Source organism: Soonwooa sp., assembly GCF_032062245.1.
Taxonomy (GTDB): domain Bacteria; phylum Bacteroidota; class Bacteroidia; order Flavobacteriales; family Weeksellaceae; genus Soonwooa.
The window spans coordinates 1-57,494 of record NZ_DAMBQF010000010.1; the positions used below are offsets into that span (position 1 = coordinate 1).

At 34.4% G+C, this 57,494-nt stretch carries 62 protein-coding genes and 1 pseudogene; 36 read left to right on the forward strand and 27 right to left on the reverse strand.

Going from position 1 to position 57,494, the window contains the following annotated elements; all coding sequences use genetic code 11:
* Positions 1-96 precede the first annotated feature (96 nt).
* Positions 97-927 (reverse strand): GLPGLI family protein, encoded by an 831-nt coding sequence (locus RT037_RS07045; RefSeq protein WP_313029361.1) that lies wholly within the window; start codon positions 925-927, stop codon positions 97-99.
* 253 nt (positions 928-1,180) lie between these two features.
* On the opposite strand from RT037_RS07045, the gene RT037_RS07050 reads away from it, so the two are divergent.
* The 9 genes from RT037_RS07050 (at position 1,181) to RT037_RS07090 (ending at position 7,716) form a co-directional block, all read left to right on the forward strand.
* Positions 1,181-1,510: an iron-sulfur cluster assembly accessory protein gene (locus RT037_RS07050; protein WP_312324228.1), complete on the forward strand. Its 330-nt coding sequence runs from the start codon at positions 1,181-1,183 to the stop codon at positions 1,508-1,510.
* Positions 1,511-1,552: 42 nt separating this feature from the next.
* The gene (locus tag RT037_RS07055; RefSeq protein WP_312324227.1) at positions 1,553-1,921 is read left to right on the forward strand and encodes a four helix bundle protein; all 369 of its coding nucleotides are present in this window, start codon (positions 1,553-1,555) and stop codon (positions 1,919-1,921) included.
* 37 nt (positions 1,922-1,958) lie between these two features.
* The gene (sufB, locus tag RT037_RS07060) at positions 1,959-3,407 is read left to right on the forward strand and encodes a Fe-S cluster assembly protein SufB (protein ID WP_312324226.1); all 1,449 of its coding nucleotides are present in this window, start codon (positions 1,959-1,961) and stop codon (positions 3,405-3,407) included.
* Between the two features lie 37 nt (positions 3,408-3,444).
* Complete coding sequence (locus RT037_RS07065) at positions 3,445-3,837, forward strand: four helix bundle protein (protein ID WP_313029365.1); 393 nt, start codon at positions 3,445-3,447, stop codon at positions 3,835-3,837.
* Positions 3,838-3,967: 130 nt separating this feature from the next.
* The gene (sufC, locus tag RT037_RS07070; RefSeq protein WP_313029366.1) at positions 3,968-4,711 is read left to right on the forward strand and encodes a Fe-S cluster assembly ATPase SufC; all 744 of its coding nucleotides are present in this window, start codon (positions 3,968-3,970) and stop codon (positions 4,709-4,711) included.
* A gap of 72 nt (positions 4,712-4,783) precedes the next feature.
* Entirely contained in the window at positions 4,784-6,097 is a 1,314-nt protein-coding gene (sufD, locus tag RT037_RS07075; RefSeq protein WP_313029370.1) for a Fe-S cluster assembly protein SufD, read from the forward strand.
* 35 nt (positions 6,098-6,132) lie between these two features.
* Positions 6,133-6,696, forward strand: coding sequence for a hypothetical protein (locus RT037_RS07080; protein WP_312324146.1), 564 nt, complete (start codon positions 6,133-6,135; stop codon positions 6,694-6,696).
* Positions 6,690-7,154: a hypothetical protein gene (locus RT037_RS07085; RefSeq protein WP_312324145.1), complete on the forward strand. Its 465-nt coding sequence runs from the start codon at positions 6,690-6,692 to the stop codon at positions 7,152-7,154. The genes RT037_RS07080 and RT037_RS07085 overlap by 7 nt, the downstream gene beginning before the upstream one ends.
* A gap of 40 nt (positions 7,155-7,194) precedes the next feature.
* Positions 7,195-7,716 carry a hypothetical protein gene (locus RT037_RS07090; protein ID WP_079667685.1) on the forward strand — a complete coding sequence of 174 codons (522 nt, stop codon included), beginning with the start codon at positions 7,195-7,197 and terminating at the stop codon, positions 7,714-7,716.
* A gap of 43 nt (positions 7,717-7,759) precedes the next feature.
* Here the strand turns inward: RT037_RS07090 and RT037_RS13855 are convergent, their stop codons facing one another.
* The 6 genes from RT037_RS13855 to RT037_RS07115 all read right to left on the reverse strand — a co-directional run bounded on the left by RT037_RS13855 (position 7,760) and on the right by RT037_RS07115 (position 11,641).
* Positions 7,760-7,954, reverse strand: a complete 195-nt coding sequence (locus tag RT037_RS13855) for a T9SS type A sorting domain-containing protein (protein WP_374329719.1) — start codon at positions 7,952-7,954, stop codon at positions 7,760-7,762.
* A complete protein-coding gene (locus tag RT037_RS07095) occupies positions 7,927-8,280 on the reverse strand; it encodes a hypothetical protein (protein ID WP_313029376.1) in 354 nt (117 codons plus the stop codon). Before RT037_RS07095 ends, RT037_RS13855 begins: the two co-directional genes overlap by 28 nt.
* 185 nt (positions 8,281-8,465) lie before the next feature.
* Complete coding sequence (locus RT037_RS07100; RefSeq protein WP_312324141.1) at positions 8,466-8,648, reverse strand: hypothetical protein; 183 nt, start codon at positions 8,646-8,648, stop codon at positions 8,466-8,468.
* A 144-nt stretch (positions 8,649-8,792) separates the two neighbouring features.
* The gene (locus tag RT037_RS07105; protein WP_313029381.1) at positions 8,793-9,041 is read right to left on the reverse strand and encodes a hypothetical protein; all 249 of its coding nucleotides are present in this window, start codon (positions 9,039-9,041) and stop codon (positions 8,793-8,795) included.
* A 268-nt stretch (positions 9,042-9,309) separates the two neighbouring features.
* Positions 9,310-11,148, reverse strand: coding sequence for an ABC transporter ATP-binding protein (locus RT037_RS07110; protein ID WP_313029384.1), 1,839 nt, complete (start codon positions 11,146-11,148; stop codon positions 9,310-9,312).
* Positions 11,149-11,251: 103 nt separating this feature from the next.
* The gene (locus RT037_RS07115) at positions 11,252-11,641 is read right to left on the reverse strand and encodes a DUF4293 family protein (RefSeq protein WP_312322723.1); all 390 of its coding nucleotides are present in this window, start codon (positions 11,639-11,641) and stop codon (positions 11,252-11,254) included.
* A 170-nt stretch (positions 11,642-11,811) separates the two neighbouring features.
* Between RT037_RS07115 and rho the strand changes: the two genes are divergently transcribed.
* Positions 11,812-13,593: a transcription termination factor Rho gene (gene rho, locus RT037_RS07120; protein ID WP_312322722.1), complete on the forward strand. Its 1,782-nt coding sequence runs from the start codon at positions 11,812-11,814 to the stop codon at positions 13,591-13,593.
* 223 nt (positions 13,594-13,816) lie between these two features.
* On the forward strand, positions 13,817-14,767 hold the full coding sequence (locus RT037_RS07125; RefSeq protein ID WP_312322720.1) for an isopenicillin N synthase family dioxygenase: 951 nt from the start codon (positions 13,817-13,819) through the stop codon (positions 14,765-14,767).
* 72 nt (positions 14,768-14,839) lie between these two features.
* Here RT037_RS07125 and RT037_RS07130 read toward each other — a convergent pair whose 3' ends face one another.
* The 7 genes from RT037_RS07130 to RT037_RS07160 all read right to left on the reverse strand — a co-directional run bounded on the left by RT037_RS07130 (position 14,840) and on the right by RT037_RS07160 (position 21,574).
* Positions 14,840-15,259: an OsmC family protein gene (locus tag RT037_RS07130; protein ID WP_312322719.1), complete on the reverse strand. Its 420-nt coding sequence runs from the start codon at positions 15,257-15,259 to the stop codon at positions 14,840-14,842.
* Between the two features lie 92 nt (positions 15,260-15,351).
* Positions 15,352-16,674 carry a DUF58 domain-containing protein gene (locus RT037_RS07135; RefSeq protein ID WP_313029391.1) on the reverse strand — a complete coding sequence of 441 codons (1,323 nt, stop codon included), beginning with the start codon at positions 16,672-16,674 and terminating at the stop codon, positions 15,352-15,354.
* A 14-nt stretch (positions 16,675-16,688) separates the two neighbouring features.
* On the reverse strand, positions 16,689-17,681 hold the full coding sequence (locus tag RT037_RS07140) for a MoxR family ATPase (protein WP_312322717.1): 993 nt from the start codon (positions 17,679-17,681) through the stop codon (positions 16,689-16,691).
* Between the two features lie 19 nt (positions 17,682-17,700).
* Positions 17,701-18,873 (reverse strand): hypothetical protein, encoded by a 1,173-nt coding sequence (locus tag RT037_RS07145; protein WP_313029398.1) that lies wholly within the window; start codon positions 18,871-18,873, stop codon positions 17,701-17,703.
* Positions 18,873-19,679: a DUF4129 domain-containing protein gene (locus RT037_RS07150; RefSeq protein WP_313029401.1), complete on the reverse strand. Its 807-nt coding sequence runs from the start codon at positions 19,677-19,679 to the stop codon at positions 18,873-18,875. The genes RT037_RS07145 and RT037_RS07150 overlap by 1 nt, the downstream gene beginning before the upstream one ends.
* A complete protein-coding gene (locus RT037_RS07155; RefSeq protein WP_313029405.1) occupies positions 19,642-20,613 on the reverse strand; it encodes a DUF4013 domain-containing protein in 972 nt (323 codons plus the stop codon). The genes RT037_RS07150 and RT037_RS07155 overlap by 38 nt, the downstream gene beginning before the upstream one ends.
* A complete protein-coding gene (locus tag RT037_RS07160; protein ID WP_312321987.1) occupies positions 20,582-21,574 on the reverse strand; it encodes a stage II sporulation protein M in 993 nt (330 codons plus the stop codon). Before RT037_RS07160 ends, RT037_RS07155 begins: the two co-directional genes overlap by 32 nt.
* 23 nt (positions 21,575-21,597) lie before the next feature.
* On the opposite strand from RT037_RS07160, the gene RT037_RS07165 reads away from it, so the two are divergent.
* Both RT037_RS07165 and RT037_RS07170 read left to right on the forward strand, forming a co-directional pair.
* The gene (locus RT037_RS07165) at positions 21,598-22,350 is read left to right on the forward strand and encodes an RDD family protein (protein ID WP_312321988.1); all 753 of its coding nucleotides are present in this window, start codon (positions 21,598-21,600) and stop codon (positions 22,348-22,350) included.
* A 28-nt stretch (positions 22,351-22,378) separates the two neighbouring features.
* Positions 22,379-22,738 (forward strand): annotated as a pseudogene (locus RT037_RS07170) (M48 family metalloprotease); the annotation flags it as partial.
* Between the two features lie 66 nt (positions 22,739-22,804).
* Here the strand turns inward: RT037_RS07170 and RT037_RS07175 are convergent.
* Complete coding sequence (locus RT037_RS07175; protein WP_079667668.1) at positions 22,805-24,427, reverse strand: ABC-F family ATP-binding cassette domain-containing protein; 1,623 nt, start codon at positions 24,425-24,427, stop codon at positions 22,805-22,807.
* 79 nt (positions 24,428-24,506) lie between these two features.
* Between RT037_RS07175 and smpB the strand changes: the two genes are divergently transcribed.
* The 3 genes from smpB to RT037_RS07190 all read left to right on the forward strand — a co-directional run bounded on the left by smpB (position 24,507) and on the right by RT037_RS07190 (position 27,374).
* The gene (gene smpB, locus RT037_RS07180) at positions 24,507-24,965 is read left to right on the forward strand and encodes an SsrA-binding protein SmpB (protein ID WP_312321989.1); all 459 of its coding nucleotides are present in this window, start codon (positions 24,507-24,509) and stop codon (positions 24,963-24,965) included.
* A 67-nt stretch (positions 24,966-25,032) separates the two neighbouring features.
* Entirely contained in the window at positions 25,033-26,523 is a 1,491-nt protein-coding gene (locus RT037_RS07185; RefSeq protein ID WP_312321990.1) for an OmpA family protein, read from the forward strand.
* A 110-nt stretch (positions 26,524-26,633) separates the two neighbouring features.
* The gene (locus RT037_RS07190; protein WP_313029418.1) at positions 26,634-27,374 is read left to right on the forward strand and encodes a YebC/PmpR family DNA-binding transcriptional regulator; all 741 of its coding nucleotides are present in this window, start codon (positions 26,634-26,636) and stop codon (positions 27,372-27,374) included.
* Positions 27,375-27,402: 28 nt separating this feature from the next.
* Here RT037_RS07190 and RT037_RS07195 read toward each other — a convergent pair whose 3' ends face one another.
* The 5 genes from RT037_RS07195 to RT037_RS07215 form a co-directional block, all read right to left on the reverse strand.
* Entirely contained in the window at positions 27,403-28,107 is a 705-nt protein-coding gene (locus RT037_RS07195) for an HAD-IA family hydrolase (RefSeq protein WP_313029421.1), read from the reverse strand.
* Positions 28,108-28,375: 268 nt separating this feature from the next.
* Positions 28,376-28,966: a sigma-70 family RNA polymerase sigma factor gene (locus RT037_RS07200; RefSeq protein WP_312321993.1), complete on the reverse strand. Its 591-nt coding sequence runs from the start codon at positions 28,964-28,966 to the stop codon at positions 28,376-28,378.
* 180 nt (positions 28,967-29,146) lie between these two features.
* On the reverse strand, positions 29,147-29,644 hold the full coding sequence (locus tag RT037_RS07205; protein ID WP_312321994.1) for a hypothetical protein: 498 nt from the start codon (positions 29,642-29,644) through the stop codon (positions 29,147-29,149).
* A gap of 79 nt (positions 29,645-29,723) precedes the next feature.
* Positions 29,724-31,004, reverse strand: a complete 1,281-nt coding sequence (gene metK / locus RT037_RS07210; RefSeq protein WP_313029428.1) for a methionine adenosyltransferase — start codon at positions 31,002-31,004, stop codon at positions 29,724-29,726.
* A gap of 188 nt (positions 31,005-31,192) precedes the next feature.
* Positions 31,193-32,146, reverse strand: coding sequence for a LysR substrate-binding domain-containing protein (locus RT037_RS07215; RefSeq protein WP_313029431.1), 954 nt, complete (start codon positions 32,144-32,146; stop codon positions 31,193-31,195).
* A 168-nt stretch (positions 32,147-32,314) separates the two neighbouring features.
* On the opposite strand from RT037_RS07215, the gene RT037_RS07220 reads away from it, so the two are divergent.
* The 13 genes from RT037_RS07220 (at position 32,315) to RT037_RS07280 (ending at position 47,097) form a co-directional block, all read left to right on the forward strand.
* Complete coding sequence (locus RT037_RS07220) at positions 32,315-33,802, forward strand: catalase (RefSeq protein ID WP_313029434.1); 1,488 nt, start codon at positions 32,315-32,317, stop codon at positions 33,800-33,802.
* 139 nt (positions 33,803-33,941) lie between these two features.
* Complete coding sequence (gene hutI, locus RT037_RS07225; protein WP_313029437.1) at positions 33,942-35,165, forward strand: imidazolonepropionase; 1,224 nt, start codon at positions 33,942-33,944, stop codon at positions 35,163-35,165.
* Positions 35,166-35,167: 2 nt separating this feature from the next.
* A complete protein-coding gene (gene hutG / locus RT037_RS07230) occupies positions 35,168-36,085 on the forward strand; it encodes a formimidoylglutamase (RefSeq protein ID WP_313029442.1) in 918 nt (305 codons plus the stop codon).
* 301 nt (positions 36,086-36,386) lie between these two features.
* Positions 36,387-37,751: a phage integrase SAM-like domain-containing protein gene (locus RT037_RS07235; protein WP_313029445.1), complete on the forward strand. Its 1,365-nt coding sequence runs from the start codon at positions 36,387-36,389 to the stop codon at positions 37,749-37,751.
* Positions 37,752-38,243: 492 nt separating this feature from the next.
* Positions 38,244-38,507: a hypothetical protein gene (locus RT037_RS07240; RefSeq protein ID WP_313029448.1), complete on the forward strand. Its 264-nt coding sequence runs from the start codon at positions 38,244-38,246 to the stop codon at positions 38,505-38,507.
* Positions 38,508-38,544: 37 nt separating this feature from the next.
* Positions 38,545-38,775: a hypothetical protein gene (locus RT037_RS07245; RefSeq protein ID WP_313029452.1), complete on the forward strand. Its 231-nt coding sequence runs from the start codon at positions 38,545-38,547 to the stop codon at positions 38,773-38,775.
* A 91-nt stretch (positions 38,776-38,866) separates the two neighbouring features.
* Positions 38,867-40,249, forward strand: a complete 1,383-nt coding sequence (locus tag RT037_RS07250; RefSeq protein ID WP_313029456.1) for a DUF3987 domain-containing protein — start codon at positions 38,867-38,869, stop codon at positions 40,247-40,249.
* Positions 40,250-40,362: 113 nt separating this feature from the next.
* Complete coding sequence (locus tag RT037_RS07255) at positions 40,363-41,439, forward strand: DUF6371 domain-containing protein (protein WP_313029458.1); 1,077 nt, start codon at positions 40,363-40,365, stop codon at positions 41,437-41,439.
* 11 nt (positions 41,440-41,450) lie between these two features.
* Positions 41,451-41,711, forward strand: a complete 261-nt coding sequence (locus RT037_RS07260) for a hypothetical protein (RefSeq protein ID WP_313029460.1) — start codon at positions 41,451-41,453, stop codon at positions 41,709-41,711.
* Complete coding sequence (locus RT037_RS07265) at positions 41,711-45,667, forward strand: tape measure protein (RefSeq protein WP_313029462.1); 3,957 nt, start codon at positions 41,711-41,713, stop codon at positions 45,665-45,667. Before RT037_RS07260 ends, RT037_RS07265 begins: the two co-directional genes overlap by 1 nt.
* A 26-nt stretch (positions 45,668-45,693) precedes the next feature.
* Positions 45,694-46,257: a hypothetical protein gene (locus tag RT037_RS07270; protein ID WP_313029465.1), complete on the forward strand. Its 564-nt coding sequence runs from the start codon at positions 45,694-45,696 to the stop codon at positions 46,255-46,257.
* A 26-nt stretch (positions 46,258-46,283) separates the two neighbouring features.
* Entirely contained in the window at positions 46,284-46,466 is a 183-nt protein-coding gene (locus RT037_RS07275) for a hypothetical protein (RefSeq protein WP_313029467.1), read from the forward strand.
* A gap of 4 nt (positions 46,467-46,470) precedes the next feature.
* Positions 46,471-47,097 (forward strand): hypothetical protein, encoded by a 627-nt coding sequence (locus RT037_RS07280; RefSeq protein ID WP_313029470.1) that lies wholly within the window; start codon positions 46,471-46,473, stop codon positions 47,095-47,097.
* 38 nt (positions 47,098-47,135) lie between these two features.
* Here RT037_RS07280 and RT037_RS07285 read toward each other — a convergent pair whose 3' ends face one another.
* The 4 genes from RT037_RS07285 to RT037_RS07300 all read right to left on the reverse strand — a co-directional run bounded on the left by RT037_RS07285 (position 47,136) and on the right by RT037_RS07300 (position 48,978).
* Positions 47,136-47,753, reverse strand: a complete 618-nt coding sequence (locus RT037_RS07285) for a hypothetical protein (RefSeq protein ID WP_313029473.1) — start codon at positions 47,751-47,753, stop codon at positions 47,136-47,138.
* 252 nt (positions 47,754-48,005) lie between these two features.
* Positions 48,006-48,428 (reverse strand): hypothetical protein, encoded by a 423-nt coding sequence (locus RT037_RS07290; RefSeq protein WP_313029477.1) that lies wholly within the window; start codon positions 48,426-48,428, stop codon positions 48,006-48,008.
* 30 nt (positions 48,429-48,458) lie between these two features.
* Entirely contained in the window at positions 48,459-48,791 is a 333-nt protein-coding gene (locus RT037_RS07295) for an SH3 beta-barrel fold-containing protein (protein WP_313029481.1), read from the reverse strand.
* Positions 48,792-48,810: 19 nt separating this feature from the next.
* Positions 48,811-48,978 carry a hypothetical protein gene (locus RT037_RS07300; protein WP_313029484.1) on the reverse strand — a complete coding sequence of 56 codons (168 nt, stop codon included), beginning with the start codon at positions 48,976-48,978 and terminating at the stop codon, positions 48,811-48,813.
* Between the two features lie 187 nt (positions 48,979-49,165).
* Between RT037_RS07300 and RT037_RS07305 the strand changes: the two genes are divergently transcribed.
* The 3 genes from RT037_RS07305 to RT037_RS07315 all read left to right on the forward strand — a co-directional run bounded on the left by RT037_RS07305 (position 49,166) and on the right by RT037_RS07315 (position 50,422).
* Positions 49,166-49,462 carry a helix-turn-helix transcriptional regulator gene (locus RT037_RS07305; protein ID WP_313029486.1) on the forward strand — a complete coding sequence of 99 codons (297 nt, stop codon included), beginning with the start codon at positions 49,166-49,168 and terminating at the stop codon, positions 49,460-49,462.
* Positions 49,462-49,626, forward strand: coding sequence for a hypothetical protein (locus RT037_RS07310; RefSeq protein ID WP_313029489.1), 165 nt, complete (start codon positions 49,462-49,464; stop codon positions 49,624-49,626). The genes RT037_RS07305 and RT037_RS07310 overlap by 1 nt, the downstream gene beginning before the upstream one ends.
* A 217-nt stretch (positions 49,627-49,843) precedes the next feature.
* The gene (locus RT037_RS07315) at positions 49,844-50,422 is read left to right on the forward strand and encodes an SHOCT domain-containing protein (RefSeq protein ID WP_313029491.1); all 579 of its coding nucleotides are present in this window, start codon (positions 49,844-49,846) and stop codon (positions 50,420-50,422) included.
* 1,160 nt (positions 50,423-51,582) lie between these two features.
* On the opposite strand, the gene RT037_RS07320 is transcribed toward RT037_RS07315, so the two are convergent.
* Both RT037_RS07320 and RT037_RS07325 read right to left on the reverse strand, forming a co-directional pair.
* Positions 51,583-52,146, reverse strand: a complete 564-nt coding sequence (locus tag RT037_RS07320; protein ID WP_313029494.1) for a DUF2911 domain-containing protein — start codon at positions 52,144-52,146, stop codon at positions 51,583-51,585.
* Entirely contained in the window at positions 52,143-53,297 is a 1,155-nt protein-coding gene (locus RT037_RS07325) for a methionine aminotransferase (protein ID WP_313029496.1), read from the reverse strand. Before RT037_RS07325 ends, RT037_RS07320 begins: the two co-directional genes overlap by 4 nt.
* Positions 53,298-53,363: 66 nt before the next feature.
* On the opposite strand from RT037_RS07325, the gene miaA reads away from it, so the two are divergent.
* Together miaA and RT037_RS07335 are read left to right on the forward strand one after the other, a co-directional pair.
* Positions 53,364-54,266, forward strand: coding sequence for a tRNA (adenosine(37)-N6)-dimethylallyltransferase MiaA (gene miaA, locus RT037_RS07330; protein ID WP_313029531.1), 903 nt, complete (start codon positions 53,364-53,366; stop codon positions 54,264-54,266).
* A gap of 2 nt (positions 54,267-54,268) precedes the next feature.
* A complete protein-coding gene (locus RT037_RS07335; RefSeq protein WP_313029500.1) occupies positions 54,269-54,829 on the forward strand; it encodes a thioredoxin family protein in 561 nt (186 codons plus the stop codon).
* Positions 54,830-54,975: 146 nt separating this feature from the next.
* Here RT037_RS07335 and RT037_RS07340 read toward each other — a convergent pair whose 3' ends face one another.
* Positions 54,976-55,611: an MBL fold metallo-hydrolase gene (locus tag RT037_RS07340; RefSeq protein WP_313029503.1), complete on the reverse strand. Its 636-nt coding sequence runs from the start codon at positions 55,609-55,611 to the stop codon at positions 54,976-54,978.
* Positions 55,612-55,670: 59 nt separating this feature from the next.
* Here RT037_RS07340 and RT037_RS07345 point away from each other — a divergent pair, with 59 nt between their 5' ends.
* Both RT037_RS07345 and RT037_RS07350 read left to right on the forward strand, forming a co-directional pair.
* Complete coding sequence (locus RT037_RS07345; protein ID WP_312324314.1) at positions 55,671-56,882, forward strand: type IX secretion system plug protein domain-containing protein; 1,212 nt, start codon at positions 55,671-55,673, stop codon at positions 56,880-56,882.
* Between the two features lie 191 nt (positions 56,883-57,073).
* Positions 57,074-57,370 (forward strand): GNAT family N-acetyltransferase, encoded by a 297-nt coding sequence (locus tag RT037_RS07350; RefSeq protein ID WP_312324312.1) that lies wholly within the window; start codon positions 57,074-57,076, stop codon positions 57,368-57,370.
* The last annotated feature ends 124 nt before the right edge of the window (positions 57,371-57,494 follow it).

Sequence of the window (57,494 nt, forward strand, 5' to 3'; positions counted from 1 at the left end):
GGCTCAAAATTTTTCAGAATAACTTTTCAACTTACACAGTTAGTGAGATACTACCTTTTAAAACCAAAATAGAACCAATTAAGTGGTTCTATTTTTTTATAATTTTTCAATCGGGTTATTTCTCGATCTAATGTCGTCTAGCATTCGCTTTTGCATGTCTTGCATTTGTTGAGGATTAGGAGCTTGTTGCTGACCGCCACCAGCATTTCCACGTTGTCCACCCCCCATTCGATTAGAATTTGCATTCATAAAACTGCTAGGATCTTGTTGGAATTTCTTTTGCAGAGCCAAAAATTTATCTTTTTTAATGCTAATATCTTGGCCCCGACTTTCGGGTGATTGTATGCCAGCAATTTTTTTACTTTCCATTAAGTCAAAACTATAATCACCTTTGCTGTCTTCTAGCTTTACAATTAATCCTGGCAAACCACCAAATTTGTACGGGCCATCTTGTAAAGGTACATCTGTTGTAAACCATGCATACCAAGTACGTCCACCGTAATCTTGTTCCGCTTTTTGAGTGTGGTAATTTCCAATTTTTACAGTTTCGGGTAAAATTTTCCATGCATTTGGGATTTGCTCTTCATAGACATATTGGTCGCGAGCAATTCGTTGTTTGAAATTAAGACTTTGTTTTGCTAAATCTTTTTCTACAATGTAATCAATAATCGAGCGTAAATCTTGTATTTGACTTCTATCAAAATTTTTAGTTTGGCGCATTCTAGCCATGATAGAATCTCGTTTTGCTTTATTTTCTGAATAAAAAACCGACTTTTGTCCATCGACATCTAGATAGACTTTTTCAATTTTCTTTTCAGTAACTTTTGTTGAATCTGGCGTCATCCTAGCTTGATAAACAAATCTTGTCGCTTGCGAAAACGCGAATTGCGAAATGATGACTCCAATTATTCCTAATATATATTTCATATTCAAATTTAGTGTTTAGAGTTTTTTTGACTTTAAAAGTTAAATTGCTTTAAAAAATAAATCTACTGATGTTAATTAAAGTTTAATAAAAATAAACCTTAATACTTACTAGTAATTCAAGCATTTAATAGGTTAAACTTTCATTAAAAGTTATTAATATATTCTTAAATTACTAAAATAGAATCTATCGATTTGAGATTGCGGAAATTAGTTTGTATTTTTGCACTATAAAAAATCATTCTAAATAAAAACAATGATAAAAGTTTCAGATCAGGCCAAAGCCAAAGCAGCTCAGTTAATGACTGAGGAAGGCTTCAATCCTGAGACAGATTATATAAGAGTAGGTGTAAAGAGTGGAGGTTGCTCCGGTCTTGAATACGTCTTGAAGTTTGACAACCAAAAAGGGGAAACCGATCAAATTTTTGAAGACAACGGTATAAAAGTAGTTGTAGAGAAAAAATCCATCCTTTATCTTGCCGGGACAACTTTAGAATATTCTGGCGGACTGAATGGTAAAGGTTTCGTATTTAACAATCCAAATGCCTCAAGAACTTGCGGCTGCGGCGAGAGTTTTTCTTTGTAAATTTTATTAAAAGATTATTTATTAGAGGATTAAAAAATTAAAATGACGCGAGAGTTTGAAAAATTTAAAGTTTACATTTTAACTATTGATCTAACGAAGAAAATATTTGATCTTTTAAATCAAAAAAAATTCAAGAAGGAATTTGAACTCTGCAATCAACTAAAAAGAGCCGTGCTTTCTATTTCCAATAACATTGCGGAAGGAAGTGAGTACAATAACAACGCTCAGCTTATAAGATTTTTGAGATATTCAAAAGGAAGTTGTGCAGAAGTGAGAAATATGTTGAATCTCTGTAATATGTTGTACGGTGAGGAAACAGAAAGTTTAATTAATGATTGTAAAGCCGTTTCGGTTCAATTATCAAAGTTTATCGATTATTTATCGAAAACAGATAACAGAAAGAAGAGCTAATTTTTTAATCATTTAATTTTTTAATAATTAATCTTAAATGTCAAAATACACAGAAGACGATCTGCGAGAAGATCTTAAAACCAAAGAATACGAAGCCGGTTTTTACACCGACATCGAATATGACGATTTTCCGACGGGTCTTAATGAAGATATTGTCCGAATGATTTCGGAAAAGAAGGAGGAGCCAGAGTGGATGACCAACTGGCGTTTGGACGCGTTCCGAATTTGGCAAAAAATGGAAGAGCCAGATTGGGCGAACATCAAATACGAAAAGCCAGATTTTCAGGCGATTCGTTATTATGCTGCTCCAAAAGTGAAACCAGAATTGGCAAGTTTAGATGAAGTGGATCCAGAACTTTTGAAAACCTTTGCAAAATTAGGTATCAACATCGAAGAGCAAAAACGTTTGGCTGGTGTTGCCGTGGATATCGTAATGGACTCAGTTTCCGTGAAAACGACATTCCAAGATACTTTAGCGGAAAAAGGAATTATTTTCTGCTCGATTTCTGAGGCAATTAAAAATCATCCAGATTTAGTTAAAAAACATTTGGGAACCGTTGTTCCGAGAGGTGATAACTTTTATTCAGCATTGAATTCGGCAGTGTTTTCTGACGGTTCGTTCTGCTATATTCCAAAAGGTGTGAAATGTCCAATGGAACTTTCTACCTATTTCCGTATCAACCAAGCTGGAACAGGACAGTTCGAAAGAACCCTTGTTATTGCTGATGCAGGAAGTTACGTTTCGTATTTGGAAGGTTGTACTGCGCCATCTCGTGACGAAAACCAATTGCACGCCGCCGTTGTGGAATTAATTGCAATGGACGATGCCGAAATCAAATATTCAACCGTACAAAACTGGTATCCAGGAGATGAAAACGGAAAAGGAGGTGTTTTCAACTTTGTAACAAAGCGAGGACTTTGCGAGAAAAATGCTAAAATCTCTTGGACGCAAGTCGAAACAGGTTCTGCCGTAACTTGGAAATATCCGTCTTGTATTTTGAAAGGCGACAATTCAATCGGAGAATTTTATTCGATTGCCGTTACCAACATGCACCAATATGCTGATACAGGAACGAAGATGATTCACATTGGTAAGAATACACGTTCAACGATTATTTCTAAAGGTATTTCTGCAGGAAAATCGAACAACTCCTACCGTGGATTGGTAAAAGTAATGCCGTCTGCAAAAGGAGCAAGAAATTTCTCTCAGTGTGACTCTTTACTGATGGGGAACGAATGTGGAGCACACACCTTTCCATACATCGAAATCAAAGACCCAAGCGCACAATTGGAGCACGAAGCAACGACATCTAAAATTGGTGAAGACCAAATTTTCTATTGCAACCAAAGAGGAATCGACACCGAAAGAGCAATTGCATTAATCGTAAACGGTTTCAGCAAAGAAGTTCTCAACAAACTCCCAATGGAATTCGCCATCGAAGCCCAAAAACTTCTGGAAATTTCGTTAGAGGGAAGTGTAGGATAATACGTTTTGTTTTGAGTTTAATGTATAAAGTTTAAAGTTGGGAAAAATCACAAGATTCGAAGATTTAGAAATTTGGATTGAAGCTCGCAGAATTTCAAAAAAACTTTATGACTTAATTCAAGCAAACGAAGAATTAAAAAGAGATCATAGATTCAAAAGTCAAATCTTAGCAGCGATTGGTTCAGTAATGGACAACGCAGCAGAGGGATTTGAAAGAGGAGGAACAAAAGAATTCAAACAATTTCTTTCGGTTGCGAAAGGTTCGGTTGGAGAAGTTCGCTCTCAAGTTTATAGAGCATATGATTTTGGATATTTCGACCAAGAAAATTTTGAATCTTTGCTTTTAGAATTGCAAAATTTAAGCGGAAAAATAAGCAACTTTATAACTTATCTTTCCAAAACAGAAATAAAAGGAAACAAGTATAAATAGTGTTTTTTGTTTAATGATAAAGGAAAATGGCTTTCAAATAACATAAGAACTTTAAACGTTCACAACCTTGAACTTTAAACATGAAATCTTAAACCTCAAACCTTAAACTTAAGACCTTCAAACATCAACAATGTTAGAAATTAAAAACTTACACGCCAGAATTGAAGATGGCGCAGAAATTTTAAAAGGAATCAATTTAGAGATAAAACCGGGTGAAGTTCACGCGATTATGGGACCAAACGGCGCTGGTAAATCTACGCTTTCATCGGTGATTGCTGGTAAGGAAGATTACGAAGTAACGGATGGCGAAATCCTTTTCGAAGGTGAAAATATCATCGAAGATGCTCCAGAAGAAAGAGCGCACAAAGGAATTTTCTTGTCGTTTCAGTATCCAGTGGAAATTCCGGGAGTTTCGGTAACGAACTTCATTAAAGCGGCGATGAACGAAAACCGCAAAGCAAACGGTCTTGAAGATATGCCAGCCAAAGAAATGTTGGGGTTGATTCGTGAGAAGTCTGAGCTCTTGGAAATTAAAAAAGATTTCCTTTCTCGTTCGTTAAACGAAGGTTTTTCGGGTGGTGAAAAGAAGAGAAACGAAATTTTCCAAATGATGATGCTGAATCCGAAATTAGCAATCTTGGACGAAACCGATTCAGGTTTGGATATCGACGCTTTGAGAATTGTTTCTGATGGTGTAAATAAATTCAGAAATGATGGAAACGCTGTGCTTTTAATTACGCACTACCAAAGACTTTTGAATCATATTCAACCCGATTTTGTTCACGTTTTAGCGGACGGAAAAATCATCAAAACAGGAGACAAATCTCTTGCATTAGAATTAGAAGAAAAAGGCTACGATTGGCTGCTTAAATAGTTTAAAGTTTGGTGTTCAACGTTTCTTTAGAAACACAACCTTAACCTTAAACCCTAAACTCAAAACAAAAAAATGGCTCTATTAGACCAAATTTTAGAAAATCATACTTCTTTTTTAGAAAGCTTGAAGCATCGTTTTCTCGATGACAAAAGAAAGGCGGCTTTGCAAAAGTTTGCTGAATTGGGCTTTCCAACAAAGAAAGACGAAGAATATAAATACACCAACCTTGCGGAAATTGTAAAAAAAGACTACAATTTTTTCCCAATCAATGAGCATCACATTACGAAAGAGCAAATTGATGCATTGCATTTGGGCGAGGAAAACTTCGATTACATCGTGTTTGTAAACGGAGAATTGCACAAAGAATTGTCGAAAATTTCGATTGCTAATATCGAAATGTTATCTTTCAATCATGCTTTGAATGATGAAAAACACAAAGCTGTTTTCGATAAATATTTCAATACAATTGCGTTGGAAAACAACACGTTTGTGGATTTGAATGATGCGTATTGCAAATTCGGATTTTTCCTTCACGTTCCAAAAAACACGGTGATTGAAAAACCAATTCATGTGTTCTATCTTTCTCAAAATCAACAAGAAAACACGTTTTACAATACACGTAACTTATTAATTGTTGAAGAAAATTCGAAAGTAGAAGTTATTGAAAGTCATCATAATTTTGATGAAAGTTTTACGTTCACCAATTCGGTGACGGAAATTTTCGTTTATCCAAATGCAAAAGCAGATTGGCATAAACTTCAAAACGATAGCGACACGTCGTATTTAATTGACAACACGTATGCTAAGCAAGAAAAAGATAGTTTAGCAACGGTAAACACCTTCTCTTTTGGAGGAAAATTGGTGCGAAATAACTTAGATTTTATTCAAAACGGAAGCAATATCAATTCGTTTATGAACGGAATTACGGTGATTGACAAAGACCAATTGGTGGATCATCACACGGCGGTACATCACAATCAACCGCATTGCGAGTCGTACCAAAACTATAAAGGAATTTTCGGTGGAAAATCTCATGGGGTTTTCAACGGGAAAGTTTTTGTAGATAAAATTGCTCAAAAAACCAATGCGTATCAACAAAACAACAATATTTTGCTTTCTGAAGGTTCGTCAATCGACACCAAACCTCAGTTGGAAATTTTCGCTGATGACGTGAAATGTTCGCACGGTTGTACGGTTGGACAATTGGATAAAGATGCGATGTTTTACCTTCGTGCACGAGGAATTTCGAAAAATGAAGCGCAAGCTTTGTTGCTTTACGCTTTCGCAAACGATGCCATGCAAAATATTGATATTGAGCTGCTAAAATTAAAAATTTCAAAACTCTTAGCCGAAAAATTAGGCGTAGATTTGATTATTGAAGAATAAAGAAGTAGGGCGTTAATCGCCCTATTTTTATTTAAATGCAAAATTTTAAAAAAGTAATTCCCAAAATATTATTATTCCTGTTCATCGCTGCGCAGGTTTATTTTATTGTGGCCATCATCAAAGAAAAAACTTTGAAACCTTGGTTTCTCATTGCTTTTTCGTTGATTGTTTTGGGAATGGCTTTGTCCTATCGAAAAAAACACCGTTTGCACATCGAGCATAAACACGAAGTACATTACGATTTGTTCGTTTGGTTTTTGATAGGAAGTTTTGCAACCTATTTTTTACAAACTACTGTTGGTTTAAACACCGTTTTTGCTGCAGGATTGGTAGGTTTTACAGGAAGTTTTACACGAAATATAGAATATCAAATGAAATCGGCGGCGCATTGGCCGATTGCCATCTATTGTGGCGCTTTCGTGGGTATGACGCAACTTCCGTACGGTTATATTTTTATATTTCTTTCAACGATTTTAACGGCGGTTTTTTATACGTTTTCGCATCATTATTTCCATGGAATTGGAGGAAAATTGGGAACTTTAGCTTTTATGGGCGTTTTGTACGCGTATGTCATCTATAAATTATTTTTGCCATGGTAGAAACGCTGATCATCAATATCGTTTTAGCCACTTCTGGCGCTTGGTTAACCTATCATTTAAACAAAAATTTAAAATTAGGTCCCGTTCGAGCGTCAGGGTTAATAGCCATGTTGGTTGGCGGATTTTACCAGTTCAATACGTGGTTTTGGCATTTTGATTTACCGAAAGATATTCCGTTCATCGTGATTGGATCAACTTTCATTGGGATGATTTCGTCAAGAAAACATTTTAAAAATTTCAATTTATTTATCGCTCCAATTATTTTCACTTTGATTTATCACAATATTTCCAAAGAATTTAAAGGTTTTGGTGGCGCGCTCGGAACAGCAGCTTGTATTTCTTTGGTTGTAACCATTTATTTACGATCACTTCGACCAATTAAAAAAATGATTCGACCGTTTAGAAAGGTGAAGGTGAATGCGATGAAGAAAATGAATAAAGGCGAGAAAAACATTTAGCACAAACAAAGTTTTTTTTACATTCGTGAAAATTTATAGGATGAATTACGATCAGCTGATGTTTAACATTAATGCTTATAAAGAGAACAATCAAATTTTGGATTTGGCTAAATTTCTTGTTTATGAATTTGAGCTCGATCATCCAAATTTAGAAGGTTTTGGTTTTCGCGACGAGTTAGAGAAAAACTCTATTTTGTTGACTGCAAATGGTGATATTGGTGAGCGTCAAATGGTTTTAATACCCCGAAATTTATTTGATTTTGAATTTAATTTAGTTATTAATATGATTGCTCACGAGATGTTGCACGTCCGACAAAAATCTCCTGAAATGATGCTGGAAGACAAAAACGAACGCGAATGGCAAGCTTACTACGAAATGTTATTCCATACCAATTTTCCCAATGTTCCCGATGTTAGTGATTATCACAAAAAATTCTTTGCAGAAAAAGCTTTAGAATATTATCGAAGAATGGGCGAAGGATCTGAACTTCAAGCTAAATATGCAGATCAAAAATTAAAAGTTTTGAGTTTAATTGATAATATTCAACATAATCAAGCATAAAAAAAGAGCGAAATTTTCGCTCTTTTTCATTTGGGGATCACAATTAATTTTTAATAAATTTTTCGCTAAAGACTGTATTACCAATATTAAATTTGATAATGTAAGTGTCAGGCAACAGATGACGGACATCTATTTCATTGTTTTGTGTTTTTAGAATTTGAGTGTTTGTTCCAGCGATATTGTATACTTCGATGTTAGAAATATTTTCATTTATTTTTTTACTAAATTTATCCGCCACGGGATTAAGATATATGAGATTTTGGATGTCGTAAGATTATTGGTAGTTCCTAAAGTTGCGTCATCTAGATAAACAGCACAACCATACGCAAATGCTGCCATTGTTGAGTTGATGAAGCCTCCAATATATTTTCCATCTGAAGAAATTATTGATGCAGTTCCTAAAGTTTGATCTGTTGCTGTCGAAAAATCGATTCCGTTAGAAGACAGAAAATCTGTTAAATACATGGTAGTATTTCTCATTGAAGGATGATAAATGACAGCTTTTCTGGAATTTCCGCTCATACTTGCGAAACCAAAAGCAACTCCAGTATTGGAGATGTCCATTAAAGAGCACGAAATAGAACCTGCAGGAATTATCTATTGATTGGAAATTATTATTGTTCAGATCGTAATAAAAAGCTTGGTTTTTATAATTTCCAACAATGATATTGTTCGCATTGATGCCGCCTGCCGCATTAAGAATGGCTGAAGGCCTTGGCGAAAATTCGTTAACCTGCATATCATTAACATTAAGATAGACAGGCGTTCTTTTTGTACCAAGTCCCGTAAAGGTCAGCGCAGCCTACGACAATTCCGTTATCGTTAACGTTATAAGCGGCATAATGCTCATAATCGCCACCGATCACGCGTTTCATTTCCATTGTTTCGGTGTTGAAAACAAACATTCCGTATTGTTCTGTTCCAATTGACATTTGCCCAACAACCCATTTTCCGTTTGGCGAAATTTTGTAAGTTGTAAATTGAGATTGACTTGGGACAGACTCCGAAAACCCAGGAATTGCTTGCCAATTGCTAGATTTTTTAAAATTTGGTTGAAAAATATAATTGACTTCATCCTAAAAAGTAGCGCCTGCATATTGTCCGTTATCGTTGACTGATGCAAGAGCTCCAACTTGTGATTCGGCAGCGGTAAGCGTATTTGTAGCAAAATTATAATATCTTAAACCCATAACACCTTGACCGTTTTTATTAATGCCGTAAATAGCAGTCCCAAATGTTTGATTAAGAAAGTTAAACTTCTTTTGCGAAAATAAAAATGTAATGGATAATAAACTAATTGCAACGCCTAAGTAGATTTTTTTCATGATTTTTATTAAATATCTGATGCTCAAAAATACTAAGCGCCTTTTTTTATTAAAAAATTAAGTGTTTTAAAATTCATGAATCTTGATATTTTAATTAGTGTAAATATCAATAGGAGAGTTGTTTATGCTGTTTTCGTTGCTTTGGATTATTTATGATGTCTTTTAAAAATTCATTCATTTTAAAACTAAAATTTAAAAAAGACAAAAAAAAATGATGCCAGATTTGACATCACTTTATATTTAAAATAGATTGTAAGCAAATTTATACCTACTCAAAATTTTGTAACTCAACCAATTTTCTGTAGACACCATTTTTTTCCATAAGATCATGATGGCTGCCTTGTTCGACGATTTCACCTTTTTCCATCACAACAATATGATTAGCTTTTTGGATGGTTGATAATCTGTGAGCAATAACAAGCGAAGTTCTGTTTTCCATCATTTTTTCTAAAGCATCTTGTACAAAACGTTCAGACTCTGTATCTAACGCAGAAGTTGCCTCGTCCAAAATCATAATTGGAGGATTCTTGAGAACAGCTCTCGCAATTGAAACACGTTGTTTTTGTCCGCCAGAAAGTTTGTTACCATCGTCGCCGATATTGGTGTTGTAACCTACAGGAAGACTTTCGATAAAGTTGTGGGCGTTAGCAATTTTCGCAGCTTCGATAATTTCTTCGCGAGTTGCATTCTCTTTACCCATCGCAATATTGTTATAAACTGTGTCGTTAAACAAAACCGACTCCTGTGTAACCATTCCTAAAATCGAACGGTATTGTTTTAAGTTTAAGTTTTTAATATTAACGCCATCAATGTTAATACTGCCTTCTGACACGTCATAGAAACGCGTTAGCAAGTTTGCGATCGTTGTTTTTCCGCTTCCACTTTGTCCAACAAGAGCGACAGTTTGTCCTTTTTTAATTTCTAAATTAAAATTCTTTAGAATTAAATGTTCTTGATTGTAATAGAAACCAACGTTTTCAAAAGTGATTTTGTCTTTTAGCTCAAAAATTGGCACAGGATTCGGAATTTCATCAACTTTAACATCAGCGTCCAAAATATCCATCACACGAACCAAAGATCCTTCACCTTTTTGTACATTAGAAATCGAAGAAGAAAGACTTTTGATAGGCGGTAAAATTTGGAAGAAAATACCTAAAAATACCAAGAAATCTTCTGGACGAATACTTTGGTTAACGATAATCTCTTTACCGCCATACCAAGTAATCATTAAAAAAGTTAACGCACCCAAAAACTCGCTGGTTGGTGATGCTAATTCTTTTTTGCGACCAAGACTTACAGAATTATTAATCCATTTTGTCATCGAACCAGAAAAGCGATTACTTAGTAATTTATCAGCATTAAAGATTTTAATGATTTTGGAAGATTTTAAGGTTTCATCAACGATCGAGAAGATGTTTCCTAATTCGTTTTGAGCTTCGTGAGAATCTTTTTTAAGACTTTTCCCAATTAAAGAAATAAGAGTTCCCATAATTGGTAAAACGATTAAACTGAATAAAGTTAATTGTGGACTTAGATAAAATAAAGTCACCAAAGTGCTGATTAACATGAACGGCGAATTGATTAAATCCACCAAACTTCCTAAAATATTGTTCTCGACTTCGCCAACATCGTTCGACATTCTGGACATCAAATCACCTTTTCTTTGTTCTGTAAAGAAAGAAACGGGTAAGGCTAAAATCTTATTATACATCGCACTTCGCAAATCTTTTGTCACGCCAACACGATAGAAAATAAGTAAATAAGCGCCCAGATAACGGAAAATATTACGAAGTAAAAACATGAATCCAGTTATCAAACAAAGCCAAGCCAAAACGGTTAAAGCACCTTTTTCGTTAACTTGAGATTGAATATAATAATAAGAATATTCTTTTAGATAATTAAAATAATGCGAAATGTGCCCATCATATATTGGTTCTACAAGTTGGTCTTCCATTTTTATAGTTCCGAACAACATGCCTAACACTGGCAAAATTGTCCCTAACGATGCTATCTGGAATAGTGAATATAAAACATTGAAAAATAAACTAGCGTAGATATATTTTTGGTGTGGAGCAGCAAATCGTAGAATTCTTCTATATAAATTCATTGAAAATTTATTAAGCTACAAATGTAATGCATTTCCGTAACAACATAAAAAAAACAGCTCCTTAATAAGAAGCTGTTTAAACTCAAAAAAATCGTTGTGTGATTTATCGAAGACGGTCGACAGATTTTACGAGCCTCTCGTCGCGACGGATATACAAATTACTCATGAGTAAAAAGATAATCGCCAACAACGGGAAAATTGGCTCAATACCCTTCTCAGGAAAACTAATTCCTCCGGATAAACTTAGTAACCAATACCCCAACAAACCGATCAACAAAGCGTTTATAACCATACTGATGTTGTTCAGTAGAATTTGTCTTTTTCTATTTTTGAAACTAAAAATACTTAGCAAGCCCAAAAGTACTAGGACAATACATGCAATAAGCATTACCGGTAAACTTTCTACAATGACAACATCTTGCGAAGTCAAAAATAAAAAGACTGCTGATAATACAGCAAAGAACATGGTAACGGACTGTATTCTTTGGATCATAAAATTTTAGTATCTTCTTTATCTTTAAAAGATTAGGCAAATTTAAAATAATTTTTGCGTATTTCAAAAATTAATGTAGATTTGCATAGTAATCACTCAGAAAATAATTAAGCCGCCTGGTTTAACTTTCTTACTTACAAAGTTTTAAAATACAATTTTTTACAACATTTATGTTTAACATTGATACGCTGAAGTCAAAGTCGCTCGACGAATTGACTCAAATTTCAAAAGATTTAGGCGTTAAAATCAGTAGAAAACCCGAACACGAACAAGTGGTTTTTGCGATTTTAGATTATCAGTCAACGCATCAAACCGAAATAAAATCCTACTTAGAAGCCAACAACCAACTTATGAAGGAAGTGGAAATTAAAGAAGAAGCAACAGAACAAAAAGCAACACCAGCCAAAAAACCTGGTAGAAAGCCAAAAGCTAAGCCAGAGCCAGTTGCTACAGAAACTGCCCCAGTCGAAGAAGCAAAAGTTGAAGAACAACCGGTTGCTGCTCCAGTAGCAGAAACGCCAACAGTAGAAGCAACTTCGGAACAGGAAGCAGACAAAACAACTAAGAGACCTCGCAAGAGACTTCCAAAAACGGAAGAACCAAAAGCTGAAGAAGCTAACAATGCAGAAACGCAGCCCGAGAGCACAACAAACACTACACCAATAGAAGCTGTCGCTCCCAAACCACAACAAACGCAAAAGCCGCAACACCAAAACAGGAATTCTCAAGGTCAACAAAACCAAAATCGCGGTAACCAACAACACAATCACAACAACAATCCGAATAAAGAACAACAATCTCAGCAGGAAGAAGTGCCAGCTAAGAAAGAATTTAACTTTGATGGACTTGTAACCATCGAAGGCGTTTTGGAGATTCTTCCAGACAACTACGGATTCTTACGTTCTTCGGATTTTAGTTATATTTCTTCGCCGGACGACGTTTATGTATCGACAGCGCAAATCAGAAACTATGGTCTTAAAACGGGAGACACTGTTAAAGGTATCGTGAGACTTCCAAAAGAAGGTGAGAAATATTTCTCTTTACAAAAGCCAACAGAAGTTAACGGTAGAGATTTAGAATTTATCAAAGATCGTGTAGCTTTTGAATATTTGACACCGCTTTTCCCACAAGAAAAATTTAATCTTGCTGGGCGTAATTCAACATTATCAACAAGAATCGTAGATCTTTTTGCACCGATTGGTAAAGGTCAACGTGCGATGATTGTGGCGCAACCAAAAACTGGTAAAACGATTTTATTAAAAGATATCGCCAACGCTATTTCTGCAAACCATCCAGAAGCCTATATGATGGTACTTTTGATCGACGAGCGTCCAGAGGAAGTTACCGATATGCAAAGAAGTGTGAATGCCGAAGTTATCGCTTCGACTTTTGATGAAGCTGCAGAAAAGCATGTTAAAGTAGCCAACCTTGTTTTGTCAAAAGCACAAAGAATGGTAGAATGTGGTCACGATGTTGTGATTTTATTAGATTCTATCACGCGTTTGGCAAGAGCTTACAACACAGTTACACCAGCATCTGGGAAAATCCTTTCTGGTGGTGTTGATGCCAATGCACTCCACAAGCCAAAACGTTTCTTCGGGGCAGCTCGTAAGATTGAAGGAGGTGGATCTTTGACGATCATCGCAACTGCGCTTATCGACACTGGATCAAAAATGGATGAAGTGATCTTTGAAGAATTCAAAGGGACAGGTAATATGGAATTGCAATTGGACAGAAAAATTGCTAACAAACGTATTTATCCAGCAGTAGATTTGGTATCTTCGAGTACACGTCGTGACGATTTGCTTCAAGATGAGGTAACACAGCAACGTATGTGGATTATGAGAAAATACCTTTCTGATATGAATCCTGTGGAAGCGATGGACTTTGTGATGAAGAATATCAAGAATACACGTAACAACGAAGAATTCTTAATGTCGATGAACAAATAAGATTTTTCTTTAAATATTAAAAAACAGCTTTATGAAAATGAAGCTGTTTTTTTATGTTTAATTTTTTTAATTGGCTTAAAACAAGCAACGCACTTACCTTTTTTTAAACTTAAACTTTATCGTATTTCTTGATGCTGTTTGGGTTAAAAATAATTTGTCATGAAATTGTATTATAGCCTTTGAAAATTTGCTTAAATTTACATTCGTATAAAAATTACAAACAATGCAAAACATTCCTAGTGTTGACTTGCGTGATTTCCTATCGGATGATCCGATACGTAAACAAAAATTTGTAAATGAAATCGGAAAAGCCTACGAAGACATCGGCTTTGTAGCACTTAAAGGTCACTTTCTTGATGACCAATTGGTTGAAAATCTGTACTCAGAAGTACGCAACTTTTTCAGCCTTCCATTAGAAACAAAAGCTAAATACGAGATTCCAGGTATTGGAGGACAACGTGGCTATGTTTCTTTTGGTAAAGAATCTGCAAAAGGTCGTACAACTGGCGATCTTAAGGAGTTTTGGCATTTTGGACAATACGTCGAAAACAATCCCAAACTAGAAGCTGAATATCCTAAAAATGTGATGGTTGATGAGTTACCAAAATTCAATGAAGTTGGTAAAGAAGCTTATCAAAAATTAGAAAAGACGGGTATTTATGTGTTGCGCGCTTTGGCAATTTACTTAGGTTTGGACGAGTTTTATTTTGATGATTATATCAAAAACGGAAATTCAATCCTACGTCCGATCCATTATCCACCAATCCAAGATGAGCCAAAAGATGCTGTGAGAGCAGCTGCGCACGGTGACATCAACTTGATTACGTTATTGATGGGTGCACAAGGTAAGGGACTTCAGGTTCAGAACCATCAAGGTGAATGGATTGATGCGATTGCACAAGATGACGAATTGGTAATTAACGTTGGCGATATGTTGTCTAGACATTCTAACAACAAACTGAAATCTACCATTCATCAAGTTGTAAATCCGCCAAGAGAATTGTGGGGAACCTCTCGTTTTTCGATTCCGTTCTTTATGCATCCAATCAGCGAAATGCCATTAAATGTTCTCGAAAACACAATTGATGACGAACATCCAAAAGCTTTCGATGACATCACAGCAGGTGAGTTCTTAACAGAAAGATTAATAGAATTAGGTTTAATAAAAAAATAAAACCATTCTTTCAAAAATAGAAAAGTCAGCAAAATTGCTGACTTTTTTCTTATCTAAATTTTTAGTTTAAACTTAAGCTTTCACGCCATTAACAAAGACTTCGTAGCTAACTTCAACATTAGGTTCCAGAGTTTTGGACACCGAACAATATTTTTCAAATGAAAGTTCTGCCGCTTTTTGAGCTTTTTTAGGATCGATTTCCCCTCCTAGTTTAAAAATCACTTTAATGTGTTTAAAAGGTTTTGCGTCGTCAACTTGCACACGCTCACCTTCAACTTCCGCTTTGAAATCCGTAATCGTTTGTCTTTGCTTTTTGAGAATCGAAACAACATCAATTCCGCTGCATCCTGCAACTGCCATCAAAACTGTTTCCATTGGCGAAACACCTGTTGCACCTTCTTTTGACGTGTTATCAATTAAAATCGAATGTCCGTTTTGGTTACTACATTCGAACAAATAATCGTCGTTGATTCTATTAAGTTGTATTTTCATTTTTAAAATTTTATTGTATTACTAAGTGTGTCAATTCGAGTGGTTTTTCGAGGCGAAGCAAGAAAAATTGTATCGAGAATCCTGATGTAAAATTATAAAATTCCGCGCGCTTTTATCTCCAAATATTTATTGATAACATCAATGTTGAGATTCTCCGGAAGTGTATAAACAGAGTAGATTCCGTATTTTTTTAATTCTTGAATAATCAATTTTTTCTCGAACTCAAATTTCTCAGCGATAATCTCATCATAGATTTCTTGGATACTTTCAGGATTGGTTTTTAACAAGGCATTAATCTCAGCGTTTTTAAAAAACACAACCACCAATAAATGGTTTTTAGCAATGCCTCTTAAATATTTAATTTGGCGATTTAGAGCATCCAAAGTTTCGAAATTTGTGAATAACAATACTAAACTTCGTTGGTTGAGACTAAATTTCACGTCTTGATAAAGTCGGTTGTAATCGCTCTCGAAAAAATTAGTTTGGATGTTGTACAAAGCCTCTGAAATCTTGCGAAGTTGTCCAGATTTATTATCAACAGGCACTCGATTTTCCATCTTTTTGGAGAAAGCCATCATGCCTGCGCGATCGCCTTTTTTAAGAATAATGTGTGACAAAGCCATCGTGGCGTTGATAGAATAATCCAAAAGACTCAACCCATTGAAGGGCATTTTCATCGTGCGACCTTTATCGATGAGCATGACAATACGTTGTGATTTTTCGTCTTGATATTGATTAATCATCAGTCGATTGGTCTTGGAAGTCGCTTTCCAGTTGATGCTTCGGATGTCGTCGCCTTGGACATATTCACGGATTTGCTCAAATTCCATGGTGTGTCCTAGCTTACGAATTTTTTTAATGCCTCCAAGTTGAAATTCATTTTGAAGCGCCATCAATTCATATTTTCTTAAATGAATAAATGACGGATAGCTCGGTAACAACGCATCTTTTTGAAACTGAAAACGTTTAGCAACAAAACCAATCGGTGAATTTGCATAGACATTTAAGCTCCCAAAACTATATTCACCGCGTTCTTTCGGTTCCAAAATATATTGCATAGAAATTTCCGACTTGGCTTCCAACTGTTTCTGAATAAAAAAATCTCTTTTCTGGAATTGAAACGGAATTTCATCAATAATTTTAATCCTAGTTTTGAAAGGATAATTACTTTTAACATCGATTCTAACTGGATTTTGGTCGCCGTTCGATAATTTTTCAGGCAATATCCGTTGCGCTTTTATCGCATCTCTTACCTTAAATAAAATATGATAATCAACGAAAGCTAGAATTAAAATCAAAATTAAAACAACATGTGCCAGCCAAATCAATATCGGAAAAAAGAAAGCCAACACGTAGATAATGCCCGCTAGTATTAGCGCGAAGAATAATCTGTTGTTGAGGTAAAGTGCTTTCATAATTTTTTAAAAATCTAACGTGGAATCTCAATTGATTCTAAAATTTGGCGGATAATTTCGTCGTCAGTTAGACCTTCCATTTCGCGTTCTGGTGCGACAATTACTCTGTGTCTTAGGACTGCAAGTGCGGCTTCTTTAATGTCGTCTGGCGTTACAAAATCACGACCACGAATTGCGGCAAAAGCTTTACTCGCTGTTAACAAAGCCAAACTTGCTCTAGGCGAAGCACCAAGATATAAGAATTGGTTTTCTCTTGTATTAACAATAATCTTAGCGATATATTCAATCAGTTTTTCTTCAACAACAACATCTTTTACAAGATTTTGATAAGTCTTTAATTGTTGTCCAGTTACGACTTTGTTAACCACATCGGTTTTGTCGTCAAGCTTGTTGTGATGTTGGTTTTTAATGATTTCAATTTCTTGGTTAAGATCAGGATAACCTACTTCAACTTTAAAAAGAAAACGGTCAAGTTGTGCTTCTGGAAGGCGATAGGTTCCTTCGTGCTCGATTGGGTTTTGAGTGGCGATAACCAAGAATGGTTCTTCCATTGGGTAAGTTACGCCGTCCATTGTAATTTGACGTTCTTCCATCACCTCAAACAACGCCGATTGCGTCTTTGCAGGCGAACGATTAATTTCATCAATCAAAATGAAGTTTGAGAAAATTGGACCTTTTTTAAAATTAAAATCAGATTCTTTAACATTAAAAACCGATGTTCCCAAAATATCTGACGGCATCAAATCTGGCGTAAACTGGATTCTGCTAAAATCAACATCAATCGTTTTGGCCAAAAGTTTTGATGTAATAGTCTTAGCAACACCAGGAACACCTTCTATCAACACGTGTCCGTTGGATAAAAGCGCCGCCAAAAGATGTTCGATCATTTTGTCTTGACCCACGATGACTTTAGAAATCTCTTGTTTTATTTGGTGTAAGCTGTTGCTCAGTTCAGACATATCGATTCTTGACTGGAAGTCGCTATTTGGTTGATCTTGTTGTTCCATAATTGTTAATTTTCAAAATCTATTTTAAAATGTCATCGAGAAGACTATTCATTTTAATAAAATCCTCTTTCATAACAATAGAATAAGGATCTTGCGCTTTCCTGATTAAAGATACAGCTTCTTGAATAGTTTCTATTTTGACACCCGTTTTTAAGTTTAATTTTTTAATAAAATCCTCGTCCAAATTAGAAGTGTCAATTAACAAATCCAATCTAATTTTGTGTAAAAAGTATTGCGCTTTTTTCGCCATCATATCATGGAAGTTGCCTTCTTGTAGGTATAAATTTCCGATGCTTTTTACAAATTCTAACGACGTATTTTTTAATGGTTCTACAATTGGAACGATGCGCTGTTTTCGTTTAACATTAAAAATCATAAACAAAGCCAATCCTAAAACTGCGATATATAAAGCATAACGCAATGGTGGATTTGCAAGGATAAAACGCATCGGCGACTGCGAATTGCCCGCAGATTTACTTTCTGTAAACCAAATTGTTTTCTGTTGAGGTAGGAACGAAAATAACTTGGTAGGATAAGCAGACCGCGATTTTAAAAGATAATAATTGGAAATAGCACTCGGTTCCGAATACAAATAAAAATAACCTTGACCATGTTTAACCTTAATAAAATTGGTGTTTTTGTATTCGTCGTTTCCGAAACCTGAAGTTTTATTATAACCTAAAATCTCAATGCTTTTATTAATCTTCGTAAAACCGCGACTGTCAGGCAGTCGGTTGATAAGTAAAGTGTCTGTTTTTAGTTTGACCTCAGTAAATTCTAGATTGTATTTTGTGTCCGAATTGTTAATCCAAAGTCTAAACTTCAGGCTGTCTTCCAACATTTCGGGAAGAGATCTAGAAATCAACATGGCGCTAGAACCAGTATTAACTTTATCAAGGATTTTTCTCCAAGATTCGGTGTCGAGATTTTTTTCAATGATTAAAATATTGTGTTTCGGCGTCTCTTTTTCTTTAGAATAATAATCGTAAGGCGATTGGTTAATGCGCTCTAGATTATTCCCAAAAAGATGATCGGCTTCTTTATTAAAAACGAAAAGTCCGAAAGGCGTTTTTGAGTTAGGATCAAAATTTTTGCGCCAATCTACAATTAGTTTTTTATTGACTTGGAAAATTCCCATTATTGCTAAAATAACGAGAAAAACACCAAGATATATTTTGAAATTTTTACTCATTATTTAAAGTTATTAAAATAGGATTTGAAGGACTCATAACGCGATTGGTCAAGCTCTATCTCGCCATACCAAACGTTTTCGAAAATGTTTGTCAGTCTATTAAACTGTGTTTTTTGATCATCGTTTTTAAGTTCTCGACTGTAGTCACGATTGGTTTTTTCAATATTCCAGTCAATTAATTTTCGATCAGAAAGTTTTTTTAATAATGATAAAAACTGATAACGCGTTGCCATACGATAATTGGATTTTGCTTCGTATTCGGCAATCGTATTTTCAAAATTGATTTCGTGGATATTTTCTTTAAGATCTTCCGTTGTGATTTTTATTTTTTTATTCTTTTTACTAAAGAAAATACTGCCGTCTTTCAAAAAGAATTTTGTGATGATGAAATAAAGTAAAAAACCGACCAACAAAATGACAAAAAACTTAATGATAATATCCGTGTATTTGAAAGTGTTTGGTGTATCGATATTTCCAAATAGTGCATTTAGAACCTTATCTAACCATTTTGAAAACTTTGCAAAAATAGATTCTCGCGGTTTTGTTAAGCGATAATCGAAATCTTCACCTTGATATTTTTTGTAATAATTGGGACTAAATTTTCTCGTCGTTACAGTGTTGTCTGTCTGGTAGTTAGTTTTTAAAATAGAATCGGTTTCGGCAAGAGTTTCGATAGCTGTTACTGCTGTCGATTTTGGCGGAACCACAACATCATAATCTTGTCCAAAAATAGGGACAAAAATATACATTAATATGATGACTAAAAACTTACGCATCTGTTTGATTACCAATAGTATCGATTTCATGAATGTCAAGATCGCGGTGTAGATCCTGTCGACTGTCATAATACATAAAACCTGCATTAACTGCCATTAGGTTATACACAATAGAACTGACCAAAATAGAAACGCCGTAGCTTACAAAAAAAATAACGCCCATTACGCCGGAGAAAATAGTACTTGGATCATTAATTTGGTCATAATTTGGGTTAAGACTCATGTTCCCGATCATCATAAAATACGGAATTATCGAGAATGCCATACTCACAATGTAGATGATAACACCAAGAACTAATGTTGATCCCCAATACTTCCAGAATTTTGTTTTTTGAGTATTAAACATATCTCCGAAAACGGTTCTAGCAGCATTGCTGAGCGCATCGAAGTATGTTTTGTTAGTACTCATATAATCGTACAAGGTTAGATAAAGTACGTTGTAAAATGCTGGCGCTAATAATATTAATAATAAAAAACCTACTAGAATTACAATTAAAAAAGAGGAAATAGCCAACATAACCATCATAACTGGAGCGACAATAAAGCACGTTGCTAAACAGAATATGAAAAATTTCCCGATATTTTTTTTCATATCAGAAAGCAGCTCGTCGGTTGTGATTTTGGTTTGATGTTCGCCGATGCGCTTCATGTAGAAAATAGGAAATGTGTATACAACAGTAGAAATAACAAAAAGCAAAATAAAAGCAATAATGCCCACCAATACAAGAATTGGCCAATTGTTACTAAAATAACTTTCGAACATATAGCTTTGTCCACCAGCATTAGCAACGAAAATTTGCATAAAAAACTCGCGATAGAAAAATATCGTTAACAATGTCATTATTATCAATAACGCACCATTGATGATGAAGTAACTTTTAAAATAATCTTTTCCATAAATTCGGAAAAAATTAAATGTGTCACTTACCAAATTACCGAAGTTTCGCTCCTGAAAAATCTGCATGTTTTGTGTGTTTTTTATAAAGCATTCTTGGATATATACCATAGTAGAATCCAATTATTGATAGACAAATAATGATAATAGCCAAGTTAGCCCAAAGTGGCATAACCTGCGCATGTCTTGTAACATAGCCTTCGATAACGCCAGCAATTATTGTAAACGGAACGGTACTTAGAAAAAGTTTCATACTTGTTTTGAATCCGATTTTGAAAGACTCGAATCTCGAATAGGTTTTCGGAAATAGTATTGATGCTCCCAAAATAAGTCCTGCGGCGGCCTCGATAACCATTGCTATAATCTCAAACGTCCCGTGTAACCAAATGCCTTTAGCACTTTCTAGTAGTACACTTTGGTCTTTGAAAAAATATTGAAAAGCTCCTAGCATAACACTATTTTGGAACAATGCGTAGATGGTTCCAACTCCTCCGAATATACCGTAGATGTAGAGTCTCGCACCAACATATAAATTATTAAGGATTATGACGAAAGAAGTGCCCCAAGTAGAACCTGTCCCATAGATGGCGGTTGGGTCGCCTTTTTTTATGTTTTCTAAAGTTTGGTTGATGTAATCGTCCCCCAAAATAAGTCTTGCAAAATCTTTATCATAGATGGATGACAAAACGCCAATACTTGTAAATGCTACAAAAAAACAAATCGCATAGAGTAGATATCTTCGGTATTGGTAAGCGATTAGTGGGACTTCTTGTAGAAAAAATGACTTGAAGCGATTTTCTTCAACACGTTTTGTCTTATATATTTTTTGGAAAACTTGCGAAGACAAAAAATTGAGATAGATTGTTGTCTTACTTTTTGGGTAATAAGTTTGTGCGTATGAGAGATCGTTGACAATACTTATGTATAAAGATGACAAGTCATCGGGATTTTTTTTAATTTTTCCCTGAATGACTTGGTCGATTTCCAACCATTTTTCTTTATTTTGTTTAATGAAAGCGATTTCTCTCATGATTTTGCTAATGTAACAAAAAAATGAATCAAATAGGCATCAATACATCTCAAAATGTAAACATTAATTTTAAAATTGCTAGTGTTGGCGAAAGATTTTTTGCCTTCATTATTGATATTTTGATAAAAGCAGCTTACGGATTTGCAGTTTTTTGGATTCTTTTTGATGTTCTGGGTATTGGCGGATTAATGCAAGGTTGGGATAGTTGGTCTATCGGTGCTTTTTTATCAATCTTTTATTTACCAGTCATCTTGTACACTTTTGTTTTGGAAAGCCTTTTTGAAGGGCAAACGCCAGGTAAAAGATTATTAAAAATTAGGATTGTAAAAATAGACGGTTATCAGGCTACATTTGGCGATTATCTTATGCGATGGTTCATGCGACTTATTGATGTTTATTCTAATTTTGGTGTTGTCGGTTTGATAAGTATGGTGTCTTCAAAATACAACCAAAGATTGGGAGATGTTGCTTCGGGTTGTGCTGTTATTTCTTTAAAAAGTGAATTTAATATTTCGCATACAATTTTGGAGGAGCTTAAAGAAGATTATGTGCCTATTTTTCCACAGGTTATTTTGCTAAATGATAACGATATGCGAATCATCAAAGAAAATTATGAGCGCGCAATAAAATCAAAAGATAACATTATCATTAAAAAATTAGCAGATAAAATAAAACAAACGATAAAACTTGATACTACCAATTTTTCATATTCTGATCTTGAATTCATCAATATAGTAATAAAGGATTATAATTTTTATACTGGAAGAAATTCTTAAAATTAAGGCTTTAACTTTTACTAATGCAGATGCTGCATCGGCAAGTTCTAAGACAATTGCGACACTTAATAATAGTCAGCTTGGTGCAATGGCTAATGCAATGTTAGACGCATCTCACAGCAAAAAGCAGGAGTCGGAAGCGGATAACTATTCTTACGATTTTATGAAGGCGAATGGCTACGATGTTGTTGGGGCGTATAGAGCTTTTAAAAAACTAGCCTTGTTATCTGAGGATGGTGGTGCAAAACAGAGTGGTTTTCAAAAGATGTTCAACTCGCATCCTGATAGTAATAAGCGTGCTGAAGCAATCAAAAAAAGAGCTAAGAAAGATGGTCTTTGGAAAGATACAGGAACTGTAACTTTGCTTACAACTAAACTTACGAAATAATCTTTATTAAAATAAAAAAAAGCCGCAAATTGTTTGCGGCTTTTTTTTATAATTTTTAAAAAGAAATTAAGAATACATTTGGTCTCTTAGTTCTTTTATTTTTTTATCTTCAAGATATTCGTCGTAAGACATATCGCGGTCAATAACACCTTTTGGCGTTAACTCAATAATACGATTACAAACAGTTTGTAACATTTCGTGGTCATGAGAAGACAAAAGAATGTTTCCTTTGAAGTTGCTCAAAGAGTTGTTCAATGTCGTGATACTTTCTAGATCTAAGTGGTTGGTTGGTTCATCCATTACAAGAACATTGGCTTTTTTAAGCATCATTCTAGAGAACATACAACGCATTTTTTCACCTCCTGAAAGTACTTGGCTAGATTTAAGCGCTTCATCACCTGAGAATAACATTCTACCTAAGAAACCTCTCACATATTCTTCGTGTCTTTCTTCATCGGTTAAAACAAATTGACGTAACCAATCTACAAGATTAATTTCTTCTTGGAAAAAAGAAGAGTTGTCAAGAGGCATATAACTTTGAGTTGTTGTAACACCCCATTGGTAATTTCCTTTGTCTGCTTCTACGTTTCCTGTAATAATTTGGAAGAATTCAGTAATTGCTAAAGAGTTTCTGGAAATGATCGCAACTTTATCATTTTTCTTAAGGTTGATATCAACGTTAGAGAATAATAATTCGCCATCCTTTGTTTTTTCTAAACCTTTAACTTCTAAAATTTGATCACCAACTTCTCTTTCTTGGTCAAAAATAATGGCAGGATAACGACGAGAAGATGGTTTAATATCTTCGATGTTTAACTTGTCAATCATTTTTTTACGAGCAGTTGCTTGTTTTGCTTTCGCAACGTTAGAACTAAATCTCGCAATAAAGTCTTGTAATTCCTTTTTCTTTTCTTCCGCCTTCTTGTTAGCTTGAGCTCTTTGTCTTGTCGCTAATTGTGAAGCTTGGTACCAGAATGTGTAGTTACCAGTATATAAGTTAAGTTTAGAATAATCTAAATCGCCGATGTGCGTACATACCGCATCTAAGAAGTGACGGTCGTGCGATACAACAATAACTGTGTTCTCGTAACCACCTAAGAAATCTTCTAACCAAGCGATTGTATCGATATCCAAGTCGTTGGTAGGCTCATCCAAGATCAAAACATCTGGGTTTCCAAATAAAGCTTGAGCAAGTAACACTCTTACTTTATCCTTGTTTTCAAGTTCTGACATCATTTGATAATGCATATCATCTTTAATGCCTACGTTAGATAACATCGTTTGTGCGTCAGACTCAGCATTCCATCCCCCCATTTCGTCGTAGATAACACCAAGCTCTCCAGCTTTAATACCGTCTTCGTCAGAGAAATCCTCTTTAGCGTACAAAGCGTCCATCTCCTCTTTTATCTCAAATAATTTTTTGTTGCCACGAAGAACCGCTTCTAATACGGTGAAATTATCGAATGCAAAATGATCCTGCTCAAGAACTGACATTCTTTTGCCTGGTTCCAAAGAGACATTACCAGTCGTTGCTTCTTGTTTTCCACTTAATATTTTAAGGAAGGTTGACTTACCAGCACCATTGGCACCAATGATACCGTAGCAATTCCCTTTTGTAAATTTTATATTGACTTCATCAAAAAGTACTCTTTTTCCGAACTGTAATGATAAATTAGATACTGTTAACATAGAGTTTTGTAAATTTGTGCAAATTTACGAAAATAAGTTGGTATAATAAACTGTATCTACTTATACTATATATACACATATGAAAATCCAAAGAACTGTTAATATTCTTAATAAACGAGCGCGATTCGAATACGAAATTCTAGACGAATACGAGGCTGGTCTTGTCTTGACTGGTACTGAAATTAAATCACTTCGGTCTTCTAAAGCATCTATATCAGAGAGTTTTTGTGAATTTACAGATGGCGACCTCTATGTTATTAATATGCAGATAGATGAGTATAAATTGGGGACTTTTTATAATCATAAAGCGAGAAGGGCACGAAAGTTGCTACTGCATAAATACGAATTGCAAAAACTTAAAAAAAAGTTAAAGGATATTGGCAATACTATAATACCTTTAAAATTATATATTAATGATAAAGGAAAGGCTAAACTTCTTATTGCATCGGCTAGAGGGAAAAAACTTTATGATAAAAGAGAGGCTATAAAAGACAGAGAGAATAAAGTTAACCTTCAAAGACTATTAAAGAAAAGTTAAAAAAACTTTGTTTTTAAAGAAAAATTATATTTATTTTGCATTATCAATTATTTAATCATTTAATTCTATGAAAAATCTAAAATTAGGAATTTCAGCATTGGCACTTACAGTTGCCTCTACTGTTTTCGCTCAGACGACTTCTAACCCTTGGGTTATCGGAGTTGGTATGCACGGAGTGAACCACGTAGCGCAAAGAAGCCAGTTCAGTGGGACTTTCTCTGCATGGAACGTTAAAGAAAATTTATTAGGAGTTTCTAAATACTCTATTACTCCACCTTTATCAAAATTAACTGTTGCTAGAAACTTAAACAAATATTTGGTTTTAGACTGGCAAACGACAGTTGGGAATGTTGATAACAAAAGATTTGGTCTTGATAAAGAATTCTTCTTACAAACAGGTCTTGGTCTTCAATTTAAATTCAACGGTCTTTGGAATGAAGATTCTTGGTTTGATCCTTACTTAAGAGTTGGTGCTAACTACCTAAGACATGATTACACAGGTGTGAATTTCCCTATTACTGATGCTAAAGTAAGAGGTGGGGGTACTTATACAGCATTTGATGGTGATGGAGGAACTGGTAAAGCTAATCACTTTACTGTAGCAACAGGTGCAGGTTTAAACCTTTGGGTTACTAAAAACTTCGGTTTAGGTGTTCAAGGTGATTATGTTTCAACTCCAGTTGATAAATCTAATATCGCTAATTTCTGGCAAGCATCTGCTTCATTATTATTCAGATTTGGTAATACTGACAGAGATAAAGATGGTATCCCAGATAAAGAAGATAGATGTCCTGATACTTTTGGTTTAGCAGAATTCCAAGGTTGTCCTGATACAGACGGAGATGGTATTCCTGATATCGATGATCAATGTCCAGATGTTGCTGGTCCAAAAGAAAACAACGGTTGTCCTTGGCCAGATACTGATGGTGATGGTGTATTAGACAAAGATGATCAATGTCCTACAGTAGCAGGTCCAGCTGAAAACAACGGTTGTCCTTGGCCAGATACCGACGGTGATGGTGTGTTAGATAAAGACGATGCTTGTCCTACTGTATTCGGTCTTAAAGAGTACAACGGATGTCCTAAGCCTGCTGATGCATACGCAACAGAAGCTACAGGAGCACTTCAAGGTATCTTATTTGACTTCAACAAGTCTTCTATCAAGGCAGAATCTAATCCAAAATTAGATCAAGCGTCTACAATTATCAAAGGTTCTAAGGATGGTTTATTCTTAGTTGAAGGTCAAACAGATAAAAAAGGTTCAGAAGCTTACAACTTAAAACTTTCAAGAGAAAGAGCTGCGTCAGTAGTAAGAGCTCTTGAAGCTAGAGGAGTTAGCGGAGATCAATTGAAATCTATTGGTGTAGGTGAGCAAAAAGCTACAGTTGATGAAAAAGCTTCTGATGCTGAAAGAGCTATCGATAGAAAAGTAGTTGTAACTGCTGTTAATAGAGAGGCTTGGCAGTCAATGCAGAAGTCAGATCTTCCAATAGTTCAGAAAAAAGTAGTTAAAAAAGCTCCAGCTAAGAAAAAAGCTCCAGCTAAAAAGAAAAAATAATTAACTTATTTTTCTAAATATAACACCCTCAATTGAGGGTGTTTTTTTGTTCAAAAATTTTTATAATTCACGAATTGAAAGTATTTTTGTAGAATAAATTACAGATTAAAATGGGAAGAGCATTTGAATATAGAAAGGCATCAAAAATGGCTCGTTGGGATAAGATGGCCAAAACCTTTTCTAAAATAGGAAAAGATATTGCATTAGCTGTTAAAGCCGGAGGTCCTGACCCCGAATCTAATCCTGCATTGCGTCGTTGCATTCAAAATGCAAAAGGTGCTAATATGCCAAAAGATAACGTAGAGCGCGCAATAAAGAAAGCTGCTGGTGCTGATGCGGAAAACTATGAAGAAATTACATATGAAGGTTATGGGCAAGGTGGTGTTGCTTTTTTTGTAGAATGTACTACGAATAACCCAACTCGGACTGTGGCTAATGTAAGAGCTATTTTCAATAAGTTTGATGGTAATCTTGGCAAAAATGGAGAATTGTCATTTTTATTTGATAGAAAGGGGATTTTCACTATTGACAAAGCAAACATTACAATGGATTGGGATGATTTTGAAATGGAAATGATTGATGGAGGAGCCGAAGAAATTGATCAAGATGAGACTGAAGTAGTCGTAACAACAGCTTTTGAAGATTTTGGAACACTATCTCATAAATTGGATGAAATTGAAATAGATGCGAAAAGTGCAGAATTGCAACGTATTCCAAATAATTCTAAGGAAGTTACAACAGAGCAATTTGCAGCTAATATGAAAATGTTAGAGCGTTTTGAGGATGATGACGATGTGCAAAATGTTTTCCATAATATGGAGTTTACAGATGAGCATTTAGATTCTTTATAAAATATAAAAACCGCAATTAGCGGTTTTTTTATTTAATTATATTTTTTATTTCGGTTAAGTGATCGACAATATTTACATTTTCCATTTGATGTATTTTTTCATTTAATGCATCAAAATATATGACTTTAATTCCAAAATTGGTGGCGCCAATGACATCAGCAATCCAATCGTCGCCGATCATTAGACTTTCGTCAATATTTGCTCTAGCTTCATTTAAAGCAAACTTAAAAACTTCTGCATTTGGTTTTCTTTTACCAATGGAATCTGCACTGGTTATCGTTTCAAAATATTTATCAATACCAGATAAAATACATTTCCTTTCGGTAACTTCTTGAAAGCCATTGGAAATAATATGTAGTTTGTATTGCTTAGATTTTAGGTGGTCAAGAAGTTCAATAGTGCCTTCAACTAAGTCATTATAAGATAGAATCCGATCTAGAAAATGTTCTTCAAAATATTGTGATAACTCAAAATTATCTACCCCAAATTCTAAAAACGTATCGTAAAATCTATGTTTTCTTAAGTAGTCTTTATCGATTTTAGCATCGCGAATTAACTCCCAAAGATGTTCATTAATAAGATCGTATGTCTTGTGAAAGCTTTCAAAATCAATATTATATTTTTCGTTGATTTCTAGTTTTAAAAATAAATCTTTGATTGTATTGTAAGCATTTTTGCGATGATCCCAAAGCGTGTTATCAAGATCAAAAAAAATGTGCCTTATATTTTCCATAAGGCACAAAACTAATCAATTTTAACCATACAAAATGAATGTATTCATTAATCTAAAACTATTTAAAGTTGAAAAACTTAATTCTTTAAGATCCCAAGAGCACTTCCATTTTTTAATTTAACTATCTCATAGCTTTTTGAGAAGTTTAATAAAAATGCAATTGTTTCCTTTTTGGGTTTCAAAGTTTTAAGTACTAAAGTGTCGTTTTTTTTCATAGGCTACTTTACTATTTATTTTTAAAACGACGGAAGCCTGAAAATATTATATTCTATTTTGTTAAAATTATGTTATTATCTTCCATTATTTTCCGAAGGTTAATAAGAGCATATCTAACACGTCCTAAAGTCGTATTAATACTAGAATCTGTATGCTCTGCAATGTCTTTAAAACTTAAGCCATCAAAAAATCTTAAGCGAATAACTTCTTGCTGATTGTCAGGAAGCATGGATAACATACGGAAAAGATCATCGTTAATTTGTTGATTAATTAATAAATCTTCGATGTTGTCGTCTGGTTCTTTAACAATGTCAAAAATGCTAAATTCTTCATCTTGATACGATGATTCCGACACTTTGATGTGTTTCGATTTTAGTCTGTAATGATCAATAATAAGATTGTGGGCGATACGTTTTGCCCAAAGGATAAATTTGTTTTCTTCCTTATAGCGTCCTTCCTTTAATGTTACAATTATTTTCATAAAAGTCTCTTGGAAAAGGTCATTTGCTAATTCTTCGTCCATTACTTTATAAAATATAAAGTTGAACAATTCTTTCTGATGTCTGTGGATCAGCCTTGATAAAGACGTCTCACAGCCTCCTTGATAAAAATGGATTAATTGACTATCGGTTTGCGTTTTCATAACTCTATCTCTCGCATGAATTCATAGAAATACTTGCGTATTCCTTAGTTTCTTCATTAATTATTTATAAAAGAGATAAAATTTTTGTCGATAGATTGGTGATTTGGTGTTGGTAAATATAGGAAAAAAAAGTTAACGAAATCTTAAATTTTTAATTTTAACATTTTTATTGTGTTAAAATTATTTAAGCATATCATTTAACATTACAAATGGCAGATTTAGACCGAAGTTTATGTTGAGGCCTTTCAATTCTTTTCCATTAATGTTTTGTCCAGAAAACCCAAAGCCATAGCCTGCTGTTAGGTCGATTATTCCCAAAATACTGACACCAACTTTCGGTGCAATATACTTAGTCGTGGCTTCTGCACCCAAAATAAAATAATGCGAGTGATAAAGGTCAACACCTTTTTGAAAATTTAATAATACATCGCCTTGTAGTTTAGGAATAGCTGCAAATTTCCCATTTGCGTTTCCCAAAAGCGCCGATCCGCCTAGTCTGTACAGGACATCATCGTTTTTTAAAAACAAAGCTTTAACACCGATTTCCCCGAAACTTTGTGTTTGATAAGCATAACCAGTGTTTAGTAGCCAATGCGTTGTTGTTTGTGCTTTAGTTTGATTGAGAAATGTGGTACTAAAGATTAGACTTATGATAAAAAATATTTTATTGAAATTCATATTAGAAATTTAAAATTCAAAAATAAAAAAAACAGCTTTATTCAAATGAATAAAGCTGCCAAAGATTTTGAATATATTTTTATAAACCGAATTCTTTTTTGATGTCATCAACTCGGTCAAGTTTTTCCCAAGTGAAAAATTCTAAATCGTCGATTGTATGCTGGCTACCGTCTGCTTTTGTAAAAGTTTTGGATCCGATGTAGTAATCTCGTCCCATGTGGCCATAAGCCGCAGTTTCTTGATAGATAGGATTACGAAGTTTTAAATTTTGCTCAATAGCATACGGACGAAGATCAAACAATTTTGTAACACGATTTGCAATTTCGCCATCGTGAAGGTCAACTTTTGACGTTCCGTAAGTATTGATATAAAGTCCACATGGCTCTGCAATACCAATTGCATAAGAAACCTGAACTAAAACTTCTTCAGCAACACCAGCAGCTACAAGGTTTTTAGCAATATGTCTTGTCGCATAAGCTGAACTACGGTCTACTTTTGAAGGATCTTTTCCTGAGAACGCGCCACCCCCGTGAGCACCTTTACCTCCATACGTATCAACAATAATTTTTCTACCAGTTAACCCTGTATCACCGTGAGGACCACCGATTACGAATTTACCAGTTGGGTTGATGTGATATTTAATTTGATCATTAAATAAAGCTTGAATCTCTGGTTTTTGCTTACCACGCACTTTAGGAATTAAGATTTCTATGATATCTTTCTGAATTTTAGCAAGCATCGCTTCTTCAGAGCCAAAATCATCGTGTTGCGTTGATACAACAATGCTGTCAATTCTGATGGGTTTGTGATCGTCAGAATATTCGATGGTTACTTGGCTTTTCGCATCTGGACGTAGATATTTAATCGCATCATTATCTCTTCTAAGAACAGCTAGTTCTTTAAGAATTTGATGTGCTAAATCTAGAGCCAGCGGCATATAGTTTTCGGTTTCGTTAGTGGCGTAGCCAAACATCATCCCTTGGTCACCAGCACCTTGAGCATTTGCTTTTGCTTCAAAATCTTCTGTAGTAGTCACACGGTCAACACCTTGGTTAATGTCTGACGATTGTTCGTGGATTGCAGAAATAACACCGCAAGAATCCCCATTGAACATATATTCGCTTTTCGTATAACCAATGCGGTTAATAACGTCTCTCGCAATTGATTGTACATCTAGATAAGCCTTTGACTTAACTTCTCCAGCCAATACAACTTGACCTGTTGTTACTAGTGTTTCGCAAGCAACTTTTGAGTCTTTGTCATGAGCTAAAAAATTGTCGATTAGCGCGTCAGAAATTTGATCCGCAACTTTGTCAGGATGTCCTTCCGATACCGATTCGGATGTAAATAAATATGGCATAATATTCCTTTTTTAATTGTAGAAAAACCTGCGATTGCAATATAAAAGGAACTAAAAAGATAATTCTGTTTTAGCATTTTTTATGGAGGTTGCAATCAGGTCAAATTTTTCCTCTAGTTTGAGATGCAAAGTTAAATACTATTTTTGTCTTTGCAAAATAATGTATCATAAAAATATAAAAACCTCATTTACTGAGGTTTTACATTTTTATAATCTTTAGGCGCTTTGTAGTAATTAAGGCGTTCCTCGATGGAAGATTTTATTTCTGTAATCAATTCATCAATAATTCTTTGCTTGTAAGTTGGTTTGTAATAGATTAAACTTATTTCACGATAAGGGAAAGGTTTTCTAAATCTTGTTACTTTACACTTTTGCTCTGGTGCAAGTTGCTCAATGCCCATTTCTGGGATTATGCTGATACCACCTAACTTATCAACCATTTGGATTAATGTGTTGACATTAGATGCTGCGAAGTCCAAGTTTTTAGGTTTTAATTTATTCTCTTTTAAATGACAAATGTTTTCAAATTGAGTTCTCAAGCAATTGCCTTCTTCTAGTAACCAAACTTTGTCAACATCTATTTCTTCAGGAACAATGAAGCGTTCTTCTTTCTTTTGACAATCTTCATCAGTTGCATAAAGCATTAATTCTTCATTAAATAAGAAGTCATGGTAGAATTCATTGGCTGCATCATATGGTGTAGAAATAATTCCAGCGTCCAACTCTCCAGATTTTAAAGCCTTAATGACATTTTCGGTTGTCATTTCTTTAACGTTAAGATCGATCTGTGGATTTTTGGAAATAAAACTAAAAATCTCGGTTGGCAGGATGTAGCCAGCCACAGTTGGGATAATTCCGATATTTATTTTACCCGCAAGTATGTTGTTAAGCTGGTGCGCTTTATTTCTTAGTTCGTTGACCGAATCAACAATTTCTTTTGCTTGGTCGATGATCACACTTCCCGCATCTGTGGTACGAATTGGATGTGTTGTACGATCAAAAATCTTAAGATCTAGTTCTTCTTCAAATTTTTGTATCATCGCACTAAGCGTTGGTTGTGTGATAAAACAAGCCTGAGCAGCTTTTCCGAAATGTTTATACTTATCGACAGCAATAAGATATTCTAGTTGTTGAATGTTCACTTTAATATACTTTATCTATTACAAATATAACTATTAATTTGTTTGGTGAATATTTTTTTCAATTGTTTGATTTTTTTAAAGGCATTTTCTTTTAACTAATAATTATGCTCTATTCTTCATAAAATAATGAGATAATGCGTAACTTTAGACTCCCAAAACTTAGTTTTTATGAGCAAGGATAAGTTAACGACTGCAGTTGGTTCGCCCTATTTTGAACATCAAGATTCTCAAACAGTTGGTCCACATGGGCCTGTGTTATTGCAGGATTTTATACTTCAAGAAAACTTGGCGCATTTTGTAAGAGAGCGTATACCCGAGCGTGTAGTCCATGCAAGGGGGACAGGTGCTTATGGAAAATTTACAGTAACCCACGATATTACTAAATATACAAAAGCAAAACTTTTTTCAAAAATCGGAAATTCTTGCAAAATGTTTGCTCGATTTTCTACCGTTGGAGGAGAAAAGGGAAGTGCCGATACAGAAAGAGATCCAAGAGGTTTTGCACTAAAATTCTATACCGAAGATGGTAATTGGGATCTGGTAGGAAATAACACGCCTGTTTTTTTTATTAAAGATTCAAAAAAGTTTCCCGACTTTATACATACTCAGAAAAGACAACCTAAGACCAATCTTAAAAGTGCGACAATGATGTGGGATTTTTGGAGTTTTAATCCAGAGTCACTTCACCAAGTTTTAATATTGATGTCGGATCGTGGTACACCGTATGGTTATCGTCACATGCACGGTTTTGGCTCGCATACTTTCTCGATGATTAATGCTGAGAATGAAAGAACTTGGGTCAAATTTCATTTTAAAACAAAACAAGGCATCAAGAACTTTACTAACGAAGGAGCTACCAAAATGAAAGGTGAAAACCCAGATTTTGCGCAAGAAGACTTGGTGAATGCTATCGAAGCCGGCGATTTTCCAAAATGGACCTTGTACATACAAAGCATGACAGAAGAGCAAGCAAAAGATTTCCGTTGGAATCCTTTTGATGTGACTAAAGTTTGGCCACATTCAGAATTTCCGTTAATAGAAGTAGGCGAGATGGAATTAAATGAAATTCCTGTTAATTACTTTGCTCACGTGGAACAGGCTGCCTTTTCACCGAGTCATTTAGTTGACGGAATTAGCTTCTCGCCAGACAAGATGTTGCAAGGTAGATTATTTTCATATCCAGATGCACATCGTTACAGATTGGGTGTTAACTCGCATCTTTTAGAAGTTAATCGTTGTCCTTTTGCCGTTAACAATTATCAACGAGATGGTTTTATGGCAGATTCCAGTAACTACAAAGACAGTTCAAATTATTATCCAAATAGCTTTGATAACGTTGATCCCGATGCTGCGTATAAAAATTTTGAATACGAATTAGATAACAATCATGTGGCTAATTTTAATCGAAATGAGAACGATGATGATCATTATACTCAACCCGGATTGCTGTATACAAAAGCTATGAATACCGATGAGAGAAATGCTTTGATTAGTAACATTATTTCATCAATGAGTGGAATTTCGGGTCCACATCGAGATTTGATTATTAACAGACAATTGTGTCATTTCTTCCGTGCAAATATCGAGTTAGGAATGCGTGTGGCACAAGGTTTACAAATTAATATTGATGCTAACACGATGAATCACGCTAAGTAGGTGTAGATTTTTCATTATAAAAAATGCAGCTTTTTGTGTAGGCATAAAGCTGCATTTTTGTTTTAAATTAAAATCCGATCGCCATTCACGAGGCGTAGATAAAACATTATTCTTAAATTTATTGCTCTAAATTTTATTTATGAAAATTATAGGCCCCTTTAAACAAATTGTAACTTTAGATAAACTTCCATTAAGAGGAAAAATAAATGACGAATCCTTAGAAATACAAGTCAATGCGGCGGTATTGGTGGATGGCGAAAAAATTATAACAATTGGTGATTTTGAAGAATTAAAAGCTAATAATCCTAATGCTTCAATTGACCTAATCGACACTGAGCAAGTGCTTTTGCCTGCTTTAGTGGACGCGCATACGCATATTTGTTTTGGTGGAAATCGAGCTAATGACTTTGCAATGCGAAATGCTGGCAAAACCTATCTCGAAATTGCTGAGGCTGGTGGTGGCATCTGGAGTAGCGTGAAACATACACGTGAAGCTTCTGAAGAGGAATTGTTAAAAGCAACTTTAGAAAGAATCCATTATCTTTTAAGTTTAGGAATTACAACAATTGAGATTAAAAGCGGCTATGGACTAAATGTCGACGAAGAGTTAAAAATGCTTCGAATTGTTAAAAAAGCTCAGGCTCAAACTAAAGCGACTTTAGTTCCTACATGTTTGGCGGCGCATCTTAAACCGAAAGATTTCGACGGAGGAAATCAAGAATATTTGGATTATATTTTAAAGAAAATTCTTCCTAAAGTTAAAGAAGAAGATTTAGCAAAGCGTGTTGATATTTTTATAGAGAAGTCTGCGTTTTTGCCAGAAGAGTCCAAAGTGTTTTTGGAAAAAGCAAAGGCAATGGGCTTTTTGATTACTGTTCATGCAGATCAATTCACGGCAGGAAGTTCTTGCGTAGCGGTTGAAGTTGGTGCGCAATCTGCGGATCATCTCGAAGCAACTGCAGATGAGGATATTGATTTTTTAGCAAAATCTAATACTGTTGCTATTGCTTTGCCAGGCGCAAGTATTGGTTTGGGCGATCCATTTGCACCAGCCAGAAAATTGTTAGATGCAGGTGCTGTTTTCGCAATTGCAAGTGACTGGAATCCTGGGTCGGCACCGATGGGGAATCTTATTACGCAAGCTGCTATTTTGGCAACGTTCCAAAAATTAACGACCGCGGAGGTTTGGGCGGCGATGACTTATCGTGCGGCTTATGCGCTTGGTTTTGAAGATCGTGGCGTTATCGCGAAAGGTAAGAAAGCAGATTTTGTAAGTTTTGAAACGGATAACTTCAACAACGTCTTGTATTATCAAGGTAGAATGTCAGCAAAACATACTTTTATTAACGGTGAAAAAATATAATGATGGCGTTTGATTGGCAAGGTCGTTTTGATGGTGATGAGGCGTTGTATCATAGAGTATTCCAACGTGTTAAAAATTCCAATAATTATTCTGACGTTACGGAGAATGCTTTTGCAATCCACGGATTTTCGGTCGATGAAGGTGTAAGACGTAATAAAGGACGTGTTGGCGCTGCAAAATCTCCTGATATTATTCGTAAGAATATGTCGAACTTTCCTGTTGTACAGGCAGATTTTAAATTATTAGATTTTGGAAATGTCGTTTTGGAAAATCAAAATCTAGAAACGAGTCAAGAAGATTTTGCAACGAAGGTTTCGAAGGTTTTGAAGAAAGGAGGAAAATCTGTCGGACTTGGTGGTGGACACGAGATAACATTTGCACATTATTCGGGTGTGAGACAAGCTTTTCCTGATGCTAAAATTGGCACTATAAATTTTGATGCACACTTTGATAATCGCGAACCTGAAAATGGTCTTGCAAGTTCGGGGACGGGATTTTGGCAAATTGCACAAGAAGGACCAATTAACAGTTTGCATATCGGAATCCAAAGAAATAGTAATACGCTGAAATTGTTCGATACGGCTCATCAATTGGGCATGAATTACATTCTTGCAGAGGAATTATTTTTCGAGAATTTACCTAGACTTTATATTGAAGTGAATCGATTTTTGGAAAGTGTGGATGTGTTATACGTAACGATTTGTATGGATGTTTTCAATGCGGCAATTGCGCCAGGCGTTAGTGCTTCAGCTTATAACGGAATGATGGCTGATCCTGCATTTATGAAACTTTATAGACACATCTTAGCGAGTCAAAAACTAAAAGCTTTGGATGTTGCGGAAGTTAATCCAGAGTTTGATATCCAAGATAGAACGGCGCGTTTGGCTGCTTGTCTTGTTAATGAACTTTTTATGGTTTAGAAGACACCTGCGGTGCGTGAGGTGGACGAAGGATTTGTCTGAAAGATAGAGTCCACGTAAAAGGCGAAGCCGCAGGCTTCGCCTTTTACGTGGACCGAAACGAAGTGTAGTCCGTAGGAGACTACTATCTATAATTTATTATAATTGTAATTGAGTTCAAATAAATGTGTAAATATAATGTTCATAGTATTTTATAGAATTATTCAAACTCAAATAAAATCAAACCAACGCAAAAAATAATACAAATTAATACGAAATAATACAAATATTGTCTATATTTGAAAACATCAAATGTAGTAATATGGCTAGTGTTAATTTTCAATTAAGATCAACTAAAATAAATGCTCCTTTCTCGGCACGTGTTCAGTTTTACGATTCAAATAAAATAAGTGAAGGCAATCCTTTGGGTTTGTCTTTTATTGATGGTGTTACTGAGATACTTGTTTTTTCAGAAAGCGAATTGGAATCCAATCCATTTATTAATGGTAAAAAATGGTGGACTAAGAATAAAAAATATAAAGGTTCGGATGCTGAAATATTAAGGAGAAAAAACCGAATATTAATTGAGCAAGATGATCTTCGAAAATTTATACTAAATAAGTTTGATAATGAAAGTGTAGATAATTTTGAACCTTCTAAGATTTGGCTAAAAAAAGTATTAAAAGAATATTACAATAAAAAGCAGAATCTTGACAATGGATATAATAATGAAGATAATACTTCTATTATTTGGCATTTTAAAAACTATCTAAAAATTAAAGGTAGCAAATTAGCAGTAAGCACAAAAAAGAGACTTCTAAATATCGAGAATATTATAAGTGATTTTCAAGCTTATCAATCACAAAAGAAAGGCTTTGATGTTATTTATAATTTAGAAGATGTTTCGCCATTATTTCAGTACGATTTAGAAGAATATTTAAGAAACGAATGTCTTTATACTCACAATACTGTTGCAAAGGTTATAAAGGTCTTAAAAACGGTTTGTAACTATGCCGAAGACTCAGGCTTTACGTTACATAAACAATATAGATTAGTTGAATTACCATACAAAGAGACTGATATTGTTTATTTGTCATTTGAAGAATTGCAGTTAATAAAAAATTGTAATAAAATCCCTAGCGATTTAGAAGATGCTAGAGACTGGCTTTACTTATCTTGCTTCATGGGTCAAAGAATTTCTGATTTTATGAGATTTAATAAAGATATGATTGTTGAGAAAGAAGGAAATTATACTATTGATTTTATTCAAGTAAAGACTGGTAAAAACATTTCATTAGTTCCACATCCCGAAGTTTTACAATACTTAAAAGATAATGATTTTAATTTTCCTAAGCCGATTTCCGAGCAAAGGTATAATGAACAGATTAAAATAGTTTGTGAATTAGCAGGAATAACAAATGAAATTGAAGGTAGTTTGTTAACTGAAGTATCAAAAGGAGTTTGGAGAACTGTGCAAGGGAAATATCCAAAATATAAACTGATAGGAAGTCATATTGGTAGAGCTAGTTTCTCAACTAATTTTTATGGATTAATGCCAACATCTTTGATAATGGGGGTAACGGCCCATTCTCAAGAGCGAACACTATTAGCATACCTATCTAAGAAGGATGATACTAGAAATGAACTGATAAGAAAATATTATAATGACATTAATATTAAAAAGTAGTTGGATTATTTAGATTTTTTAGATTGTTGATTGTAATTAATTGATTAACAAGTGGTTATAAAATATAATAGATTAGATTTTCATTAAATTATCGTTAGATTTTAATATTTGTAGAATTCTGTTAATAAGTTTTGAAAATAACTTAAATTTATAATTACGCTTTGTAATGTATTGAAAAACAACAACTTGGGTTTTAAAAGTGTTTAATAAGAAACAAATTAGCCTTTATTTTGTGCAAAAAAAACTATTTCAAAGCAAAAATGATTTTTTCCTAAAAATAGTTTCATTAACTTTGAATCAATGATTTACATGAACCACTTGAAGTAATACTTGAAGTAAATAAAAAACCACCAAGGTTTTCCATGATGGCTTAATGACAATATTTGTCACGTTCTATTGCTGGCAGGCTATATTAAGAACTTGACAAATATAACAAAAAAGTCAATAACGGAATCCTTAGGTGATAATATTAACATTTTAATTTTATAACCAATGGATAATCCTTTCGCTGAAATTCTAGAAAGACTAAGTAAGCAAGAGCAACAACAGTCGGAAATCCTTTCACTCTTAAAGGAAGCAAAACCCCAAAAAAAATTATTAACGAAGCATGAATATGCTAAAGCCGTAAAGAAGTCTATTACTACAATCGACAGATGGGTATCAAGTGGCAAGCTAACGCCAACCATTATTGCGGGATGTCGATATTTCGAAGATCCTAATGCTGGTTCGGGTGGTATGGTCATATCTCGAAATTAAAAGCATTGATCAGTTATTGAAATTAACATCTATACTGATGAAAGTTTCTAGTAATGGTCAAATTGCAAGAATTTTTGATTCTCTAAAGCAACGACCTAAAACGATGCTACAAGTAGCAAGAGAGACCAATATCGAACGTGCAAACGTGTGTCGATACATTGACAAATTTCGGAAAGCTAAAAAAGTACAGTTAGTAAGAAAAGGTATTTGTCCAATTAGTAAAGCTAGAGCAGGGTTCTATACAACTGACTCAAATCTTTTCACGTAAATACATAAAAAAACCCGTAGCAATAGACTATCGGGCAGGAATTTAAACGCAGTGTAAAGATACAATTTCTTTACCAAATAAAATAATATTCATGGTAAAATTACCAATCGTAAATGAAATAAAAGAGGATTTTGCAAGCAGTTCTATAACTGGTGCTGCCTTGGATTCTTTTTTTAGTGAAGCTTTTCCAATTCAGGTGCTGCCAAATAAAATGCAGTTGCATATCGACGAATTAAACACTGTTCTGGGTTATCCTAAAGACTTTGTTGCTGGCGCATTCCTTTACGCCTTATCAATAGCAATAGGAAATACTAGAGTACTTAGTTTTAACCATAAGAAAGCTAAGGCTAATATTTTTCTTATCGTTGTCGGTCGCCCAGGCATTTACAAGTCTAGTCCATTTAATATGGCGTTAAAACAAATTCGAAAAATCGAGCATAATCTTGAGAAGGATTATAAAAGAGAGTTGGCATTTTATGAAGCCGAACACGCAAAGCCGATTAAGGAAAGAGATGAAAGCATTAAAAAACCCGAACAGATTAACTATATTTTGGATGACTTTACAGCCGAAGCATTGGCAAAAGAATTAACAGTTAATCAAAGAGGGATTGGCGTTTTTTCGGATGAGATTCTTGGTTGGATTCTCAACATGAATAAATATAGTGGAGGTAGTAGCGAGGAAATGTATTTATCACTTTTTAATGGATTCCCTTATAAAGTTACAAGGTCTAGTAAAGAGCAGTTAACAATAAGAAATCCTTTCTTGAGTATTGGGGGAACTATTCAACCCGAGAAAATGAAAAAGGAGTTCAAGGGTAAAGAAGGGAACGGGTTTACCGATAGAGTTTTATTTATTTTTCCAAAAGGATTGAAGTCGCCTAAATGGGACTTTAGCGGAGCAACGATAACGAACAAAGATTATTTTGATAATATTATTATTGACTTATTCAGTAAGTTAGATTTTGACCAAAACGAATATGGGGAACGTATTCCAAAAAGTGTTGTCCCCAACGAAAAAGCGAGCAAAATTTTGATTCAATGGCAAAATAGTTTTGCAGCCAAAAACGATGAAGAATCAGAAGCTACACAGTCGATAGGGGCAAAAATAGAGCATTATCTTTTAAGGTTTAACTTGATACTTCATGTACTTTATTGGATTACTGGAGAAGAAGAAAACGAATTTATTTCAAGCGAAAGAACCGCTGAAAATTCGATAATTCTCGCAGAATATTTTTTTAATCAAGCATTGGATGTTCGTAATTACATCTACTCAAATGATTCTATTTTGTCAGGATACAATGAACAACAAATTAAGTTTTATACCGAGTTACCCGAATCCTTTACAACCGCAACAGCAAAACAAATAGCTACATCATTACAGATTCCGATTTCTACAATGAGCCTTTGGATAAAAGACAGCAGGCTATACAAGTGCGTGAAACATGGAAATTACACTAAAAAATCTTTGGATTAGATTCTTTAGATTTTGATATATTTTTAAAGTGCTGATTATCAATATTTTAAAAGCAATAATCTAAAAAATCCAAATAATCCAATTATATCAAAAATACAATGGAAGTTAAATTTTTGAGAAATAGACGTCAGATTGCGCCACTTTGTCCATGCGGAGAATCTAACAGAAGTGGGAAGTTTAGTCCAATTGATGAAGCCGACCCAACAAAAGGTTATTGTCATAAGTGTAATAAGTCTTTTTACCATAATTCAGAAAAAGTAGAATTTAAAAATGATATTGTAATTCCTGACAAGCCAATAACATTTCATTCGCCAAAATTGTTGAGCAATTCAAAGTTGATTAAAAGCGATTGCTTGAGAGATTTTTTACATGGTGTATTTGAGAAATCGGAAGTAGATAAAGCGTTTGATTTGTACCATATCGGAGGCATAAAAGAGCGCAAAGACTGGACTGTGTTTTGGCAGGTCGATAATGATTCAAATATCAGATATGGAAAAGCAATGTTGTATAATTCTGATAACGGAAAACGTGTTAAGGATAACTTTAGTGTCGTTAGTACGGTGCATAGCATTCTTAAAATAAAAGATTGTAACTATAAGCAATGTCTTTTCGGACTTCATTTAGTTAATGACAATACTAAGCCTATTGCGATAGTCGAAAGCGAGAAAACAGCTTTAATAATGTCTTTGGTAGATGATACTTACTTATGGCTTGCAACTGGTGGTTATGGTGGTTTTAATTATGAAATTCTAGAGCCAATCAAAAGTAAAAATATTACCGCTTTCCCCGATGTTGGGGAGACTGGATGGAATGATATAGCTAGTCGCTTAAATACATTCGGATTCTCAATAACAGTAAATAAAATCTTAGAGTCTGGAATTTACCCCAAAGGCTATGACCTTGCGGATGTTGTTTTGGAGCAATTACAGTTTGAAAAATCCAAAATTAAGAAAAAGGAATATCAATCATTAACCAAGGAGGAACGCTTGAAAATAGGTTTAAAAATATTCAACATAGAGGACTTGCAAAAGCTATCCAAAAGAATCGCTTCAAACTGGACTGACTATCGAGAAATCATAAAAAAATTAATCAGCGAAGGAATGACCCAAGACGATGCGGAGGATATTCTCGACATCATGTGCATTCGGAATGTGCTACAAGTAGGAGATTTCGCCTATAAAACTAACTAATAAAAAAAGTAATGACACACAACGAAATTATTGAAAGCGTAGTAAATGAAATACTATACAAAGTTGTAAACGAACCAGTTTTTAGAAAAATGCTAATAATAGAACTTACAGAAGTTGAATTGGCAGAATTGACATTGTACCTAGAAGGGGAATGCAATTTAACGAAAAAAACAAACGATAGGATAAATAAAATTTCGAGAAAATTTCTCAATGAAATAGATCCAAACTTTTTAATCCAACTAGAAAAAATTAATAACCTAAAAAATAAATAATGAGCGATTTAAAATTTATCATAAGTGCAGATGCTTCTCAACTAAAAAAAGAATTAGAAATAGCAAGAAGAGAAATACTAGGATTGAATAACTCAATAGCCGGTGAAACTAATAAGATTGACAACTCGTTTAAAAGCTTAGCTACTGGAGTTACAGCCTATTTCTCGGGACAAGCACTATTAGGCTTCACACAACAATTAATCAATGTTCGTGGAGAGTTCCAAAAGACTGAAATAGCATTTGAAACAATGTTAGGAAATGCGGATCAAGCTAAAGAGTTGATGGGGCAAATGGTAGATTTAGCAGCTAAAACTCCTTTCTCTTTACAAGATGTTTCCAATGGTGCCAAACAATTATTAGCATTCCAAGTACCAGCAAATGAAGTTGTAGATACACTTACTCGTATGGGTAATATTGCAGCAGGTTTATCGGTTCCGTTATCTCGTATTAATTTAGTTTATGGTCAAGTAAAGGCTAAAGGTAAATTAATGGGTGATGACTTGCGCCAATTTACCGAAGCAGGAATACCGATGGTCGCTGAATTAGCTAAAAAATTTGGTACTTCTACAGCTGCAATTACTGAAATGGTTTCGGCTGGTAAAATAGGCTTCAACGATGTTAAAGAAGTATTATTTAGCCTTACAAATGAGGGTGGAATGTTCTTTAATTTAATGGAAAAGCAATCAGCTTCATTAAGTGGAAAAATATCCAATTTAGGCGATGCTTTTGACCAAATGCTTAACAAAATTGGAGAAGGCAATGAAAGTATTTTAGCCGATGGAATTGATGGATTAGCATACTTAGTAGAACATTATGAAGATGTAGTAGATATTCTTACTGTTTTAGTTGCTACCTATGGAAGTTATAGAGCGGCATTGATAGCTACCGCAGCAATTCAGAAGCTTTCTGTAATGGCTGGTAATATTCAAGCATTCATTCAATTAGCATCTTCAATTCGTAGTGCAAAAGATGCACAGCTTTTATTTAATATGGCTACTTCTGCAAATCCATTAGGAGCATTAGCAGCAGTAATTGGCTTGGTTGTATCTGCATACTCTGTTTATGGTGATGAAATAGACAAAGCTTTAGGAATTACTAATGATTTTATCCTTGCTAGAGAACGTTATGAAAAAGCAGTTAAAAATGAACTTCAAACCGCAGGAAAAGAAATATCATCTTTAAATACTTTATATCAGAAAGCTACAAATCACAAAGTAGCAATAAATGAGCGTAAAGCAGCAGCCGAACAAATGCAAAAGCTTTATCCTTCTTACCTAGGTAATTTAACTACCGAAGCTATCACAGCAGGAAAGGCAGCAACACAGTATTTAGCCATCAAAGAAGCTATAGTAGCTGCTAGTAAAGCGAGAGCAGCACAAGGCATTTTGGATGAACGAAATACCGAACGTTTAGAGTGGGATGAAGATTGGAGAAAAAAGTACAAGAACTCTATCCTTAGAATGCAAGAAGCAAAAAAGGAAGGTTTTAAAATAGCAGTTGACCACGAAAAAACATATCAACAAAAGTTAATTGATGAGCGTAAAAAATTCAATGCAGATAACGCAAAGGCAGATGAGTTTTACACTAATACAATTGAATACAATAATAAAAAGGCTGACAAATTATTAAAAGACCGAGAAGCACAACAACAAAAAACCGTAGAACAAGCATCGGGAGATACTGACAAGGATAAAAAGAAAAAAGAAAAACACGAAAGGGAGTTAGCAGAAGTTTATTCTAAAGGTAGTATTGCAGAACTTCAACAACGTATTGAACTTTGGAATGAAGCTTTAGAGAAAGCAGGAAAAGGCGATGAAGTTGATGTATTATCTAAAAACAAATTTGGTGATACTGTAAAAACTGGTAAAAAGGTTAGTATTTCCACAGCACAAGACGAATTATCAAAACTTGAAGAAGCTAAGCGTAACAGAGAAAAAGAAGTCTTAAAGCAGTCTTTTGATGAACAAATGACCGAGATAAAAAGACAAATCGAGGTTAGGGATAAGTTACTAAAAGAAGGTTACTCAAAAGATACGGTTGATGGTATATTTCCCGAAGTTAAAGATTCAAGTTTTGAACAATATTTAATCAGAAGTACAGAATTAATTAAAAATTTGTTTGCAGCTGGAAAAGGCACACCTGAATTAGCGCAAAATCTAGCTTTAGTATCTGAGGAACTTAATAAATGGAAAGGCAACGATACTTATGTTGATCAAGTAACAAAAAAAATTGAAGAATTAAAATCTCAATTCAAAGGTTCAGAATTGATTTCAGAACTTGAAAAGTATCAAGGCGAAAATCTAGCAAATGAGACAGAGGTTAATCTTAATGCTAAAAATGCCGCAGTCAAAAAAGCGATTGAGGAAGAAATAAAAAGCTACCAAGATTTATACAAACAGATTTTAGAGGAACAAAAAACCTTTGAAGAAAAAAGCGCAGAAATAGCAAAGCAGTACAATGAAATTAAAAAAACTGATGCTTACAAAAACGCCTCTGAATCTGACAAAAAGAAAATAGATGACCAATATTCTAAAATGGCTACTGATGCATTCTTAGAACATCTTCAAAATTCTGATTCATGGATTAGAATGTTTTCCGAAATGGAATCTGTTGCAATTTCAGAGTTGACAACTTTTAGAAATGTTCTTGTAACCAAACTAAAAGAAGCAAAAACCGAAGCTGAAAAAATTAAGATTGGTGAGTTCATCAAAAAAATTGATGAAGAAATAAAAGGAAGAGACCCATTTACATCATTAAAAAATTCTTTTCAGGATCTAATCAATAAAATTAAAGAGGGAACCGTAACCGCTGCCGACTTCTTAGCAGTTCTAAAAGATTTGGATGGTGTAAAATCGTTGGTTAATGGCTTTGTAGATTCTTTTCAGCAGATGGCTGATGCGATAGGGTTGAACATTGATACATCGGGATTCAAAGAAACTCTAAACGGAATTATTGACGGTGTATCGGGTATTGGGCAGGCGGTTAGTGGATTCTTATCAGGTAATCCAATTGGTATGGTTCAAGGTATTGTTAAAGCCATTGGCGCAATAGGTGGACTATTCAACAAGGATAAGAAAAAAGAGCGTGATATTAAGCGTCAAACCGTAGCACTCAAGGAACTTGAAACCGCCTACAATAACTTAGCATTCGCAGCAGAAAAAGCTTTAGGTTCTCAAAAGTATAGCAGCCAAGTCGATGTTATCAAAAATCTAGAGCAACAAAAAGCAGCGTTGCAAGGAATGATCAATACCGAAAGTAGCAAGAAAAAATCTGATTCGGGGAAAATTCAAGAATGGCAAGGACAAATCCAATCTATTAATCAAAGCATTAAAAACATCAAAGAAAGTATCATTAAAGATGCTCTTCAAACTGATGCTAAGGAATTATCCGACCAGTTAGCTGATGCTTTAGTGTCTGCATTCGAGAAAGGAGAAGATGCTGCCAAAGCACTTGATAAAGTGTCAAATGATATGTTTAAGAACATGATTAAGAACGCACTTAAATTAAGAATGCAAGATGATCTACAAAAGATTCTAGACCAGATATTGAGTGAATCAGGATTTGACAACAACGGAAACGGATCATTTAACCCATTATCTCCTGATAGAATGAATTACTTTAAGGACTTAATTAGTCAGGTAGGATTGAGCCAACAAGGATTCCTTGAATCTTTAGGTAGCTTATACGGAGACTTGAACGCTTCAACCTTAGAGGGTGCTATAAAAGGAGTAACAGAAGAGACAGCTTCTGTAATAGCTGGTCAAATGAACGCCCTTAGAATTATTCAGGCTGAAATGTTTGAAATAGCTAAAGACAACATGATTGTTTTTCGTGACCAATTAATACAATTAACAAAGATAGAATATAACACTTCGCATCTATTCCAAATTAGACATGATATTTCAGAGATGAACTCTAAAATGAAAGATGGAGGATTAAGAGCATCGGGATTGTAGAAAATTAATCACTAATAATTTAGGTAATGGGCAGAAAACCAACATACCCACAGACAATAAACGAATTGTATCGAATAAGTATCACTACTTTTAAAAAGAATGGTTATTTAACGCCTGATAGCTTAGATAAAGGCACAATAACAATTTTAAGTAATAAGATACCATTTGTTGTAAAAACGTCTGATTTTGATAGCTATTTAAAATTAGGTAATAACACCTATATTAAATTAATTTCAAAAGTACCAAATCTAGGCATCGGGTTAATGTGGTTTTTTGTCTGCCCTATGTCGGGAAGATTATGCAGAAAGTTATACTTGTATAATGGTGCATTCGTTGGGATATCAGTGATTCCGTACAATTACGAGCAACAAAATTATAGTCGTACTAATCGAAATTTGGACAAGGTTTTTAAAGTCACTTTCCAAGATGCACCCGAAGAAAAAATTTTTGCAAAGTATTTTAGGACTACTTATTCAGGAAAACCAACTAAAAGATTTCAGCAAATTTTATCACAACAAAAAAAAATAGATAAAATTTCAGAAGACAATCTTTATAGATATGTTTCTGATTATTTGAAACTTACAAAGTAAAATCAATTAACAATAAATTTTAAACAATGGAACAAAACGAAGAATTAAAAAAAGATGAGGTTTCTCCAATGATGAAATTATACATTGAGACCAAAAGAAAGGAAAGAGAATCTAAGGAAAAAACCAACCACGACAATGGCAATCTCCCAAATATGGAAGGAGTTTCCGAAGCCATGAAATTATACATACAATCAAAAAATAAAAAGTAAAACAATGGAACAAACAGCAATCGAAAAAATCAGTAACAGAAAAAACAAAACAATGGGACAAACAGCAACAAAAAGAATTGAACTTTACAAAAACGAATCAGCAATTCAAGATAGTTTGGACGATTTTCAATATACAGCCAATTTAATCGAAAAGCTATTGCTACATTACGAAGATAACGAGGTACATATTTCAGACGCTGAAATTAACGCCTTAATCCAATCCAATTTTACTGACCAACGTATTAAGCAACTGGCAGAAAAAAGAGCCGAGAACGTACAAAGAAAGGACAAAGAATCAACGATTAATAGTTTTATTGATGACGTTTATTTATTCAGAAGTGTATTTGCGCAAGGTCTCGTTATCTTATCAACAGCGGTATCGGTTAAAGATGGTAGGGTTATTATTGATCCTGAAGCTATCAAAGCAGTAACAGAGCGCCATACATATTTTATTGAAGACCAAAAGGAAATTGAACTTTATAACGAGCATCAAGACGTTATCAAACGAATCAACGATTTCAGAGAAAAATACAATAATACAATGGGATACGGATTTGATTTTTTTCATTTAATCCAATCAGACAGAGAAGGCAAAGCCTCGAGACCCGAAACTATCCGCTACAGTAGATAACAACAAAAACCCCTTTCAATTCGAGAGGGGTTTATTTTTTAAATTTTTCTTTTTGACATTTTTCCACGTCGATTATTAAGCTTTTCTTGGATAGAAAGAGACTTCTTCTTTGATTGTCTAGGTTTTCTAGGTTTCTCGGATGGTTTTCTTTTAGGTGCATTGGCTCGATCAAAATTCTGTCTTTCTAAAATCTTGCCTAAATGAATTTTGAAAATATCATCTAAAACAATCTTTTTAAGTTCGATTATCATTCGTCTTGCACCTGCGTTATAGCCTTCTTGTAAAATAATGGTCTTGTAATTTCTAAAACCTATCATTTTACCGTTTTTATCTCTTTTGCATAGCCTAGACCTATAAAAGTCTGTATCGTCTCTATATTCAATGTCTTTGTTGCCTGATTCAATTTCATCAAACCAAACTTTTTGCATTACTAAAAACAAAGGCTTCTTTTCTTCTTTGAAAATTAATACTTCTTCTTTAGGTATCTTAAAATCAAAACATTCGATTAAAACACTTTCAGAAACAGAATTTACAACCCCAGTACCATCTTCATTATCAGAGTAAAACACTTTTGTTTTAGTTAGTTTAGTTACTTTGTGAAATCTTTTATCAAATTTTGATTGAAGTAAATCACCAATTTTTAATTTGTTTATCATATCAGTTTTTTTTGTTTTGGTTCTTGTGTTTGTTCTTGTTTCATTTTAAATAATTCAAGCACATCTGCGCCAATTTGCTTTTTGGTAGCGTTTTCTTTTTCACTCAAATACTTGTAGATCTGTTCTTATGGTATTTGGTCTAAAATTTTTGAAGACGATACTTTCATTTTTTAATTTTCTAAGATAAGCAAAAACCCCTACTCAATTTAAAGTAAGGGTTATTTTTATAGGGTTGTCCAATTTTGGATAAGCCTAATTTTCATTATAGAGATTTTCGTTAAAAGACCTATCGAGGGCAAATCCATTGGACTTTATAAATTCTTCTTGAGTTTCTTCATGTCTTGGAAAATTCAAAGCAAATACAACCGCTAATTCTGTTATAAATTTTTTAAGCATCATCAAGTCGAACATATCATTCTCAACAGCTGCTGACGTTCTTTCTTCGATATCTACATGGTTTTTAATTGTTTGCAGAACATTCTCAATACCGCAACTTGTTGAATTAATATCAAAATCATCATAAGCGCAAAGAAGGTCTCTTTTTACCATTTCGGTGTTATGGTAATAGTTAATATAACGGTCGATTACCTCGATTAAATCAACAACGTCAATGCCGTAATTGCTTTCAAATGTTTTGATAATACAGTTAAGTCTGTTTTGTGCAGTAGGTGTCATAATATTATAATTTTTAAAGTTATTAAATTGTTAAGCTGCTATTTTAGCAAGGTTCTCTATCATTAAGAAGTTTTCAATCTTGAAACATCTGTAAGCGTTTTTTTCGCTATCAAAATACGTGAAGACAAATGGGTTAGGTGTCTTATCTGTTTTCTTTTCATAAGTATTGGTTAAGCTGCCAACCGCTTTTCTTACAGTACCATCGCTTTTCTCGAAATAAAAAGATACTTCGTGCGATTTCATTTCTTTGTTAAGCTTGTAAAGTGCCCAAGCCTTTTTTAGGCATACCGACCAAGCTTTGTTAAGAGTTCTGAATAAATAATGTGCTCTTTGCATTACTGTTGATTTAAAAGAAGTTTTCATATTGTTGATGTTTTAATGATTAAAAATTAAGTCCGAAGTATTGAGCGTTATCTTTATTACATAGAAGACTGATCGTCTTTTTGTCATTCTCTGAAAGCGTATTTAAGATGTCTTTTAGCTTATCTTTTAGATTGTCCCAAAATCTTACAGCTTTCATGTCATCACAATATTGATAGTGTAAGTCCATTGCGTTAATGTTTCTTGCTATCTTTTCGGCTCTTTGGTTTGATATTGTTTTTATAATCTAAATAGTGTTTTGATTTCTTGAGTACAAATCTAAATAAAGTTTTGATACAATCCAAATAAATTTTTGATTATTTTTAATTTTGTCAAAATATTGTTTTGATTTTGTATATTTGTATAAAAATAAAACAATGAGTATTTTAAGATTAAAAGAAGTATTAGCAGAAAAAGGAATGCAGAATAAAGATCTTGCGGATAAAATCGGAGTAACACCAACAACAATATCTAATATTACGCAAGGGAATAATTTTCCAAAGCCTGAAACATTATTAAAGATAGCCGAAGCATTAGATGTTGATATTAGAGAACTATTCCAATCGACCAAAGAAGACGACATTGTGCCTATCTATATTAAGAATGAAAGCAACTATGTTGAAGTAGGAAGTATAAATTTAGATAGCTTAGTAACTGGTTTAAGATTAGATTAATGGCTATTGATCCTAATTATACAGCAGCAAAACATTTTTTAAATCTTCTACCCGATGCTCTAGCGGTTAAACTTTGTAAACAAAAGCTGGCAGGCGTTGAGAACAAGAAAAAAAGCAAACAGCAGAGGGTAAGAGATTTTAAAGAATACTTAAAAAGAAAGTAAATATTGAATGTGAAAATCATGACTTTGTTGTGTACAAACTGTTATATTCACTATCTTTGAAGTTCACATAAGCCTTTTTTCTAAGTCTGACTATCAGGCTACTAAAACAAGCCTTCCTATTATTTAGGGAGGTTTTTTTATGAGTATTTAAGATTTTTTAAAGATTCACTAATCATATTGTTAATTTTTCTATTTTCGTGAGCAAATAAATTATATTATGAAAAAAATCTTGACTGTTTTAAGTATTGTTAGTGTGGTTCTAGTGAGTGCTCAACGTGATAAATTAGAAAACTACACAGCTGTTAATAAAATCACTTATAAAATCGGTGATACAATTACTCTAGGAAAGGGTTCCGCTCCAAATGGAGATTTTAACTATTTACAACAAGGAGGCTTTGGTAACACAATAGCAATGATAGGAGGTAGTGATATGGGAGTAATGAGTGGTTCTAAAGATAAAGGATCTTATTCATCGGGTATTGGTAGAAAGTATTCAGGAATGAATGTTATCATCAAAAAAATCAAAGTTGAGAAAGATAGAAGAGGTGGTTCCAAAGTTTTCTTTGTTGTAGGTGGTGGGAACATTACTAATTACAATCTATTTATTGATGATGCAGCTACTTCTTGCGAAATCAAGGATTGTGTCAAAGAAACAATGGATGTTAATATTGTGAATGCTGCACCAGCTGAATCGAAATATGACAAGCTTAAGAAAATCAAAGAACTTAAAGATGAAGGAATTCTAAGTGAAGATGAATTTCAAAAAGAGAAAGAAAAAATAATGACTGAGAAATAAACGCTTACATAAATAGCACTTTAGAAATAAGGTGCTTTTTTATCATCTAACATTGTTATCCTTTGACGTAATGTCGAGTATTATAGAAAATTCCTTATCCGCTAAAGTTTCAGCCAATTCCAATCCCATTTTGGTGGGCGACATACCGATTTGTTATGTCGCTTAATTTACAATGAGTTGCAATTGCTTTTGCTGGATTTTCGTATCCTAATGCTTTTGCTATATCAGTGCGAAGTTCTAAAAGTGGTAAAATCGCACTTTTAAATGTCTCCAAAAACGATAATATAAAACCTAAATGTCGGAATTTCCGATATTAAAGAACGGAATTCCGTTTTTATAAGGTAGCCGATTTTTCGTCCAGCTTAGAACTTGCTTGCCCAAAATGGCAAGTAAACTAATAAATATCTTGCTTCATCAAAAAGCGGAGCAAGATACTCGACGAACTTTTTCGCTGAATGTTGGACATCCAAAGTGAGGAAAAATCACATTGCTGAAAATCAATTAGTTATAAAAATACAGCAAGTACGAGAAAAAACCGCACATCTGAAAATCAATTAGTTACATTCGAATATGTTGCAATATGTTACAACTTCCAAAGGTGCTTTCTAATCACCATTGAGGTTTTGCACAAACTTATTGAAAACCCTCGACAATGCGTCGAACCATCTAAATTAATATTGTTCAAAGGTTTTTTCGACATCTCTACACGTGCGAGAATAATATAAAGATTTTATTGGCATCACAACGCACGTACATAAGAACCTCAAATAAACTGTATACAATGATTTTTTGGAGGTCATACACGTGCGGAAGAGTAGGAATTTTAAGTAACCTAGATTCTTTAGATTTTGCTTGTATTTTTAAAACGTTGATAATCAACACGTTAACACTGATAATCTAAATAATCTAAATAATCTAACTATTGGAATAGTATTCTCTTATTAGCGAAAAGCAAGTTCTTATTTTTAAAGTCAATTACTTATTAATACAAAATAATACAAAAAAGCACCTAAGATAAAACTTAAATGCTTGATTTATAGGATTTTATATTTTTAAAGTGTAGTCCGTAGGAGACCGACCCAGCGCCCCGACTGCTAGAATCTTCTTTCAAAAAACGAAATTTTCTTCCAGTCGGGGTGTTGGGGTACGCCCAAAAATATCTAGAACCTAATTGGTAAGCTAACTTGCGCTGTGTCCCAACCCGCTACCATATTGGCGCCGTCGTCGGTTTTCACAAAGCTGATTGAGAAATATTCCATCGGCGAAGTCAACTTGGTAGCCGGTACTTTGACACGAACAAGGTCGTTAGCTGTGTTGTAAGCGTAAGCGCCCCAAACGTCTGTGGTTTTGTTGATAATAACGGTCCATTCTGTCTCGCCAGGAATCGCGTAGATGCTATAACAGCCAGCAGGGATTTCTTTACCGTCGATTTTGATAGGTTTGAAAACTTTAAGCTCTGTGTTTTCGTTAGCGCCAAAACGCCACACTTCGTTGTACTTCACCAAGTTGCCAAAAATTGCTCTTCCTTTGCTTGACGGACGCGAGTAAGTCACCTTCATAATCGGTGTTACATTCTTGCCAGTCGCCGCATCCAACGGATAATACACCATGTCTAAAGGACTTACGTCGATGTTAGCGAATTTTAGTTGTTTGGGATCGTTTTTAGTTTGTGCAGTTGCCATTAGCCCAAAACACAAAAGGCTAAGCCCAATTAATTTTCTCATATTTTAAGTTTAACTAAATTTTCAATTGCTTGATCTAAAGTTTCCTGCTTTTTTGCAAAACAAAAGCGAATTATTTTTTCGTCCATAAAATTATGATAAAACGCCGAGAAAGGTATAGCTGCAACCTTATAAACTTGTGTTAAATGTTTGCAAAAATCTTTATCACCAAGTTCGGAAACTGCAGAATAGTCGACCGCTTGGAAGTAAGTGGCTTCACAGTTGAGTAGTTTGAAATCCGTGCCAGCAAGCGCATTTCGGAAATAATCGCGTTTGGCTTGATACATTTTTGCAATTTCATGATAGTCCAAAACCTCGTCCATATATTTTGCAATCGCATATTGCGATGGCGAATTAACACAAAAAACATTGTATTGATGGACTTTTCTGTATTCTGACATCATTTCTTTTGGTGCTAAAATATAACCTAACTTCCAACCTGTGATGTGCAATAGTTTTCCGAAAGATGCTACAATAAAGCTTCTTTCTTTTAGTTCAGAATAACGGGCAAAACTCAAATGTTCTTGATTGTCGAAAGTAATATTTTCATAAACCTCGTCGCTCAATAGAAAGATATCGGTGTCTTTAACAATTTTTATCAACTGCTCAATATCGGATTCTTTTAAAATTCGAGTTGAAGGATTTCCAGGATTATTAAAAATGATGAGTTTTGTTTTGTTGCTAATTAAATTTTTAAAATCTTCCCAATTGATTGCGTAATCAGGTTTGTGAAGAATTAAATGTTTTGTAACGCCTCCAAAAAGTTGAATCGTTGGTTCGTAACAATCATAAGCTGGTTCTATAATAATAACTTCGTCGCCAGGTTTTACAATGCTTGCAATTGCTGTGAAAATGGCTTGTGTAGCACCAGCCGTAATGGTAATTTCGGATTCGATGTCGTAGGTCGCTTTGTGACTGTCGTACATTTTTTTAAGAATGGCTTCGCGAAGTCTAATGTAGCCAGGCATTGGTAAATATTGATTGAGTCCCATTGCAGAACCTTCTTCTAAAAATTGAGTAAGCTTTGCATCAATCGGAAAATCAGGAAAACCTTGTGAAAGATTAACAGCATTTTCTTTTGCAGCGAGCTGGCTCATTTCTGTAAAAATGGTGATGCCGACATTGGGTAATTTGGATTGAATATTTGGTGTCATATTTTCTTTCAAAGTGGATTAAAATTAATAATAATTATTCGATTTCGTATTTTCGCAAAAAATAAAATTTTGAAAAGGCTCATCTCTGTTGTAGGACCAACCGGAATCGGAAAAACTAAATTGGCAATTGAAATTGCAAAGTCTCAAAAGACTGAGATTATTTCTTGCGACTCGCGACAGTTTTATAAAGAGATGAAAATAGGCACCGCCGTACCATCTGATGAAGAATTGACCGAAGTTCCACATCATTTTATCGGTAATCTTAGCATTGACGATTATTATTCGATAGGGCAATTCGAAAAGGAAGCGCTCGAGAAATTGGATGAGTTATTCAGTAATCACGATGTTGCGGTTATGGTTGGTGGAAGCGGTATGTACGAAAAAGCTGTTGTGGAAGGTATGAATGATTTGCCAGAAGCAGACGAAGACAACCAAAAGTTGCTGCAATTTATTTTTGAAAATGAAGGAATTGAATCACTTCAGAATCTTCTGAAAATTTTGGATCCAGAGTATTACAACAAGGTCGATTTAGAAAATCCTCGAAGATTATTCCGCGCTTTAGACATTATTTTTCAAACCGGGAAATCATATACCGAAAATCTTGATGCTCCCAAAAATAAAAGAAACTTCGAAAGCATAAGGATTGGCATTGATGCGCCACGAGAAGTTATCTATGACAGGATTAATCGGCGAGTGGATATTATGATGTTACAAGGTCTATTGGAAGAAGCAAAAGGTCTTTTTCGTCATCGTGACAAAGTTGCTCTGCAAACTGTTGGCTACACCGAATTATTTAGGTACATAGATGATGAATGGACGCTAGACTTTGCTGTTGAAGAAATTAAAAAGAATTCTCGTCGTTATGCAAAACGTCAAGTCACGTGGAACAAAAAGTTAGTTGATGTTAATTGGGTTAACTACGAAAATTCTGTTGAAGAAAGCTTATCTTTGCTTCACAAAATTTTATAAAAATGGCTAATACTCCTTCTAATATGTTGGCTTTAGGAACTGTTGCTGCAGATTTTGCACTACCTAATCCTTCCAAAGAAAATAAAATTGAAACGCTTAATGAACTGAAAGGTGAAAAAGCGACTTTGGTGATGTTCATTTGTAATCACTGCCCATTTGTCTTGCATGTGATCGAAAAGTTAGCGGAGCTTTATGACGATTATAAATCGCAAGGTATCGAGTTTATCGCAATTAGTTCTAACGATGCAATCGCATATCCCGCAGATGGACCAGAATTAATGGTCGATTTTGCAGAAGAACATAGGGTTAATTTTCCATATTTATACGACGAATCTCAAGAAGTTGCGAAAACTTATGAAGCCGCTTGTACACCAGATTTCTTTTTGTTTGATAAAGATTTGAAACTAGTATACCGTGGACAGATGGACGATTCTCGTCCAGGGAATCAAAAGGAAATAACAGGTGAAGATCTTATCATCGCGTTCGAAAACCTTTTGGCAGAGCAACCACAAGAAGAATTGCAAAAACCTAGTTTGGGTTGTAATATCAAGTGGAAAGCTTAAAAAATATAAACGCTCTCAAATTTTGAGAGCGTTTTTTTATTGAATGAAAACCATTTGTGGTTTTAAAAAAATATCAGTTTTACTATTTTTATCAAAATATATTTTTACTAAATCTTAAATGGCTTTGTAAAATTTTTAAATAAAACTTACTTCAAGAAAGGATTAAAATCCTTTTCGAAACCGATGGTTGTTGGATCGCCGTGTCCGCTATAGACTTTGGTGTCAGGATTCAGAACTAATAACTTTGTTTTGATACTTTCGATAAGTTGTTCGTAACTCGCTTTATAAAGATCCGTTCTACCAATACTTCCGTAGAATAAAACATCACCCGAAATTACAAAGCCTTCTTTCTCGTTATAGAAAGCAATACTTCCTGGTGAATGGCCTGGTACAAACAAAATTTTAAATTCTTCATCGCCAAGTTTAATAACGTCGCCTTCATTCAGAAATTCTAAATTTCCAACAAAAGGCGTAAAAGCAAATCCAAATTGCATCGCGCTCATTGGCGCTCTATCAAGCAATTCTTTATCATTAAGATGTAACAAAACCGGAACATCATATTTGTCATAAGCCCACTGAAGCCCCAAAACATGGTCAATGTGCGCATGCGTTAACAAAATATTTTTAACTTTTAGTTGGTTGTCGTCCAAGAACGATTCGATCTGTTGCGTCTCGTGGATTTGGAAATTTCCAGGATCGATGATAAAAGCTTCTTTGTCGTTGTAGATGATGTATGTATTTTCCGAAAACGGATTAAATGCAAAAGTCTTGATGTGTAACATAGGTATTTCTTAATATTACAAAAATACCAAATCGAATCTAATTTTCTTATCTTCGTGATATGAAGAAGTTAAGTTTTGTTTTTCTTTTAGTAACAAGCCTTTTGCAGGCTCAGAAAATTGCTGGTGTACAATTGTTTAATCCACAAACTAACGACGAGACGCCGATTATTAGTTTCAATCAACAACTTATTTTAAGGTTTGATGATTTAACCAATAGCAGCCAAATTTATCGATATACCATTAAACATTATGACCGAAATTGGCAAGATGACGGACTTTTCTTTACAGAATATGCCGACGGAAGCCTTAATGCGTTGATCGATAATTTTCAATATTCGTTTAACACAACTCAGGCTTACACACATTATCAATTGACTTTCCCGAACGAAAAAATCACGCCAAAAATCTCTGGTAACTACGAGATTATCGTTTATAAAGACTCTGCCGACAAGCCACTTTTCAAAAAAAGATTTGCAATTTATGAAGAAGCGGCTAATATAGGTTTGCAAATGTCGAGATATCAAGATGCCAAAAAGCCAGACTTACGTCAGCGTATAGAAGTGCAGGCGGTTGGTAGTGGGACAAGCGTTACCAATAATATCAATTCGATTTCGATGTCGTTGATGCAAAATAACAACTGGAATGCGATGATTACTAACCAACGTCCAACGTCCACTTTGGGTAACAAAATGTTGTTTCAACAACTTGGCTTAGCATTTCCCGGTAATAGCGAATTTTATTATTTCGATAACAAAATTCTTAATCAGGTGTACGACATGGTTGCCAATGTAGGCTCAGAAAATGGCCAGAACCAAACTTACCTATTCCCAGTTTGGGCTTTTCCCGAGACTTACCAAGCTATTGGCGACGTTAATGGCGCTTATTATTTCCGTCGAAATGACCTAGGCATCGAACGTGACGCCAACAAAGAAGCCGATTATTCTATGGTTCATTTCGCTTTAGAAAGTTTAAAAATGAACAAAAACATCTACGTTCTTGGACAATTTAACGATTACAAAGCCGACGAAAATAGCTTGATGACTTATGACGAAGCCAAAAAAATGTATGTTGCAAAAATCTACCTAAAACAAGGCTTTTACAACTATATGCTCGCAACCAAAAACGAGAATGGAAGCCTTAATTTTGGAGAAATAAACGGTAACTTTTGGCAGACAGAAAACCTTTATCAGTCCTTACTATATTACACACCATTTGGCCGCAACTACGATGGATTGTTAGGTTACGGCGAATTGAGAACGCCAGTTAGATAGTGTTTTGGGCGATTCCCGAGCCTTCGCTTTTTCCCAAGCTTTCGGGTCGGGCTATCCGCTGCTATCTTTTGCGAGGTGCATTTCGCTGCGCTCAGCACCTCACAAAAGGATTTTCACTCTTATCCCTATCGCGTCCCGCAGTTGCCTAATTTGGAATAATATTTGAAATTTCATTTAAAAATAAAAAGATTATGAATTACACATACCAAAACAACCAATCTGGCAACGGCGGATTTATGACAATGCACAATGACAGCGAAGAAGTGGGAAGATTAACCTACACGATAATACCAGAAGATAATCGATATGTCATTTCTTTTGTCAATATTTATCCAAAATTTGAAGGACAAGGACTTGGGAAGTTAATCGTGAAAGAAGCCATCGATTTTGCTCGAGATAACAATTGGAAAGTCTATCCACATTGCTCATACGCAAGAACAGTGATGTCTCGTATGGATGATGTACAAGATATTTTACTTAAATATTAATTATCCTGAGTTCGGAATAAGAAGATTAACGTCAGTTTGAGTGGTTTTCGCAGAAAACTGTATCGAAAACAAGTTAATTTTCTTATCATTAAAACTTCTCGATAAAAAATCTTTCAGATTTTTA

Bases quoted from the DNA above. Each gene is read 5' to 3' on its own strand.
- RT037_RS07045 (WP_313029361.1), bottom strand. From the start codon at position 927: ATGAAATATATATTAGGAATAATTGGAGTCATCATTTCGCAATTCGCG.
- RT037_RS07050 (WP_312324228.1), top strand. From the start codon at position 1,181: ATGATAAAAGTTTCAGATCAGGCCAAAGCCAAAGCAGCTCAGTTAATG.
- RT037_RS07055 (WP_312324227.1), top strand. From the start codon at position 1,553: ATGACGCGAGAGTTTGAAAAATTTAAAGTTTACATTTTAACTATTGAT.
- sufB (WP_312324226.1), top strand. From the start codon at position 1,959: ATGTCAAAATACACAGAAGACGATCTGCGAGAAGATCTTAAAACCAAA.
- sufC (WP_313029366.1), top strand. From the start codon at position 3,968: ATGTTAGAAATTAAAAACTTACACGCCAGAATTGAAGATGGCGCAGAA.
- sufD (WP_313029370.1), top strand. From the start codon at position 4,784: ATGGCTCTATTAGACCAAATTTTAGAAAATCATACTTCTTTTTTAGAA.
- RT037_RS07080 (WP_312324146.1), top strand. From the start codon at position 6,133: ATGCAAAATTTTAAAAAAGTAATTCCCAAAATATTATTATTCCTGTTC.
- RT037_RS07085 (WP_312324145.1), top strand. From the start codon at position 6,690: ATGGTAGAAACGCTGATCATCAATATCGTTTTAGCCACTTCTGGCGCT.
- RT037_RS07090 (WP_079667685.1), top strand. From the start codon at position 7,195: ATGAATTACGATCAGCTGATGTTTAACATTAATGCTTATAAAGAGAAC.
- RT037_RS07095 (WP_313029376.1), bottom strand. From the start codon at position 8,280: ATGGACATCTCCAATACTGGAGTTGCTTTTGGTTTCGCAAGTATGAGC.
- RT037_RS07100 (WP_312324141.1), bottom strand. From the start codon at position 8,648: ATGTCAATTGGAACAGAACAATACGGAATGTTTGTTTTCAACACCGAA.
- RT037_RS07105 (WP_313029381.1), bottom strand. From the start codon at position 9,041: ATGAAAAAAATCTACTTAGGCGTTGCAATTAGTTTATTATCCATTACA.
- RT037_RS07110 (WP_313029384.1), bottom strand. From the start codon at position 11,148: ATGAATTTATATAGAAGAATTCTACGATTTGCTGCTCCACACCAAAAA.
- RT037_RS07115 (WP_312322723.1), bottom strand. From the start codon at position 11,641: ATGATCCAAAGAATACAGTCCGTTACCATGTTCTTTGCTGTATTATCA.
- rho (WP_312322722.1), top strand. From the start codon at position 11,812: ATGTTTAACATTGATACGCTGAAGTCAAAGTCGCTCGACGAATTGACT.
- RT037_RS07125 (WP_312322720.1), top strand. From the start codon at position 13,817: ATGCAAAACATTCCTAGTGTTGACTTGCGTGATTTCCTATCGGATGAT.
- RT037_RS07130 (WP_312322719.1), bottom strand. From the start codon at position 15,259: ATGAAAATACAACTTAATAGAATCAACGACGATTATTTGTTCGAATGT.
- RT037_RS07135 (WP_313029391.1), bottom strand. From the start codon at position 16,674: ATGAAAGCACTTTACCTCAACAACAGATTATTCTTCGCGCTAATACTA.
- RT037_RS07140 (WP_312322717.1), bottom strand. From the start codon at position 17,681: ATGGAACAACAAGATCAACCAAATAGCGACTTCCAGTCAAGAATCGAT.
- RT037_RS07145 (WP_313029398.1), bottom strand. From the start codon at position 18,873: ATGAGTAAAAATTTCAAAATATATCTTGGTGTTTTTCTCGTTATTTTA.
- RT037_RS07150 (WP_313029401.1), bottom strand. From the start codon at position 19,679: ATGAAATCGATACTATTGGTAATCAAACAGATGCGTAAGTTTTTAGTC.
- RT037_RS07155 (WP_313029405.1), bottom strand. From the start codon at position 20,613: ATGCAGATTTTTCAGGAGCGAAACTTCGGTAATTTGGTAAGTGACACA.
- RT037_RS07160 (WP_312321987.1), bottom strand. From the start codon at position 21,574: ATGAGAGAAATCGCTTTCATTAAACAAAATAAAGAAAAATGGTTGGAA.
- RT037_RS07165 (WP_312321988.1), top strand. From the start codon at position 21,598: ATGAATCAAATAGGCATCAATACATCTCAAAATGTAAACATTAATTTT.
- RT037_RS07175 (WP_079667668.1), bottom strand. From the start codon at position 24,427: ATGTTAACAGTATCTAATTTATCATTACAGTTCGGAAAAAGAGTACTT.
- smpB (WP_312321989.1), top strand. From the start codon at position 24,507: ATGAAAATCCAAAGAACTGTTAATATTCTTAATAAACGAGCGCGATTC.
- RT037_RS07185 (WP_312321990.1), top strand. From the start codon at position 25,033: ATGAAAAATCTAAAATTAGGAATTTCAGCATTGGCACTTACAGTTGCC.
- RT037_RS07190 (WP_313029418.1), top strand. From the start codon at position 26,634: ATGGGAAGAGCATTTGAATATAGAAAGGCATCAAAAATGGCTCGTTGG.
- RT037_RS07195 (WP_313029421.1), bottom strand. From the start codon at position 28,107: ATGGAAAATATAAGGCACATTTTTTTTGATCTTGATAACACGCTTTGG.
- RT037_RS07200 (WP_312321993.1), bottom strand. From the start codon at position 28,966: ATGAAAACGCAAACCGATAGTCAATTAATCCATTTTTATCAAGGAGGC.
- RT037_RS07205 (WP_312321994.1), bottom strand. From the start codon at position 29,644: ATGAATTTCAATAAAATATTTTTTATCATAAGTCTAATCTTTAGTACC.
- metK (WP_313029428.1), bottom strand. From the start codon at position 31,004: ATGCCATATTTATTTACATCCGAATCGGTATCGGAAGGACATCCTGAC.
- RT037_RS07220 (WP_313029434.1), top strand. From the start codon at position 32,315: ATGAGCAAGGATAAGTTAACGACTGCAGTTGGTTCGCCCTATTTTGAA.
- hutI (WP_313029437.1), top strand. From the start codon at position 33,942: ATGAAAATTATAGGCCCCTTTAAACAAATTGTAACTTTAGATAAACTT.
- hutG (WP_313029442.1), top strand. From the start codon at position 35,168: ATGGCGTTTGATTGGCAAGGTCGTTTTGATGGTGATGAGGCGTTGTAT.
- RT037_RS07235 (WP_313029445.1), top strand. From the start codon at position 36,387: ATGGCTAGTGTTAATTTTCAATTAAGATCAACTAAAATAAATGCTCCT.
- RT037_RS07240 (WP_313029448.1), top strand. From the start codon at position 38,244: ATGGATAATCCTTTCGCTGAAATTCTAGAAAGACTAAGTAAGCAAGAG.
- RT037_RS07245 (WP_313029452.1), top strand. From the start codon at position 38,545: ATGAAAGTTTCTAGTAATGGTCAAATTGCAAGAATTTTTGATTCTCTA.
- RT037_RS07250 (WP_313029456.1), top strand. From the start codon at position 38,867: ATGGTAAAATTACCAATCGTAAATGAAATAAAAGAGGATTTTGCAAGC.
- RT037_RS07260 (WP_313029460.1), top strand. From the start codon at position 41,451: ATGACACACAACGAAATTATTGAAAGCGTAGTAAATGAAATACTATAC.
- RT037_RS07265 (WP_313029462.1), top strand. From the start codon at position 41,711: ATGAGCGATTTAAAATTTATCATAAGTGCAGATGCTTCTCAACTAAAA.
- RT037_RS07270 (WP_313029465.1), top strand. From the start codon at position 45,694: ATGGGCAGAAAACCAACATACCCACAGACAATAAACGAATTGTATCGA.
- RT037_RS07275 (WP_313029467.1), top strand. From the start codon at position 46,284: ATGGAACAAAACGAAGAATTAAAAAAAGATGAGGTTTCTCCAATGATG.
- RT037_RS07280 (WP_313029470.1), top strand. From the start codon at position 46,471: ATGGAACAAACAGCAATCGAAAAAATCAGTAACAGAAAAAACAAAACA.
- RT037_RS07285 (WP_313029473.1), bottom strand. From the start codon at position 47,753: ATGATAAACAAATTAAAAATTGGTGATTTACTTCAATCAAAATTTGAT.
- RT037_RS07290 (WP_313029477.1), bottom strand. From the start codon at position 48,428: ATGACACCTACTGCACAAAACAGACTTAACTGTATTATCAAAACATTT.
- RT037_RS07295 (WP_313029481.1), bottom strand. From the start codon at position 48,791: ATGAAAACTTCTTTTAAATCAACAGTAATGCAAAGAGCACATTATTTA.
- RT037_RS07300 (WP_313029484.1), bottom strand. From the start codon at position 48,978: ATGGACTTACACTATCAATATTGTGATGACATGAAAGCTGTAAGATTT.
- RT037_RS07305 (WP_313029486.1), top strand. From the start codon at position 49,166: ATGAGTATTTTAAGATTAAAAGAAGTATTAGCAGAAAAAGGAATGCAG.
- RT037_RS07310 (WP_313029489.1), top strand. From the start codon at position 49,462: ATGGCTATTGATCCTAATTATACAGCAGCAAAACATTTTTTAAATCTT.
- RT037_RS07315 (WP_313029491.1), top strand. From the start codon at position 49,844: ATGAAAAAAATCTTGACTGTTTTAAGTATTGTTAGTGTGGTTCTAGTG.
- RT037_RS07320 (WP_313029494.1), bottom strand. From the start codon at position 52,146: ATGAGAAAATTAATTGGGCTTAGCCTTTTGTGTTTTGGGCTAATGGCA.
- RT037_RS07325 (WP_313029496.1), bottom strand. From the start codon at position 53,297: ATGACACCAAATATTCAATCCAAATTACCCAATGTCGGCATCACCATT.
- RT037_RS07335 (WP_313029500.1), top strand. From the start codon at position 54,269: ATGGCTAATACTCCTTCTAATATGTTGGCTTTAGGAACTGTTGCTGCA.
- RT037_RS07340 (WP_313029503.1), bottom strand. From the start codon at position 55,611: ATGTTACACATCAAGACTTTTGCATTTAATCCGTTTTCGGAAAATACA.
- RT037_RS07345 (WP_312324314.1), top strand. From the start codon at position 55,671: ATGAAGAAGTTAAGTTTTGTTTTTCTTTTAGTAACAAGCCTTTTGCAG.
- RT037_RS07350 (WP_312324312.1), top strand. From the start codon at position 57,074: ATGAATTACACATACCAAAACAACCAATCTGGCAACGGCGGATTTATG.